Raw genomic sequence first — 53,569 nt, forward strand, 5'->3', positions numbered from 1 at the left:
GAGGACCTCAGGACGAGAAGGTGCCGCGGTTGATATCACGCTCCCCTTCCTCACTTCACCGCCGCATTCCCGCCATCCGCGTAGAGCGCCGATCCCGTGACGAAGCTTGCGTGCGGGCCGGCGAGGAAGAGGGCGGCGGCGGCGATTTCCTCGGGCTGGGCGATGCGCTTCATGGCGTGGAGGCCGGCGGCCCAGTCCTTCTGGGCCTGATCGCCGGCCATGCCGGTGTCGGTGCCGCCGGGGAGCAGCGCGTTGGCGCGGATTCCTCTCGCGCCGTAGTCGGCGGTGATGCCCTTGACGAGGCCCATCAGCCCGGCTTTCGCGGCGCCATAGGCGGCCATGCCGGGCAGGCCGACGCTGGTGCCGACGAAGCTCGAGGTGAAGACGATGGAGCCGCCGCCGCGGGTGAGCATCGCCGGGATCTGGGCGCGGCTCGCCAGGAAGGCCGAGGTGAGGTTGGTGGTCAGCGTCTCCCGCCATTCGCCCGGCGTCAGCTCGGCCAGCGGCTTGAAGGCGCCGACGGTGCCGGCGTTGTTGAAGGCGATGTCGAGGCCGCCGAAGGCGCTCACCGCCTCCTCGACCAGCGCCTCGTTGCAGGCGGCATCGCCGGCATCGCCGACGACGAGGCTGGCCCTGCCGCCCCGGCTCTTGATCTCGTCGGCCACCGCCTCCAGCGCCTCGGCGCCGCGCGCGTTGAGGACGACGGCCGCGCCCTCGGATGCGAACAGGAAGGCCGCGGCGCGGCCGATGCCCGAGGATGCGCCGGTGATGATCGCCACCTTGTTGTCGAGAAGTCCCATGGTTCCCTCCTTCAGTTGTTGGGAGCACCGGCATAGGAAATTCCGGCTCCAGCCAGACACCCGTTTCTCGTGGCGCGAGACGGTGACAGCCGAAAATGGCGAGTGGCCTTTCGGCCGGCCCCGGCGTAAGCAGGGCTGGGACAACGGCGGATGTTGGCGAGATGGCGGGCACTGACAACGAACCCACGGCGGAGGCGCTGGCGCTCGGCGAGGAGCTTCGCCGCGTGGTGGGCGGCTTCGTTCGCAGCGTCCGGCGGCAGGCGGATACGCCCAGCAGCGCGCAGTCGGAAACGCTGGCGCTCCTCGATCGTCAGGGGCCGATGAGCGTCGCCGCCCTCGCGGCCGAGCGCCGGGTGAAGCACCAGAGCATGCGCCTCGTGGTGGCGCAGCTCGAGGAGGGCGGCCTCGTCACGCGCCTCCCCAACCCCGAGGACGGGCGCAGCCATCTGTTGGCGCTGAGCGACAAGGGCCGGGCGGCACTTGAGCGGTCGCGCGCGGCGCGGCGGCTGGAGATCGCGGCGCTGATCGGCGCGCGGCTCACGGGCGAGGAACGGCGCCTGCTGCGCGCCGCCATCGGGCTGATCGAGAAGCTGTCTTAGAGCGCTGTTCGATCTGATTGAATCAGATCGGCGCCCTAAGCTCCTGTTTGTGAAGCGTCATCTTGTCGATCCTCGTTTCACTCCGGTCGGATGATGCTCTAAGCCCTGAGCGAGGCGAGCACCGCCTGCAGCGTGTTGAGGCCCCAGTGCTCGCGATAGCGGCCGCCTTCCACGCGGACGATGTCGATGACGTCGATCGAGATGTCCCTGCCGGTGGCCGCAACGCCCAGGAGGTCGCCGGTGTGGCGGCCGCAGATGGTCTTGCGGGTGGTCACCTTGTCGCCCTCGGCGATCTGGTCGTGGATGGTCACCGTGAGCTCGGAGATGGCCGGCCGCAGCACGGTCTCGAAGGTGGCCCACATGCTCTCGGGGCCGTTGGGGCGGCCCGGCGGCGCGGCGTGATTGACGAAATCCGGCGCCATCAGCGCCTGGAAGGCCAGGGCATTGCCGTTCTGGATCACCTCGACGTTGAAGCGGCGGACCACGGATTTGATGTCGTCGGACATGGGCTCTCGCTCCTGGATATACAGTTAAACTGTATATATGCGCGGAGCGAGGGGGCGGCAAGAGCTGGAAATTTCCCGCTGGGAATACCGAGATGGCCGAGGCGCATGCCGAGGTGGCTCCCCTGGCGCTCCTGGAGCCTTCGTCGACCAAACTGAAACATTTGGTCGTCCAGCGGAGGTTCAAGGTCATTTGCTGGAGCAGCCGCTTTTCGATCAGTTTGAGAAAACCTGATCGGCAGGTGCTCCAGTGGCCCTTTAAATCCATGGGATAATGAGGTTTTGTCGGGCCACTATCGAGCAAGACGTGATTCACCGATGGATGCGCCCATGACCATAGAGCCCACCAAACCCCGCATCGCCGTGCTGTTCGGCGGCCGATCCTCCGAGCATGAGGTGTCCGTGATGTCGGGCACCAACGTGATGGCGGCGCTGTCGCCGGAGAAATACGAGGCCGTGCCGATCTTCATCACGCGTGACGGCCGCTGGCTCGCGAGCCGCTTCGACGGCAAGACGCTGACCAAGCCGGAGAGCGGCACCGAGCTGGCGCTGGTGCCCGGCGGGCGCGGGCGCATGCTGGCGATCGGGGCGGACGTGGTTCGCGAGGCGGGCCGGATCGACGCGCTGTTCCCGGTGCTGCACGGCCTCTATGGCGAGGACGGCTCGGTGCAGGGCCTTGCCGAGGTGGCGCGGGTGCCGCTGGTCGGCTGTGGCATTCTCGGCTCGGCCACGGCGCTTGACAAGGTGATCGCCAAGCGGCTGCTGAGGGCCGCCGGCATTCCCGTCGCCCGCGAGGCGGTGCTGCATGCCGGCGAGACGGCGGATTTCGCGGCGCTGGAGCGCGAGCTGGGCCTGCCGATCTTCATCAAGCCGGCGCGGCAGGGCTCGTCGGTGGGCGTGCGCAAGGTGTCGGGCAGCCAGGAGTTCCAGCCGGCGCTTACCGAGGCCTTCGGCTATGACGATAGCCTGTTGGCCGAGGAGTTCATCAAGGGTCGCGAGATCGAGTTCAGTGTGCTGGAGGATGAGGCGGGCGGCCTCTTCGTCTCCCGTCCCGGCGAGATCGTGCCGGCCGAGAGCCACGGCTTCTACAGCTATGACGCCAAGTATGTCGACGAAGCCGGCGCGGCGCTGAAGGTGCCGGCCGATCTGCCGTCCGAGCTTGAGGCGGCCATGCGGGAGACGGCGGCGCGCGCCTTCCGGGCGCTCGGCTGCGACGGCATGGCGCGCGTCGACTTCTTCCTGATGGCCGATGGGCGCTTCCTGGTCAACGAGCTCAACACCATCCCCGGCTTCACCAACATCAGCATGTATCCCAAGGCGATGGGGGCGAGCGGCGTCGGCTATGCCGAGCTGATCGACCGGCTGATCGCCCATGGGCTGGCGCGGGCGGCCTAGAGTTTTTCCGGTGAAATCAGGTTCGCCGGAAAAACTCTATCTCTCTGTCAAGACGCAGTTCCGGACGCAAAACCGGTTCCCACTTTTGCTGGAACTGCTCTAATCCACGGGTCGTCCATGCCGGCGGTCGAGCCAGCGCATGGCCGGCGTCACCGTCAGCCCGTGCAGGAGGATGGAGGCGAGGGCGACCAGCGACAGGATCACCCAGAGGCGGTCGCCGTCCTGGAACTCACCGTGGTTGAGGCCGTAGGCGAGATAGTAGAAGGAGCCGACGCCGCGGATGCCGAAGAAGGCGATGGCGAGCTTCTCCTCGGTGCTGGCGTGGCAGCCGGCGAGCGCCACGTAGCCGGCGAGCGGCCGGATGACGAGGAGGATCAGCGCGGCGGCCAGGATGTCGGCCCAGCCGATGCCCCGGAAGAGGCCGCTCATGACGGCGCCGCCGAAGGCGAGCAGCAGCGCCATCATGCTGATGCGCTCGATCTGCTCGGTGATGTCGTGCATGTCACGCTGGAAGTCGTGGTCGCGGTGGGAGTTGCGCAGCGTCAGCGCCGTGACGAAGACGGCGAAGAAGCCGTAGCAATGGGCCATCTCCGACACGCCATAGGAGACGAAGGTGGCGGCGATGGCGACGAGGCCGTCTCCCGTCTTGGCCAGCGTGTCGCCAGGCATCTTGAAGGTGGCCCAGCCGAAGAGATGGCCCACCAGCCAGCCGCAGGCGATGCCCCCGGCGATCTCCCAGACCACGTTGAAGGCGAGCCAGCGGGCGAGCCAGGGCTCGCCGGTGGTGGCGGCGAGGCTGAGCGCGATGGCCAAGTGCACGAAGGGAAAGGCGAGGCCGTCGTTGAGCCCGGCCTCGGAGGTGAGCGCGAAGCGGACGGTGTCCTCCTTGCCTTCCAGGGGGTCGCCCACCTGCACGTCGGCGGCGAGCACCGGATCGGTGGGGGCAAGGCTCGCCGCGAGCAGCAGGGCGGCCGCGAGGCCGAAGCCCAGCACGCCCATGCCGGTGAGCATGATCGCCAGGATGGACAAGGGCATGGTGACGAAGAGCAGCCGCCAGGTGGTGAGCCAGCCGCGGAAGGAAAAGCGGCGGTCGATCTTCAGCCCGGCACCCATCAGCGCCACGAGAACCACGAACTCGGTGAGCCGCTCGGTGAGATAGGGGTGGGCGGCCGGCGAGGGGTTGGGCGCCGGCAGCGGCCCGGCGTAGATCAGCGCACCGATGATCAGGCAGACGATGGGCAGCGACAGCGGCAGGCGGCGGAGCGCCAGCGGCAGCCAGGCGACCAGCGCGATCAACAGGCCGGCGGCGGCCATGGCCGCCGGATACGGATCGATCTCCCAGCCGAAAATCTCCAAGATGTCTCCCTCGCGACGACCGGCCGCAAACGCAATGCGCGAGGGGGCGAGATGGTTCCGTTCAATAGAGCGCCGTTCGGTGGGACGACGCTCAATAGGCCGGCCGGTCGCCCTGCCGTCGCTCGCCGCCGGGATGGACGAGGCCGGCGAGCGCGGAGAGCGCCAACTTGAGCTTGTCGAGCGGCGGGCTGCCGAGGCTGAGGCGGACGCCGCCCTCGGGAGAGGAGGGGTCGACCAGGGGCAGGCGCGGCGGCATCAGAATGACGCCCTGGGCGGCGGCGCTGCTCACCAGCCGCTCCGCCGCGTCGGTGGGCATGGGCAGCCAGACGTGAAAGCCGCGGGTGCCGCTGTCGGGTTGGTCGATGGGAAGCAGGCTTTGCAGGAGGGCGTGGCGCCGCTCGGTGTCGAGGCGGATGGAGGCGGCCACCGAGTGGGCGGTGCCGTCGCCGAGCCACTCCGCCATGATGGCCGAGGAGAGCGTCGAGGCCATGGTGCAACTGGCCTGGAGGCGGGAGAGCGCCCGCTCGAGGAATGGCGGGGGCACCGCGAGCATGCCGACGCGTAGGCCAGGGCTGACGCTTTTCGACAGGCCGCTGACATAGAGCGTGCGCTCCGGCGCCAGCGCGGCGAGCGGCGGCAGGTCGGGCGCGGCGAACAGCGAGTAGACGTCGTCCTCGATGATGGTGACGTCATGCCGGCGGCAGAGGCGAACGATGTCCTCGCGGCGCCGGGCGCCCATGGTGGCGGCCGTGGGGTTGTTGAGCGTCGGCGTGACGTAGAGCACCGGCGCGGCGCCGGCCACGGCCGGCGAGGCGAGGGCCGCCTCCAGCGCGTCGGGCCTCAGGCCCTCGCGGTCGAGATCGACGCCGATCAGCCGGTGGCCGCTCGCCCGGGCCAGCATCAGCGCGCCGGGAAAGGTGGCGGCCTCGGTCAGCAGCAGGCCGCCGGGAGGGCAGGCGGTGGCGAGCGCCACCGACAGGGCGTGCTGGGCGCCGTTGCAGAGCAGGACGGTGTCGGGCGAGACCTCCAGCCGTTGGCCGGCCAGCCAGCTTGCGGCCAGCGCCCGATGATCGGGCCGGCCGGCGGGCGGGATGAAGCCGGCGAAGGTGCCGGCGTCGAGCCGCCTCGCCAGGCCGGCGAGGGTGGCGGCGAGCAGGCGGTCGTCCAGCATCTGCGGCGGCATGTTGACGCTGAGGTCGATGACGCCGTCCGGCCGGGGCGCCAGCCCCGCCACGAACATGCCGCGCCCGCGCACGCTCTGCACCAGGCCGCGCCGCTCCAGGAGGGCATAGGCCTTGGTCACGGTGCCGAGCCCGATGCCCAGGCGATAGGCCAGTTCGCGGTGCGGCGGCAGGCGGTCGCCGCGGGTCAGCGCCCCGTCGGCGATGTCCTCGGCGATGGCCGCGACCAGCCGTTCCGAGGGGCGGCCCTCGGCAGCAAGGCGCGGCGTCCAGGGGGAGGTGAGACGCATGGCCGGCCCTAAAAGTGTCACATGACGCTATTTCGTTTGTCCCGATAGTGTCACATGTTTAGGTTGGCCGCCACCCCTTGATGCAACAGGTGGCTCATGACGCTCGACCTCATCCTCGCTTTGACGGCCTATGCCTTCGTCACCTCCATCACTCCCGGCCCGAACAACACCATGCTCTTGGCATCGGGTGTGAACTTCGGCTTCGGCCCCACCTTTCCGCACATTCTCGGCGTCAATCTCGGCTTCTCGGTGATGGTGCTGGCCGTGGGGCTCGGGGCCGGCGGTGCCTTCGTCGCCTTTCCGCTCTTGCACGAGCTGCTGCGCTATGGCGGGGCGGCCTATCTTCTCTATCTCGCCTGGCGGATCGCCCGATCGGGCGGCGTCAACGGCGCAGCCGGCCGGGCCGAGCCGATGACCTTCCTGCAGGCGGCGGCCTTCCAGTGGATCAACCCCAAGACCTGGATCATGGCCATCGGCGCGATCACCGCCTACACGCCGGAGAGCGGCTACTTCGTCAACATTCTGGTGGTCACGCTGGTGTTCACGCTGATCAACGGCCCCTGCGTCGCCGCCTGGGCGGGCTTCGGAACGCTGCTCCAGCGCCTCCTCGCCCGCCCGGCATGGCTCAGGGCCTTCAACGTCGCCATGGCGCTGCTGCTGGTGGGCTCGCTCTATCCGATCCTGATCATGGCGCTGTGATCGACGCGGCTCACGGTGCCGCCGCGCCCCGCAGCGCCGGGTTGAGCGTATAGGTCGCCACCGCCGCGCCCTCGGCCAGCACGTGGTCCTTGATGGCCGCCTCCAGCGCCGGGCCGTCGAAGGCGCCGGTGAGGCCGAGGGTGGGGGTGTCGAGGGCGTAGACGCTGATGGTGTAGCGGTGCGGCCGGGCGTCGTTCAGTGGAGGGCAGGGGCCGTCATAGCCGCCATAGGTGCCGGCCATGTCGGCATTGCCGGTGAAGAAGCCCGTGAAGGCGTTGGCGCCGCGCAGGCCGTGCGGCGTCGGCCCGATCGGCTTGCCGTGGGGCACGACGCCCTCGCTCTCGGCGCCTGCGGGAAGCGTCGTGACAGCGGCGGGGATGTCGGCCAGGACCCAATGGTGGATGGTCATGCGCGGCGCGTCCTCGGGGATCACCGTGCCGGGCTTGTTGATGAGGGTGAGGTCCTGGGGCACGTCGGGGTCGGTCATCACCAGGGCATAGGCGCGCGTGCCCTCGGGGCCGGGGGACCAGGTGACTTCCGGGCTGACGTTCTTGGGGCTGACGTTTTCCGGCGCGCAGAAGGCGGCCTTGTCGGGGAGGCGACCGTCGTCGAGCCCGCCGATCTCGACCTTGAGCGGTTCGGCGGCGGCAAGCGGCAAGACCCAGAGGGCGAGCGCGGCGACGGAGACGCAGTAAAGGGCTTTCATGGACAGCTATCCTCTTGCTTTGAAACGGCTTGAGGATAGGCGGCGCGTGGGGTGGCGGCGCGCCGCGGCCGATCAGTCTTGGTGCCGATCCGATCAGTGGCCGTGGGCCAGCGCCTTGAGCTCGTCGTTTTCGTGGACGTGCCGGCCGGTGCCGGAGCGACCCATCAGCGCCACGATGGCGTCGGCGACGGTTTCGGCGGTGATCGCGCCATAGCGCGACAGCGGGCCGGCCATCACCGGGGTGAGGGCGGAGAAGACGCGCTGGGCCAGGGCCTCCATGGGGCGCGGCTCGGCACGGTGGCCGATGAGCATGCCGGGGCGGACGAGGTCCACCCGGTCGAAGCCGAGGTCGGTCACTGCCCGCTCGATGGCGCCCTTGGTGCGGAGATAGAAGCCGGGACCGCCGGCGCCGACCGAGGTGACGAGTATGAACTGGCGTGCGCCGAGCGCCCGCGCGCCGGTGGCGACGGCCAGCACATAGTCGTGGTCGACGCGGGCCATGGCCGCCTCCGAGCCGGCCTTGCGGATGGTGGTGCCGAGGCAGGAGATGGCGATGTCGAGCCCTTCCGGGGCGAGCGGACTGAGGAGGGCGCCCGGCGTGGCGCAGAGCTGCTCGAAATCCACCTGATGGCCCGATGCGGTCGAGCCGCGCCGCACGAGGCTGACGAGGTCGACGTCGCGGCGGGTGTCGAGGCGGGTGTGCACGAGGCCGCCGATCAGCCCGGTGCCGCCGGCGAGAAGAACGCGGGTCATGGGAAGGCCTTCCCCCAATGCTCTCAGCGCTAAATGGTATGTCGCCAAGGTTGTGCAAGGCTGGTCTTTAGGCGGGGGCTATACCAAGCGCATTGAAAATGCGGCTTGGTATTCCGCTTGCCGATTTCTCATGGCCCTGATGCACATGAGAAATCGGCAATGGCTCAATGAGCGGATGCGAAGCATCTTCGCGAGTTGGCATTATGGTCGCAGAAGCACCTTGCCGATCTTGCCGGGGGCCTGCGAGGCGATGACGGCGTCCTTGATCTGGTCGAGCCCGAAGATCGCCTCCACCGGCAGCTTCAGCTCGCCGGCGGCGACGAGGCGCATCAGCTCGCCGATCAGCGCGGCGCGCTTCTCCGGCGCCATGTCGGCGCTGACCTTGGAGCCCCAGAAGCCCTTGACCACCGCCTGCTTGAAGATGGTGGCGCCGGAGGGAATGCGCATGGGCTCGCCGGCCATGCTGCCGAAGGAGACGAGGAGGCCGTTGTCTCCGAGAAGGTGCATCAGGTCGCCGCTGGCGTCGCCGCCGATGGAATCGACCGCCGCGCGGATGGAGGCGCCGCCGGTGATCTCGGCCACCCGCTCCTTCCAGCCCGGCGAGGCGGTGGAGACGGCGTTGGCGATGCCGAGGCGCGTGAGTTCGCCGACGCCCTCGTCGCGGCGGACGAGGTTGACGACGTGGACGCCGCGCGAGGCGGCCAGCATGGCCAGCGTCCTGCCGACGGCGCCGTTGGCGGTGTTCTGGATCACCCAGTCGCCCTTGCCGACGCCGAGGAACTCGAGCAGCGCGATGGCGCTGAAGGGCATGGCGATGAGCTGCGCCGCCGCCTCGTTGGGGATGACGTCGGGCAGCGGCACCAGCGCCTTAGCGGGCGCCAGGAAATACTCCGCCCATGTCTGGTGGACGCCGGCCGCCGCCACGCGGGCGCCGGGCACAACGCCTGTCACCCCGGGGCCGACGGCATCGATGATGCCCACCGCCTCGCTGCCGCCGATGGCCGGCAGCTCGGGCTTGTAGCCATACTGGCCGCGCACCGTCCAGAGATCGTGGTTGTGGATGGGCGAGAGGATCGTCCGGATGCGCACCTCGCCCTCGCCGGGCTCGGGACGGGGGCTGTCGGCGGACAGGAGAACCTCGGCCGGTTCGCCGAACGTGCGGTGGATGGCGCTCAACATCGCTTGTCTCTCAATTTTTGGGTGCCGGCGGCGTCAGGCCTCGACCTGCCACTCGGCCAGCGGGAAGAGCCGATCATAGGCCCAGTTGAAGACGAAGGCGTAGGCCATGTAGAAGGCCGCGAAGGAGATGTCCATCATCAGCGCCTGCCAGATGGTGATGCCGAGAAAGAGCGCGATGAAGGGCATCAGCACGGCCAAGAGCCCCGCCTCGAACAGCACGGCGTGAAAGACCCGCATCACCGCGCCCTTGGCGGTGGTGCCGCGCGCCGCGCGGAGGCCGAGGTCGAACAGGTAGTTGTAGACAAGGCTCCACAGCGTGGCGACCACGGCGACGATGGCGCTGAGCACGCCGATGTCCATCATCGGCTGGTGAAAGGCCCATGCGCCCAAGGGCGTCACCAGCGCAAGGCCGATGATCTCGAAGCTGATGACGTGGCGGATCCGGTCGGGCAGAGAACGCATGCAACCTCCTGGTGCCGGCTGACGGGGAGGCCGTCCTTGCGTGAGGGCAAGGATATATACGGATGGGGCGGGGTGCAATGCGGTGGGGAGGAGGGTTGGGAGCGAGAGTGCGGGGAGCATGATAGGAGCCGCAGCGCATTCTCGTCCTGAGGTCCTGCGCCTGAAGCGCAGGATGACAATTAAATGATATAAAACATATACTTGACGCACATCCAGATCGCCGCTGCCGGACGATCTCCCCTCGCTATCACGCCGTCATCCTGCGCTTCAGGCGCAGGACCTCAGGCAGAAAAGGGCGCGAGGTCGATATCGGTCTCCCTTCGCTTCAGGAAGGGTACATAGCTGGCGAGATCGTGTTTTGTTAAGTGCTATTATGATAGCAACAGAACGGATAATCGCCTATAATAACCATCATGTTCGCACTTAGCCTCACTTCTCCATCGGACATCCTCGCGGGTGTCGCAGCGCGCATGAAGCGCCGGCGCCTCGATCTCGATCTGACGCAGCGCGAACTGGCGGCGCGGTCGGGCGTGTCCTACGGGTCGCTCCGGCTGTTCGAGGAAACGGGCAAGGCGTCCTTCGAGGCCGTCGTGAAAATCGCCTTCGCCCTGGAGGCGGAAGCGGAGTTCGAGGCGCTGTTTCCGCCGCGGCCGGTGAAGACGCTTGACGATGTGGTGGGCCGTCCGGTGAGGCAGAGGGCGCGCCGGAAATGAAATTCGCTCCCATCCGGAAAATGCAGGTCCTGCTCAACCTCTTGGGTGTGCGGCGCGAGCTCGGAACGCTGGCGTGGAGCGCGGACGAGCGGCAGGCCTATTTCGAGTATGCCCCCGGCTTCGTTGTCGCGCCGCTGCCGGTCTCGCCCTTCCGCCTGCCGGTCAGGGCCGGGCTCACCGCCGCCCGCTCCGTGCCACGGGAGTTCGAGGGGCTGCATGGCCTGTTCAACGACAGCGTGCCCGATGGCTGGGGGCGATTGCTGCTCGACCGGCGGCTTGCCAACATCGGCGCGAAACCGGGCGACGTGAGCCCGATCGATCGCCTGTCGGCGGTGGGCGGCAACGGCATGGGCGCGCTGGTCTTCGTGCCCGAGCTTCCGAACGATCGGGGCGGACAGGACGATCTCGACTGGTTCGTCGAGCAGGTGGATCGCGTGCAGGGCGAGATGGAGATCGCCGATATCGATGCCTTGCAGGCGGCGCAAGGCGGCTCGGCGGGCGCCAGACCGAAGATCATGATCGGCCTCGACGGAGGAAAGCAATCCTTCCGTCTCGACTATGGCCTCGGCCTGCCCGAGGGGTTCGAGTCCTGGCTGGTCAAGGGCCGCGCCATCGGCGACAGGGACGATATCGCCGTGGAAGAACATGCCTATGCCCTGATGGCGCGGGACGCCGGCATTGAGATGGCCCAGACGTCGGTCATCAAGACCGCGCGGGGCAACCGCCTGTTCGCGACCAGGCGCTTCGACCGAACGGCGAGCGGCCGCCTGCACATGCACACGGCCGGCGGCCTTCTCAACGCCAGCCACCAGGAGGCTTCACTCGATTACGGCGCCCTTCACAAGCTGACCGCCGTGCTGACGCGCAACAGCCGGGACGTGGCGCGGATGTTCCGCCACATGACGTTCAACGTGCTGGCGCACAACCGCGACGACCACGCCAAGAACCACGCCTTCCTGATGGACGGCGGCGGCAAGTGGACGCTCGCTCCGGCCTATGACCTCACCTTTTCCGATGGTCCGGCCGGCGAACACAGCGCGGCCATCGCCGGCGAAGGCCGCCATCCGGGCCGCGACCACCTCATCGCCGTGGCAAAGGACGCCTCGATCCCCGAACGCGAGGCCCTAGGGATCATCGACGAGGTACGGGCCGCGATCGCCCGCTGGCCGCGATGGGCCGACGAAGCCGGCCTTGGAAAGGCGCGGACAGCCGAGCTGGATGGCAAGCTGAACGGCGCGCGGGGGTAGGCCCGCTCGCCGATATCCGCCGCCCGCCGGAAGCTCCAGCGGGCGGCGGTATGGTTCAGGCGCCGAGCTCCGCCACGATCTCCTTGAGGCGGGCCATGGTGTCGGCCGGCAGGCGCGGCTGGCGCACCGCTTCGAGGTTGTCGCGGATCTGCCGTTCCGAGGTGAAGCCGGGGATCGGGATGGTCCGCTCGGAGACGGAGAGGATCCAGGACAGCGCGCCCTGCGGCAGGCTCCTGCCATCGGCGGTCAGCAGCGGCGCGACCTTCTCGAGGATAGCGAGATAGTCCTCGTTGGCGGCGCCGGCCTTGAAATACTTGAGCCAGGGCGCCGAACTGGCGCGTATGTCGGTGCCGCCGAGCGTCGCCTGCCGGCCGTATTTGCCGCTCAAGAGGCCCATGGCGAGCGGCATGCGCGCCATCGAGTAGAGGCCGCGCGCCTCGATGAGCGCCAGCATCTCCTCGGAGGTGTCGAAGACGTTGAGGTCGTGCTGCACCACCGTGAAGCCCGGATAGTCGGCGACGGCCGCGACGAGGCGGGGGTAATCCGAACTCCAGCCGTAGCTGCCGATCAGCCCCTCGCCGCGCATCGCCTCCAGCGTGTCGAACACCGGCCGCGCGATGTCGAGCTCGAGCTCGTTGTGGTGCAAGAGCACCATGTCGACGAAGGGCCGGCCGAGCCGCCTGAGCGATCCCTCGACGCCCCGGCGGATGCCGGCCGGGCTGAGATCGTTGGGCTCGATGACGCGGGTGACGGGGTCGCCGATATAGCCGCACTTGGTGACGATGACGACGTCGTCCTTGTCCTTCAGCGCCTCGCCCAGCAGGAGCTCGGCGTTGCCGGCGCCATAGGCGGCCGCCGTGTCGAAAAGGCGCACGCCCAGGTCATAGCCGAGGCGGATGCCGGAAATGGCGTCCTCGGGCGATATCGACCCGTAGCTCGACGGCCCGGTCGGCCAGATCATCATCCCCCCGGCCGCCCAGGTGCCGAGGCCGATGCGCGGCACCGTCACGCCGTTCCAGAGGGTGATGTTGTCGACGGAGGTAGATTGGCTGAGTGATTGCGTGTCTCTCTCGGAAGGCATGGCATCTCTCCCTGTTTGCCCGGACGAGATAGACGCAAACTTGAAGCGTTTTAAGCGTGCAGATTTGAAAGACGGGGTGCAGGGATGAAGGATGGACATGTGCTGGACCGAAGCCAAGGTCAGGATGACGCGCTGCCCCTCTTGAACCTTCGCATTCACGGTGCGAAAAGGCCGCCGCTTTTCTCATGACATTCTCCCCGCAGCATCGTAACATGTTACGAAACAGAGGCGGATCATGCCACGAACCACAAACGAACCAGTCCCGGCGCCAAAGCGCATGGCGAACTATCGCCAGCGGATGCGGGCCGCTGGGCTGCGCCCTGTTCAGATCTGGGTGCCTGATACGCGCTCGCCGGACTTTGCCGAGATTTGCCGGCGGCAGGCGCGCGCCGTTGCTGCGAGCGATCCGGCGGGCGATGATGTGATGCGCTTCATTGAAGACGTGTATGAATGGCCGGAGACGTGATGCAGCGCGGCCAGTTCGTTCTGATTGCCGTGCAGGGCGATTATGGGAAACCGCGCCCTGCCTTGGTCGTCCAGAGCGACCTTTTTGCCGAGTTGCCGTCGGTTGTCGTGTGCCCCCTCACGACAACCCTTCGCACGGATGCCGACCAGTTTCGGATCGATGTGCAGCCCTCGCCGTCGAACGGGCTGCGCCAGCCATCGCAAATCACCATCGACAAGATTGTCGCCGTTCCCGTTGCCAAGGTTGGCGCGGTCGTCGGTCAGGCGGACGACGCCCTCATGCTCCGCGTCAACAGGGCCCTAGCGGTGTTCCTGGGCATTGTCGGGTGAACTATCCCACGCCCCCAACCCCTCGAACACCGGCTTGCCGAAGTAGTACCCCTGGAACAGATGCGCGCCGAGGTCCTGGAGCGTGGTGAACTCCGCCTCCGTTTCCACCCCCTCGCAGAGGGCGGTGATGCCGAGGTCGCGGAGCATGCGGAGGGTGTTGTCGACGATGGCGCGGCGGGCCGGGTCGGCGTCGATGTCGCGGATGAGGTCCATGTCGAGCTTGACGATGTCGGGCTGGAAGCGGGCGAGCAGGCTGAGGCCGGCGTAGCCGGCGCCGAAGTCGTCGATGGCCGTCTTGAAGCCGATCGCCTTGTAGGTGGTCAGGATCTTCAGGAGGTGGTCGGTGTCGAGCGGTTCGTTCTCGGTGAACTCGAAGATGATGGACTCGCGCGGGAAGCCGACGCGCTCGGCGGTTTCCAGCGTGCGGCGGATGCAGGCGCGCGGCTCGTAGACGGCGTTGGGCAGGAAGTTGATGGAGAGAAGCGTGCCTCCGCCGGCCGGGAAGAGGCGCGCCGCCAGCTCGATGGCCTTGACGCGGCATTGCTGGTCGAACCAGTAGCGGTTGTCGGCGTCCACCTTGGAGAGGACGCTACCGGCGCCTTCGCCACCCGCCCCGCGCACCAGCGCCTCATGGCCGTGGATGCGGCGGCCCCGGGCGTCGACGATCGGCTGGAAGGCCATGGAGAAGGGCATGGGGAAGCCATCCTCGCGCTCGCACCCCTGACATCCTCGCTGCATGGCCGATCTCCTCCGCCTTTTCTTAGCCGGGGCGGGGTTACGGCGGCGTAAAGCGGGCAAATCTGGCGGACAAAAACCGGGGGTATCGGCGAGCGGGTGAACCATATGCAGGCTTCATGCGTATCTCCCCGCAAGGCGGCGGCAGCCGTCGGCACGGCCTCTTGCGAGAGGAGAAGACCCATGACCTCACGCCTGTTGCTCGCGTTCGCCATGTTCACCTGTCTCGCCGCGGCGCCGGCCGCCGCCTCGTCCGACCCCTCGCTGTTCGGCCTCTGGGCGCGCGGCGACGGCAAGGCCAAGGTGAAGGTGGTGCGCTGCGGCCCGCAGATCTGCGCCATCAACACCTGGGTGCGCGAGGGCGCCAGGGGCGAGAAGGCCGGCGACAAGCTGGTGATGTCCGTCCGGCCGGAGGAGGACGGCACCTGGAAAGGCACCGCCTTCGACCCGCAGCGCGACCGCACCTATCGCCTGACCATCGAGGTGGACGAGCGCTCGATGATGACCCACGGCTGCGTGCTGGCGGGCATCGTCTGCAAGGAGATGGGCTGGACGCGGATCGCTGGGCAGTGAGGGGGGAGGGTGCGTGATATCGGCGTTGCGCTTCGTTCTGCCTGAGGTCCACCTTGAATTCGCGCGCGAATTCAAGCGGCCTTCGCGGGGATGACAATTCATGATATAAAACAGTGTGTTAGCGTAGGGCTCCACGAGTGCCGAGCTATCTCCCATTCCTATCAGGCCGTCATCCTTGCGAAAGCGAGGACCTCGGGACGAGAAGGTGGGAGGGATGTATCGGGCGCTCTTGTGGAGGGAGCGTGATATCGGCGTTGCGCTCTACTTTCCTGAGGTCCCCGCCTTCGCGGGGATGACAATTCATTGATATGACACAGCGGTATAGCGCGGAGCCTTTCGGCTCGCCGGCCCTTCCCTCCGCTCTCACACGGCCACGAAGCCGCCGTCGACGAGGAGTTCTTCGCCGCCGATGAAGCTGCTTTCGGTGGAGGCGAGGAAGAGGACGGCCTTGGCGATTTCGTCGGTGTGGGCGAGGCGGCCGAAGGGGATGGCCTGGTGCATCCAGTCCTCGGCGCCGGCGTTGTCGCGGAGATAGGTCTGCATGGCCGGGGTCAGCACCATGCCGGGGGAGACGACGTTGACGCGGATGCCCCGGCTCTTGAGGTCGGTGGTCCAGGTTCGGGCGAAGGAGCGGATCGCGGCCTTGGTGGCGCTGTAGACGGAGAGGGCGGCAAAGCCCTTGCTGCCGGCGCCCGAGCCGGTCAGCACCACGGAGCCGCCCGAGGACATCAGCGGCAGCGCCTTCTGCACGGTGAAGACCATGCCCTTCACGTTGATGCCGAAGACGCGGTCGAAATGGTCTTCCTCGATGGCGCCGATCGGGGCGGACTCGGAGACGCCGGCGTTGGCGAACACCACATCGACGCGGCCGTGGTCGCGCTCGATGCCGGCATAGAGCCGGTCGAGATCCTGGAGGTTGCTGACGTCGCCCCGAACGCCGACGGCGCCGTGGCCGATCTCCTTGAGCGCCTCGTCGAGCCGGTCCTGCCGGCGTCCGGTGACATAGACAAACGCCCCTTCCGCCGCGAAGGCCTTGGCCGTCGTGAGGCCGATGCCGTCGGTGCCGCCCGTGATCACCACCACCTTGCCGTCAAATCGCCTGGTCATGTCATCGCTCGCTATCTTGATAAGTGGAGAATTGCTCCACTTACTATATGGAGATATCCTCCACTTGCAAGTCAGATGAGGCAGGTTCTTGGGCGAAGACACCCCATTGCGCGCCGATGCGCAGCTCAACAAGGAGCGGATCCTGGCCGCGGCCGAGGACGTGTTCCGGGAGCGCGGCGCCGGCGTTTCGCTGGACGAGGTGGCCAAGCGCGCCGGGGTGGGCATCGGCACGCTCTATCGCCGCTTCCCGACGCGGGAAGACCTGTTGGCCGCCACCTATAGCGCCCGCTTCCTGGCCTTCGCCGAGGCGAGCCGCGCCCGGGACCTCGATCCGCTTGAGGCCTTGCGCGCCTATCTCCAGGAGCTGGTCAGATATTCCAATCTTTACAGGGGCTTCGCGGCGTCGCTCGGCACCGTGCTGGAGATCGGCACGCCCGGATGCCGCGCGACCCTCGAGGAAGGGGAGCGGCTGCTGCGGCGCGGCCAGGAGGCGGGCGTCATTCGGCCCGATGTCGGCTTCGACGACCTCGTGTGCGTGGCGACGGCGATCTCGCTGGCGACCGAGAAAGACGGCTCGCCCGAGGCGCGCATCGCGCATCTCGTGGGCATCTTCCTGAACGGGATCATCGAGCGCTGAAGCGCCGTCACTGGCGGATGCGGAGGCCGGTTTCGGCGTCGAAGAGCTGCGTTTTCTCGGTGGGCAGCGCAAGGCGGAGCGCGGCGTCGGCGCGGGTGCCCCAGCGCTCTTGGAGTTCGGCGGCGATGGGCGTGCCGGCGCAGTCCGCGTGGACGAAGGTGGAGTTGCCGAGCTGTTCCACCGTTTTCACCGTGGCCGCGAGCGGGCCGTCGCCGATCTCGACATGCTCCGGCCGGCAGCCGATCACCACGCGGCGGCCGGGCCGGAGGCCGGCAATGGGAGACGGCAGGTCCACATCCAGCCCGAGCGGGCGAAGCTGGCCGTCGGGCTGCACCTCGGCGGTGAGGAAGTTCATGCGCGGCGAGCCGAGGAAGCCGGCGACGAACAGGTTGTCGGGGTCGTCGTAGAGGTGAAGCGGGGCGCCGACCTGCTCGACGCGGCCGGCGCGCAGCACGACGATGCGGTCGGCCAGGGTCATGGCCTCCACCTGGTCGTGCGTCACGTAGATCATGGTGGCGCCGAGGCGGGCGTGCAGGGCGGCGAGCTCGGCGCGCATCTGCACGCGCAGCTCGGCGTCGAGGTTGGAAAGCGGCTCGTCGAACAGGAAAACCTGGGGGTCGCGGACGATGGCCCGGCCGATGGCGACGCGCTGGCGCTGGCCGCCGGAGAGCTGGGCCGGCTTGCGGTCGAGCAGTTCGGTGAGCTGGAGCAGGGCGGCGGCCTTCTGGAGGCGCTCGGCGGCCTCCGCCTTGGGCACGCGGTTGACGCGCATGCCGAAGCCCATGTTCTGGCGCACCGTCATGTGCGGGAACAGCGCGTAGGACTGGAACACCATGGCGACGCCGCGCCTGGCCGGATCGACGCGGGTGACGTCGCGGCCGCCGATCAGGATCTCGCCGGCGCTGACGCTTTCGAGGCCGGCGATGAGGCGCAACAGCGTCGACTTGCCGCAGCCGGACGGGCCGACGAAGACGATGAGCTCGCCATCGGCGATCTCCAGATCGACGCCGGAGATGATCTCGGTGGGGCCGAAGGCCTTGCGCAGGGCCTTAAGATTGAGACCGCTCATGGCGTCATCCCTTGATGCCGGAGCCGGCGAGGCCCTGGACGTAATAGCGTTGCAGCGGAATGAGCAGCAGCATGGGGATCAGCGCCGTGATGACGGCCGCCCCGAACAGCTGGTTCCACGCCGTGGTGTACTGATCCTGGAAGGCGGCCATGCCCACCTGGATCACCTTGAACTGCTGGGCCGGCATGGCAAGCAGCGGCCACAGGAAGGCTTCCCACTGGAAGATGAACAGCATCAGCCCCGCCGAAATGCAGGTGGGCAGCGACAGCGGCACGTAGACCGACCAGAGGATGCGCAGCCAGCCGGCGCCTTCCAGGCGCGCCGCCTCGTAATAGTCCTTCGGCACCTCACGGAAGAACTGGTAGAACAGGAAAACGGCAAGGCCGTTGGCGACCGAGGGCACCACCAGGGCGGCCACGTGGTCGATCCAGCCGAGCTGGCTGACCACCGAATAGAGCGGCATGGCGATGGCCTCGAAGGGCAGCATGAAGCTGACGACGACCACGCCGAGCACGGCGGATTTTCCCGGAAACTCGAAGAGAGCGAAGGCGTAGCCGGCCAGCGCGTTGACCACGAGGCCGAGCGCCGTGGTGAGGCCGGCGACCAGCAGCGTGTTGGCGATGATCGAGCCGAAGCCGCGCTGGAATATCGCCACGTAGGCGTCGAGCGAGAAGGGCTCGGGCAAAAGCGCATTGGGCGTGAAGGGGAAGAGGTCGCGGAAGATGGCGTCGTTGGGCCGGAAGGACGACAGGATCGCCCACCAGAGAGGAGCCACGAAGAGGAAGGCGACGACGACCATCGCCATGTAGATCAGGGCCTTGCGGAGAGACATCAGCGGGCCTCCTTGGGCGGCGCCGACGACAAGAGGCGGAACTGGATGGCGACGATGACCAGCAGCATCGCCACCAGACAGACGACGATCGCCATGGCGCGGCCCATGTCGCCGAACACGAAACCGGACTTGTAGGCCTCGTACATGAGGACGTTGGTGGAGCCGCGCGGGCCGCCGCCGGTGAGCATGAACACCGGCGCGAACAGCAGGAAGTTGATGGTGATGTCGGCCACCAGCACGAACAAGAGCGTCGGCCGGAGGAGCGGCAGGGTGACGAGCCACAGGCGCTGCCAGGCCGAGGCGCCCTCGAGCCGCGCCGCCTCGTTGATCTCCGGGGGTATGTTCTGCAAGCCGCCGACCAGGAAGATCATCCAGTAGCTGATGCCCTTCCAGGTGGCGATGCCGATGATGGAATAGAGCGCGAAGTCGGGGCTGGTCAGGAACCGGTAGGGGCCGAGGCCGACGAGCCCGAGCGCGCCGTTGAGGAAGCCTTCCGGCAAGAGCACGATGCGCCAGATGATGACGGCGACCGGCAGCGAAATGCCGATGGGAATGAGGAAGAGCAGGCGGAAGACGGCCATGCCCGGCAGCTTCTGGACGAACATCAACGCCAGCGCCAGGGCGAGCGCCACCTGCAACGGGTTGATGATCAGGTTGAACCACAGCGTGACGCGGAGCGACTTCCAGAAGCCGGCGTCGGTGAGGAGGTCGACGTAGTTCTCGATGCCGACGAAGGTCCGCTCGCCGGCGATGGTGGTGTAGAGGCTTTCGTAGAGGGCGAGGCCGATTGGGTAGGCGCGGAAGATCGCCAGCCCCAGCAAGGCCGGCGCGAGCGTCAGGACCAGGAGGGCTATGGGCGAGCGGTTCACGGCTTGAACTCCGAAAGCGACCGCGCCCGAAGGCGCGGCCATTTGTTTCGTGAGCTTACTTGCGGTTCAGGCGCGCGGCGGCCTGATCGTAGGCGTCGACGGCGGTGCCCAAAGCTTCGTCCACAGGCACGCCGTTGGCAATGTCGGTGAAGGCGGTGCGGAAGGCATCCTGCAACTGGCTGAAGGCGACGGTGACCGGACGGGCCGCGGCGGTGTTGCGCGACTCCCAGGCCGACAGGCGCATGACCGAGGCGGGAAAGGCGTCGTAGGCCGGATCGCTGTTGATCTGGTCGAGCAGGCGGTTGGTGACCGGCAGCTGGTTGAGCGTCTTGAACCAGACGTCGGTGCCCTCGTCGCTCAGCGCGGCGAACTTGGCGAAGTCGGCGGCGGCGGCCGCATCGGGGCTGGCCTTGGTGACCGACAGGTACCAGCTGCCGGTGGGCGTCGAGGCCTTGCCCTCGGCGAACTTCGGGTGCGGGGCGATGCCGAAGTTGATCGAGGAGCCGGCGACGGCCGGCACATTCCAGGTGCCGCCGACGAACATGGCCAGCTGGCCGTTGGTGAACATCTGCGCCGCCTCGCCGAAGCCGAGCGAGCGGGGGCTGACGTTGTCCTTGTTGAAGAGGTCCGACCACCAGCTGGCGGCCTTGGTCCAGGCGTCGCCGTTGAGGTAGCCGTCGGCCGTCTTGGCGTCGGCCGAGATCAGCTCGCCGCCGAGCGAGCCGCCCAGCGGCTGGAGCTGGTAGAGCTCGCCGAACTGCTCGAAGGCGAAGCCCCAGGGCTTGGCCTTGCCGCCCTCATCGCCCGACACGGCCTTGGCCGCCTCGGCCACCTGCTCGAACGTCCAGCGCTCCTCGCCGGCGAGCTTGACGATGGCGTCGGGCTTGGTGGCGCTGTCCTTGGTCAGGCCGCTCGGCGGGGTGATGCCGGCGGCCTTCAGGAGGTCGACGTTGTAGTAGAGCACCTGCGCCGACGAGTTCATCGGCAGCGAGTAGAGCTTGCCGTCATAGGTGCCGGTGGCGACCGAGGGGCCGACCAGCTTCGCCTTGGCCTCGTCGGCCACGGCGGCGTCGAAGGGCAGGATGTAGCCGTTGGCGGCATAGGAGGCGACCACCGGCGCGTCGGTGTAGATCAGGTCGACGGCGGCGTCGGCCGACTTCAGCCGCATCTCCGACACCTGGAAGAACTGGTTCCACGGCAGGCTCTGGATCTCGACCTTCACTTCCCTCTGCTTGGCCATGTAGGCGGCGGCCACCGCCTCCATCGAGCCCTTGTCGAGGCCCTCGATCATCAGGACGGTCAGCGTGGTCTCGGCGTGGGCGGTGGCGGTGAGCCCAATCGCCAGAGCAGTGGTCAACAACGGCAGCCGGATCATGGTCTTCTCCTCTGGTCTTTTTGTTCTTTGCGGTACTAGCGGTCCAACGTCTTCTCTTTCAGCGGTACCAGCAGTCCAAACGCTTGTTCTTGCTTGCTTGTCATGTCCTGGTGGCGATGCGGCGGGCGGCTTCCACCAGCGCATCGGTCACGTGTCTTGCAACGGCGGGGCGGTCGAGATCGAGTGCCACGCCGATGCGCGGGCCGCCCTCCGGCGCCCAGGGGCGGCGGTCGGCATCCGTCGCGCCATAGTGCGGGCCGGGCTGGGTGGCCACCGTCACGTTAAGGCTCTCGATGGTGAACAGGGCGGGGTCGATCAGCCATGCCAGCGGGCAGGTGTCGTGCAGCGCCGGTCCCGGCACGCGACCGGCCGCCACGTCGCCGGAGCGGTCGGTATAGAACTGGATGATGTCGGCCACCGGGTTGGCGCCCGGCACGGCGGCGCGAATGCGGGCGAGATCGTCCTTGTCGAGCCAGGCGCGGTTGGTGACGTCGAGCCCGAACATGGTGGCCTTGATGCCCGAGCGCAGCATGATGGCGGCGGCCTCGGGATCGGCCCAGAGGTTGAACTCGGCGCGCGGGGTGACGTTGCCGCCGATGAGGCCGCCCCCCATGAACACCAGCTCCTTCACCTTGCCGGCCATCTCCGGATCGAGCGCCAGCGCCAGGGCGACGTTGGTCATCGGGCCGAGGACCACCAGCGTGATCTCGCCGGGCGCGGCGTTGACGCGGGCAAGGATCTCCAGCGCCGCGTGGCCGGGCATGAGCGCGCGGCGCGGTGGCGGCAGCGTGGCGCCGGTGGAATCGAGCCCGGTGACGCCGTGGAAGGCGGCGGGAAACTCATAGCGATGGAGAAGCGGCGCCACGGCGCCCGCGTAGACGGGAATGCTCGTGCCGAGCGCATCGGCGATGGCGAGCGCGTTGAACGAGGTCCGATGAAGCGGCGCATTGCCGCAAACGGCGGTGATCGCCTCGATCTCGAACACGCCCGACGTCACCGCCAGCGCAATGGCCGCGAAATCGTCGTGGCCGGGATCGCAGTCGATGATGAGGCGGCGGGGGGGCAGTGGGGATGTGTTCATGCCGGGCAGAATGCGGCGTTTTAGGCGGCCGAAAAATCGACGGTTTGTGCGTTCGGTTGAGTTTGGCTCAAGTGTGGGACGGAGGCGAGGAGGCGGCTGACGTTGCCCCAGGATTTATCCAGTTCTGATTTCGTTTCCGGCGTCGGTTTTGTCCTGATGGACGGCAGTGTCGGGCATCGGCGCGGAGCCTTTCATTTGGCGGAGCGCCAGCAATACCGAGTTTCTCGCGTGGAAATGGAAGCCGTTAGGCGGACGCAGGAGGAACTCATCGCGTGGATCTGGCGAACTCTGTGCCGCAGTTCGACAAGATGGCCCCCCGGTATGCGTGAGACGGCGGACAAGATGGTCGCCTTGGACGTCGATTTTAGGGAAAGATGGCGGCAACTGGCTTTGGAGCTTCGGCGAGAAAATTAGGCCAGCCCCTGTGGATGACAAGTTAAATTCTGTCGGTTCCAACCTACCCAATCGGTGTCAATGCCTTGGCAAGCCTGTGTCAACAGAATTGAAGCCGGAGTAGCGGTTATCCGCGAAGGCTGTTGAATTCTTCCGAAGTTTGGGGAAAACGCATTAACACATAACTTACAAAGCGTCCCTATTCTGCGCAGATAGGGAAGCATTCATTAACTTCTATGGCGAAAGGTGAATGCAGAAGGTCCGGCAAACTTTCCCGAGCCAGCCGGACCCCCTGAGTGCAACGCCCTCGCGGGCTTTGATGCCAGACGACCATTAGGCGGAAGACATCGTCTGTCAATAGAGGCCGTGAGGGGAACTGTGAGGGCAAGCAAACGCGAACCGAACCTCCTCCCATCACGATCTCTATCTCCATCAACGCACCCGGCAGCAATCTGACGGTTGCTGGTTGTCACGGTGACGTTCTGGTAGGCCAGAAGTCGTTGGCTGCGCCAAACTCGAAGCCTGATGGCTTCTTGCGTTGGTGTGGGCGCATGTTGAAGCCCGTCGCCGAGAACGTCGTTTCCAAGGCGATCCTTGGCTTCGTCATGAAACTCTGGACCTGACAGGCGCGGCGATAATCGGTTGGTGGGGCGTCACCCCACCAACACCTTGAAATGCCTAATTCGTTGGGATGAAATCGCACTATTCCGCTTGATTGTCACCACAACCCTGATACGAGTTTATTGATAATTATGCGCAGGGGCGTAGAGGGCAGTCATGAACCCGTTGACCATTCTCATCGCTATTGCTGGCGGCGTGATCGGCGCGCTTGTCGGTGTCGTTACGCGACCCACGTTCATGGGGATGCAGGTTCCGTTCAGTGTGCTCACGAGCACCGCTCCGATGGACGAGCCTTTCAAGAACGAGCTCCAGAGCCACCTTCTTGCCACAACAGGTATTGGCCTCGTCGTCGGCATTGTCCTAGCAGCCATCATCTACGCGCTGACGAACCGATCCACGCCGGGCCAGAACGGCTGATTGCGTGTGAGACAAGGCATCGGTCCGGGTGAAATCGCATTCACTTGGCCTGTAGCCATGTCCGCTAAAGACTGGGAGGGGAGCCAATATGGGAGTGCTGAAATCGTGCTCGCTGGCCGTGCTGGGTGTCGTCGCTGGTGTCTGGACTGCAGGAGTGTCGATCGCCGAGGAGAGGCACTTCGGGACGCCGGAGGAAGCCATCACGGCATACATCGAAGGCGTGAAAGCCAACGATTTCGACGCAGTTCTAGCAACAACGGCGGTTGACCGTATGAGCAAGGGCTTTGACTTCGTTGCTTTTGCAAAGCGCCTGAATGCAATCACGTACTCCACAGCAATGCCAACAACCGATCCATTTTTCATAGCAATCAACAAACAAATCTACACGATCAATGTTGCGAGACATCTTCAGTATCTAACTTACAGTCTGATGACAAATAGCGATGTCCTGAAAGGTGTAACGGTCAGTTTAGCCAACAACCCTACGGCGGCAGATGATATATATACAGTCGTCCAAGCTAAGCGTCTGGCGGGCCTATCTATCGCTAAGATTGGAATTCCGTATCCTGAGGATTTCAAAAGCGATCGCCTACAAGTGAATTTTACGAAGCAGGCCAAGATTTATGGCGCGGACATCAGAACTGAACGCGTTGTGCTGCTGTCATTCGACGGCCTGAACTACATGATTGGCTTCAGTCTGTTCAGATATGGCGACGACTGGCTCATCGACGACCAGATTTCATCACTAGCGGGAACAGACACACTCGGGACGGCTACACGAATGACGCCAGATGATTTCGAGGCGCTGACGCATTGATGGGTTCTGGTTTACCGGTTGACGGCGTTGACAGTTACGATCTTGAGCGCGTCCATGAGAATTGCTTGAAGATCCTCCTTTGTCAGCTCTTCTGCGGCCTTACCCTCCACGCCGATCTTGACGGCGGCGGTGCCCTTCGCGAGGGTATCCAGAAGTTTTCTATCGTTTAGAAGTTGATCGACCAACTCGCCGCGAAGCTTGTTTCGCTCGCGCTCCGTGACAGGATCATCTCGCTTATCCTGACGGAACATCGTTCGAAGTCTCGAGGCGATATCATTGGTCTCTGAGTTGATGCGGGTGACGTAAACTTGGATGGTGGCTAGGGCGCTTTCTGTGTCTCCAAGCTTGCTGTCAGCCCAGCCGAGTTGATCGGCCATGTTCTGGATACTGGATTCTAGAGATTCCTCTAATTCACCGAGTTCATTTGTAATGCGACCTGCTGCGGCCTCAAATCGCTCAGCGAATGCGCGCGCTTCGCTTTCGAGAAAGATCTTCAGAAGCTCGGTTGGATGCAGCGCGCGATTACGTCGCCCAGCGCGCGTGCAATAGACACCCTTGGGAGTGCAGTGAGGCTTCGTTGCGCTGCTCGGAACATTGATCCGTAGAAACGACTTGTCGTCGTCATTTTCTATACTGACATCGATGGCGATCGGCGGGATGCAACCTAGAGCTTTGTTGGCGATTTGAAGTATCGTTCCATCGCCAACATCACATCCCACCACGACGCCGACCTGTGCACCTCCATCATCGGCGCGTTCGTCGACGCCGGCAAGGATAGCTCCGCCACCCGCGTTGGCGAACGCGACCAAGTCCTCAGCAGACACTCCGTCAGGACCGCGCTTAAAGTCCACGCGATCACCTTCCCCTGCCTGCAGGAGCTTGGCGGTATCCGCGGTTACTGTCTTGCTGATCTTCTTTGAGGGCATGTCCAACAATAGCATATCCCGGTCTTTGGAACACGAGAACAGAGTGCCCCATGGCGAAGGTATGGCGCCGATCTCGCCGCACCTGCTCTATTGGTTCTTGGCCACCTCCTCTTTGGCGGGCAACATCACGCCGACCCTACCGAAGGTCCAACTTCAGCACAGGAGCAGCGGATATCAGACTCGATTGGGCGTCTCGCAGCTGTCGAGTCGGCAGTGTCACGAGAATGGAGGATTGGGCGGGTGTCGATCCGCCGGTCGTCCGGCGTGTCTCGCGCGGCGGTGCCGTCGCAGCTTCCTTTCCTTGCGGCTCCTCAGGGAGCTGGGCTCAGGGCGTTCTTTCGTGTTCGAACTCAAGCCGGATGGCTTTGCGGCCATCGCACCGCTTTTTGCCGACCTTTCTCTTTGACACAGCGGCGTCAGGGCCGTTCTCCGCGATCCATCTCTCGGCGAGATCTGGGTCGATGATCTAGGGTCGCCTCGTCAGGCCATTCTGCGGGAACCGGAGGAACTGTATCTCGCCGGCGATCCCGTCACGAACTCGGCGACCTCGCCGGCGCGATGGCCGACTGAGAGTATGTGCATCCCGATGCCCCCTGGCTTCCGGCGTGCCTGCTGGTGCGTAACTCGTGATTTTTACCCCAAAATCCTGGTGTGGGCGGCGCCTTTCGGATTGGGGAAGGTCTCTTCCGTAGCGGGGGGCGCGGCCAACACGGCGGCGCCAACAATCACCGCCCCGCGTTTCCTCAGCACTAGCGCGTATTGGGAAAAGTGGAGACGCTCTTCAGGAAAAAAGCGCGATAAAACAAAAAGGCTAGGAGCGGTGATGCATCGTCGGCGCGGGCGACAAGAGGAGAAGTGAAGATGTTGAGTGATGCCCTTCAGAACGGCTTCAACGAGCAGATCCAGAAAGAGTTCTATTCCTCGTATCTGTATCTCGCGATGGCCGCCCATTTCGAAGCCGCGAACCTGCCGGGCTTCGCATCGTGGATGAAGAAGCAGTCGGACGAGGAACGCGGCCACGGCATGAAGCTGTGGGACTATGTGTACGATCGCGGCGGCAAGGTCGAACTTGCGGCGATCGAGCAGCCGCCCGTGGCGTTCGGCAAGCCGCTGGAGGTGTTCGAGCTGGTGCTGGCGCACGAACAGAAGGTCACCCAGTCGATCAACGCGCTCTATGCGCTGGCGGCCAAGAACGACGACGTGGCGGCCGAGATTTTCCTGCAATGGTTCGTCACCGAGCAGGTCGAGGAAGAGAAGAGCGTCACCGACGTGATCGCACAGCTCAAGATGTCGGGCGACAACGGCTTCGCCGCCCTGTTCGTGGACAAACACATCCTGGGCCAGAGGTAACGGCTGGCACCCAACCGCTTTCGGTGAAGTCCCGAATCTCCCCCAGAGGCGGAGGTTCGGGACGCTGCGCCTAGGCCACGGTGCGGGTGTTCTTTCGGATGGATCGAGCCCGCCTTGCACCGTCCTCGTTGACGGTGGGAGCGGCGCGCGGCTAGGCTTGCCGCGAAGTCTGAGTGGAAAGGAGGCACGCATGCGGAAGAGCATTGCAATCCGCCGGTCGTCCGGCGTGTCTCGCGCGGCGGTGTCGTCGCAGCTTCCTTTCATTGCGGCTCCTCAGAGCATTCGCCGACCAAATTGAAACATTTGGTCGTCCAGCGAATGCTCCAGATTCATTTGCTGGAGCAGCCGCTTTTCGATCAGGTTGATTCAACCTGATCGGCGGGTGCTCTAGGAAGCCGAGCTCAGGACTTTCTTTCATGTTCAAACTCGAACCGGATGGCTTTGCCGCCATCGCACCGCTTTTTGACAACCTTTCTCTTCGCCACGGCAGCGTCAGGGCCGTTCTCCGCGACCCGTCTCTCGGCGATATCTGGGTCGACGATCTGGCGTCGCCGCGTCAGGCCATTCTGCGTGGGCCGGAGGGGCTGTATCTCGCCGGCGATCCCCGTTCCGACCTCGGCGGCCTTGCCGGCGAGATTGAAGATTGGGAATACGTGTATCCCGATGAACCCTGGCTGCCCGCCATCGGCGAGGTTCTGCCCAACCGGTTCATGATCGCGCACGACCGGGTGCGGCTTGCCCTGGACGCAGGCCGCGCGCGGTCCTTTGCCGTGCCCGACGGCTTCGAGCTTGTCGCGGACAGCCAGTCCGTGGAGGTATCCATCATCCATGCGGGCGAGGTCGTCTCGCGCTGTTCGGTGGACATGGTCGTCGACGGCTATGCCGAGTTCGGCGTCTGGACGCACCCGGCCTATCGCGGGCGGGGCCTCGCGAAAGCGGCAGCCGCCGCCAGTCTTCACCGGGCCGGCGAGCAGGGCGTCACCGCCTTTGGCTGGCACTGCTACGCGTCCAACACCCGGTCCCAGACGGTCGCCAAGGCTCTGGGGTTCGAGGTGACCGATCGCTACCTGGGCTTCGCCGCCCGTGTGCCGGCCGAAAACGACGGTGACCTCGATACCGCCTATTGCCGCGAACTGGCGGCGACATTCGAGGCCGGCGCCTCTGAGATCGTCTGGCTCGACTTTCACGCGGCGGTGGCCTGGGTGTTGGCCGGCGAGCCCGGCAAGGCCGTGACCACAGTGGAGCGGCTGGTGGAGCGCGGATGGTGGGGCAAGACGGAGTGGCTCGAACAGCACTGGGCGTTGGAAAGGCTGAAGGCCGATCCCCGCTTCCAGGGCGCGCTCAACGCGCACCGCGCCACCCGCTAGAGCCGCAAGGGCGAAGGCTTGATATCGGGTCCGCCTTTCCCGCGTCGCTATCGTTGCGCAATGCGTGCATGGGCGCTCTATATCAGCGTTGCACTCCGTTCTGCCCGAGGTCCTCGCCTGCGCAAGGATGACAATTTATAGATATGGAACAAAGGGATAGAGCGTATCGCCTCGCCTCTGAGGTTTCCCCCTCCGTGTAAGGCAGCACGATGCGCTCCTCATGGTGGATTGCGGACTATCCAACTGATTCCTCTATATAAATTGTCATCCTTGCGCAGGCGAGGACCTCGGGCAGAACTGAGCGAGCCGCCGATATCGTGCTCCCCCAAACCGAGCCGCCTGACGCGCCTACCTTGCCGGAGCTAGCCGCCCCACCCCTCAATCAACCTTGCGCCCAACCCGGCCTTCGCCTCTTCCGGCAGGAAGGCGTGTCTCACGGCTTCGAGGTTGTGGGCGAGGAACTCGCCGGTTTGCCAGCCGAAGGCGGCGGAGAGGCGGCGGTATTCCAGCGACAGGGTGAGCGGAGCGACGGTGCGGGCGTCGGTGTTGATGGAGAGCGACAGGCCGCGCCGCGACATCCGGTCCACGGGGTGGCTGGCATAGTCGCCGAAGACGCCGACCTGGATGTTGGACGACGGGCAGACCTCGAGGTGAAGGTTGCGCGCCTTGATCTCGGCCAGGAGGTCGTCGCTTTCGATGGCGCGGACGCCGTGGCCGATGCGGGCGGGGGCGATGAGCGCCATCACCTCGCGGAGGCTGTCCGGCCCGGCCGCCTCGCCGGCGTGGGCGGTGACGGGGAGGCTGAGCTCATGGGCGCGGTCGAACACCCGCCGGTTGGCGGCGGCCGGGTGGCCGGCCTCGTCGCCGGCAAGGTCGACGCCGACGACGCCGCGATCGCGCCAGCGGTGGGCGAGCTCGATCACCTTGAGGTTCTCGTCGGGCGGATAGTCGCGCAGCGCGCAGAGGAGGAGCCCGGCCTTGATGCCGGTGGCCGCCTCGCCCTCGGCAAGGCCCTCGGTGACTGCCGCCATCACCTGATCGAGACCGAGGCCGCCGCGCTGGTGGGTGTGCGGCGCGAAGCGGATCTCGGCGTAGATGACGCCGTCGTCGGCCAGCGCCCGCAGCAGCTCGTCCATGGCGATGGCGAGCGCCGGCGCCGTTTGCAGCGCCTCGCAGGAGGGGCCGATGGCGCGGAGGTAGTCCATCAGGCTGTCGCAGCGCTCGGGCGCGGTGAAGACGCGGCGAAACTCGGCCTCGCCGATCGGGTTGCCGAGGCGATGAAGCGCGCGCCGCGTCAGCGAGCAGTCGAGGTGGACATGCAGCTCCACCTTGGGCCTTGCGGTGAAATCGGGCGTGCCGGTCACATCCACGAGCATGGTCGGTCTCCGTCTTCGGGAGACTGTCGCCGCATGGGGCCCGAGCGGCAACCGATTTCCGGGCTTCTCAGTTGAGGCGCGCTCAACTCATCCCGAAGGCGGCGGCCTCGGAGGCGGCGAATTCGGCCTGGAACCAGCGGAGCGTGGACATGTGCAGCGCCGAGGTTTGGTCGGAGCGCCAGAGCAGCGCCCAGTTGCCGTCGCGCCTGTAGAGGCCGAGCGGCGCCACCAGGTCCCCGGCGGCGATGGCGTCCCACACGGCGGGGCCGGGCGCCAGCACGGCGCCGACGCCGGCTTCCGCCGCCTTGATGGCGAAGAGCAGCCGCTCGAAGCGCAGCATGGGCGTCTCCGGCAGCGCCACGCCGCTTTCCATCGACCAGTTGGACCACATGGCTGTGGGCCAGACGGTGGTGAGCCGCTGCACGCCGAGGATCGCCTCGGGCGGCCCGCCCTCGGCAAGCAGCGCCGGCGTCGCCACCGGGCCGAAGGTTTCCGGGCCGATCGTGTGGCGGATCATGCCCGGTATGGCCGTCTCGCCGCCCACCACCACGTGGATGTCGATGGAGCGGTCGGTGGCAACGGGGTCCTTGTTCCAGGCGACGACGTCGATCTCCGTTCCCTTGAGCCGGCGCAGCAGCCTGGGCAGGCGCGGCAGGAACCAGCGGACCAGGAAGGTGGCGGGCGCGGCGACCACCAGCCGGCCGCGCTGGCCCGAGCGTTCGGCCCGCTCCACCGAGCGCACGATGCTCTCGAAGGCGGCGGCCAGCGACTGGGCCAGCCGCTCGGCCGTCTCGGTGAGGATCAGCTTGCGATGGCCGCGAATGAACAGCTCGGTCTTGAGCGACGCCTCCAGCGCCCGGATCTGCTTGGACACCGCCCCATCGGTGACCCCCAGCTCCATGGCCGCGAGCCGCACGCTGCCAAGCCGCGCCACCGCCTCGAAGACGCGCAGGGCCGAGAGGTGGTCGAGGGGGTCGAGCATGGGCGAGGGTGGTTCCGGGCGGGGAGGGCGGGAGGGGAGTTTAGGGCTGGGGGCGGGGGATGGGAAGGGGCGATACGGGTGGCTGGTTGCGCGGGGCGGGCTTGTCGCCTTAGTGTTGAAGACAATACCGGCAGCGGCAGGAAGGCTTCCATGGCCGAGATGTTCTCACTGTCCCATGTGACGCGCGACCCCGAGGGCCTCGCGCTGGTCGTCGAGGTGACGCTGCCGCAGATCTCAAGCTGGCTGATGCACCGCTTCGAGGACCTGCCGGAACACCTGATGCAGCACATCCGCGACCTCGACCTTTTGAGGGAGGCGCTGGCGCCGCTCTATGGCGAGATGCGGGAGGGCGACAGCCTGTGGCTCTGCCGCAGCAGGGAGATCGGGCACTCGCACGGGCACGAGGGCATCGCGCTGGTGCGGGATGGGCGGCCGGTGGTTTACGTGCGGGCGGTGCAGTATTGAGGGGGTAAATGGCTTCCCTTTCCTATCGGGCTCGGGAGCACGATATCGGCCGATCGCTCCATCCTGCCCGAGGTCCACCTTGAATTCGCTCGCGAATTCAAGCGGCCTGCGCGAGGATGACAGGAAATTGATATAAAACAGATGGTTAGTGTTGGGCTCTTCGCTCGCCGGCCTGTCTCTCACCATCACGCTGTCAGGTTGGGCTCCCGTTCCTATGGGCTGTCCTCCTCTGCGCAGGCAGAGGATCTCGGGACGAGAAGGTGACGAGGGTCGTATCGGGTTCCCGACGCAAGGAGCCCTATATCGGCCGATCGCCCCTTTCTGCCTGAGGTCCTGGCCTTCGCCAGGATGACAGGAAATTGATATAAAGCAGGTGGTTAGCGTATAGCTCTTTGCCTGCCGACCTGTCTCCCGTTCCTATCAGGCTGTCATCCTCGCGCAGGCGAGGACCTCGGGACGAGAAGGTGAAGAGGGTCCTATCAGGCTCCCGGTGCAAGAAGCGCTATCGAACGATCATGCTCGGGAGCGCTATGTCGGTCGATCGCCCCTTTCTGCCTGAGGTCCTCGCCTGCGCGAGGATGACAGCCTGATAGGAACGGGAGACAGGCCGGCGAGCGAAGAGCCCAACACTAACCATCTGTTTTATATCAATTTCCTGTCATCCTCGCGCAGGCGAGGACCTCGGGACGAGAAGGTGGTGAGGGTCGTATCAGGCTCCGATGCAAGGCGCACGATATCGGCCGATCGTTCCATCCTTCCCGAGGACCAAGACGTTCGTTACCTGTCATCTCACCGTTGCCGAACTCGAGGCCGCAGCAAACTCGCGTGCCGCCTGGATGAAGGCCGTGAAAGCGGCGGGCGGGTTCTTTCGGCCGGGGTAGTACAGCGACAATGGGGGCAAGGAGGGTGTCCAGTCTTCGAGGACGCGCACCAGCCGCCCTGCCTCGATGTCGGCGCGGACATCCGCCTCCATGACGTAACCGAGACCAAGGCCATTCCGCGCCGCTATGCTGACAAGGCTTGACTCGTCGAGCGTGATCGAACCCTGCACGTCGATCTGAACGGCCTCCCCATCCTTCTCGAACTTCCAGCGAAACAAGGCGTTGTTGGGAAGCCGCGCACGGATGCAGCGAAACCGGTAAAGGTCGGCCGGAACAAGGGGACTGCCGTAGGTGCGCTGGAACTCGGGCGATGCGACGACGGCATTGCTGCGCGGTCGGCCGAGCGGCACCGCGATCATGTCGTTCGGCACCAGATTAAGCGGCCTCAAGCCCAGGTCGAAGCCGGCCGCGACGATGTCGACAATCCGTCCCTCGGTGACCAGATCGATGTGGACCTGAGGATAGCGCTGAAGGAACGGCAGGATGAACGGCTCCATGATCTCCCGCGCCGCCGTCGCGAATGCGTTGATCCGCAATGTGCCGGTTGGCGTCTCCTGAAGCGACTGGACGGCGTGCATCGCGTCGTGGATGTCGGTCATCGCCGGCCCGACCCGCTCGACGAAGGTCCTTCCCGCGTCGGTGAGCGAGACGCTGCGCGTCGTGCGGTTGAACAGGCGAATGCCCAGGCGCTGCTCGAGCTTTGCAACGGCATTGCTGAGCGCCGTCGTGGACATGCCGAGTTCCAGCGCGGCGGCCCGAAACGAGCCGAGGCGCGCAATGCTCAAGACGGCATCGAGATCGACGAGGACTGATCGGGCCATTGTCCCTCTTTTCGCAATTCCTCATCCTTCTTTGTCCCGATTATCGTGTCAACTGCCGTGCCCTAGATTGTCGCTGTCGCCCCCCGAAAGGGGCGAGGCCCCGCCGCCACCGGACCGGGAAAAGAGGGAGACCAGCATGACGATCAAGCTACCGAAGGGCATCGAGGCCTATTTCGAGGCCGACCGGAGCGGAAGCCCCGAGGCGATTGCCGCCACGTTCACCGAGACCGGGATCGTGAAGGACAAAGGCAAGATCCACAGGGGGCGGGACGCCATCCGCGCGTGGATGGCCGAGGCGCTCCAGGAGTACAGCTACACGGTGGAGCCTTTCCTCATCGCCACCGAAAACGGCAAGATCCAGGTGACGGGCCACGTCGCCGGCACCTTCCCAGGCAGCCCTGTCGATCTGCGGTTCGTCTTCGTTCTCGCGGACGACAAGGTCGCCGAACTGGAGATTACGGTATGACCCCCTTTCTCACTCTGGAGGGTCGCCGCGCCCTGATCACCGGCGGCACCTCGGGCGCCGGCGCCGCGACCGTGGCGCTGTTCAAGGCGCTCGGCGCCCGCGTGCTGACCACCGCCCGCACCAGGCCGGCGGACTTCTCGGGCGCCGCATTCGTCGAAGCCGACCTGACCACCAAAGCGGGGGTTCAAACCGTCGTCGATGCGGTCAATCGGGAGCTCGGCGGGCTTGATATCCTGGTGAACGTCCTGGGCGGCTCCTCGGCCCCGTCAGGCGGCTTTTCCGTTCTCACCGACGAGGAATGGGACAAGGAATTCAACCTCAACTTCTTTCCGGCGGTCAGGCTCGATCGCGCTCTCCTCCCGGCGATGATCGCCCAGGGAAGCGGCGTCGTCATCCACGTCACCTCGATCCAGAGAAACCTGCCGCTGCCGGAGGCGACGACCGGCTACGCCTCGGCAAAGGCGGCGCTCAACACCTACAGCAAGAGCCTCTCCAAGGAGGTTTCGCCCAAGGGGGTACGAGTGGTGCGGGTCTCTCCCGGCTGGATCGCCGATCGGGGCTCCAACGGCCTTGCGCTGCGCATCGCCGAGCAAGCCGGCATCAGTTATGACGACGCGGTGCAGGTGATCATGCGCTCCCTCGGCGGCATACCGCTCGGACGGCCGGCCGCGCCGCAAGAGGTCGCCGACCTCATCGCCTTCCTCGCCTCGGACCGGGCCTCATCGATCACCGGGTCGGAGCACGTGATCGACGGAGGCACCGTTCCGACCAGTTGAGGCCGGGGTGCGTTCGGCCCCGCATGACCTGTCTGGGAGGGGGCTGGTGTGAGGCTCCCGTGGACCTGAATGCCCCGCCGCCTTCAGCCGCTTTGCGGCCACGAGGGCATCGCGCTCCTCCGAGAAGAGCGGCCGATCGTCTCCATTTGCAGGGTGTACCAGGGAGGGGCGGATGAGGATCGTATCAGGCTCCCGAGGCACGGAACGCTAGGCCGACCGATCATGCTCGGGAGCGCTATATCGGCCGATCGCTCCATCCTGCCTGAGGTCCTCGCCTGCGCGAGGATGACAGGAAACTGATATAAATATAGTTAGCGTGTAGCTCTTCGCTCCCCGACCTATCTCCCCTTACTATCAGGCTGTCATCCTCGCGCAGGCGAGGACCTCAGGACGAGAGGGCGACGCGGGTTATATCAGGCTCCCGATGCAGGGAGAGCAATCGGGTAGCCGATATCCGCAAGTTGACGCCTACGCCAGAAGCGACAGATCGGAAGCTGGTTCTGGGGCTATGCTCATCTTTTGGACGCGGTATTTAAGGGCAGAGGTTCCCAGCCACAGTCGGCAATGATCTGTATCGTGGTATCCGCAAGAGACTGATCGGGACCGATAAGTGTTTCGTCAACACCCCTCAGCCCATCATCTTCTCGCCACCACTGCCGCATCTCGCTCTCACCGAAGTCGCCAGCATTCGGCTTTGTGTTGTGCCTTTTCAGTGTCTCCTGGAATGGAATTTTGTAACGATAGCACCGTGTAATACCTTGATGATCGGAAATCAGTCTCCTCAGCATGTCGCCGTAGATGTCGTTCTGCAGGATGCCCTCAACGATCACACTGAGCCTGCGATCGAGAGCGAAATGGGCTGAGATTTCCATATAGTCCGCCGCCATCGATGGCTTCGTGTCGGGAACATGCAGGATGTTCCGCCGGAGCACATCCTGTCCGATGATGGCTACACCACGAGGAAGACTGCTGCGAATTGCCGCTGCCAGCGCAGATTTCCCGCTTCCCGAGTTCCCCCGGATGACAATAAGCCGAGTTTGACTGTTGCCCATCATTTCGCGGTTGCCCTCCCGCGCCCCAGATCTACTTGGGCACGGCGCCATCGGTAACCCCCCAAGCTCCATGGCCGCCAGCCGCTCGCTGCCAAGCCGCGCCACCGTCTCAAAAAAGCGCAGGGCCGGGAGGCGATCGGGGGGGCGCCATCTGCCCTACTTGGGTTTCTAAAGGGCGTTCAAATGGTGGACTAAAACGCATCTCCTGCCAAAGTGTATGTGAAAATTACCTGAAAGAACGTCATGACAGTTGGTACTATAATAATAGTTTTTCCTAAATAGTATGAAAGCAGAGCGGGTAGCCTGAACTTCAAATCCGATACATTAAGTACCCGGTAGAGCTCTCCCATTGGATCTGCCAAGCTATTCGGATCGACCTCGCTCCTCCCATTATACGAAAACATGGGTGCGTCTTTAGCGAGCGGTTCGGTTTCGGTTCCTCGCTCGATTAGTTTTTGCAAGTATTCGAAATTTCGAGGCTGGCAGAAATAGGCCTTCTCAGCTTCAAAGAAGCCGGCCGCAGAATCATACTTCTTGATCAGTGTCGGACACCTCAGTCCATACAGAGCCGCACCTATGGCGATCGAGCAGCAGCCCAAATACAGTAAAAGGAGACGCAGCGACGGGCCACAACTCCGTGGTCGGCAAAAATCGGTATGTAGGCTAAGGAATTGAACGATTTCCCTGTTGAATAGCAGAAGATAGCCGACCAATGGCACCGCGATGGTCGCCTTGGCGATTGGTGAATTTCCCAATCCCCGCAATACGCTCCATCTTGAGCGATGTTCAAGCCATGCAACTATCCTCATTCCGCGACACGTCCTTCGGATTGCTCTCGGTTCCCCAACTCGATATCGCCGCTCAGGCACCAGAGTCGAGGCCGATTAGACGAAGGTCTATGGAGCATAGGCTATGTCGGCCGCTTCGCCTTCTCGTCTTGAGGTCCACCTGAGTTCACGCGTGAACTCAAGAGGCCTTTACGAGGGTGACAATTCATTGATATGTAACAATGAGATAGGTCGTTTCGCTTGGTGTGGTGTGGTTGCGGGCGCTAGTGGGGCGTCTGCTTTGTCGGATGGGTATGCTCTCGGGTTATCCGATTGAAACGTATGTATAAATTGTCATCCTTGCGCAGGCGAGGACCTCGGGCAGGACGAAGCGCTAGGTTGCTATCGGGCGCCCTTGTTTCTTAGTGCTCTATATGGGCCGGTGCGCCCCTTTCTGCCTGAGGTCCTCGCCTGCGTGAGGATGACAGGAAGTTGATATAAAACGGGTGGTTAGCGTGGTGTTCTTCGCTCACCGGCCTGTTTCCTCGTTCCCATCACGCTGCCATTCTGGCGAAGGCGGCTTGAACTCACGAGTGAGTTCAAGGTGGATCTCGGGACGGGAAGGTGAAGGAGGGCGTATCAGGCTCTTGAGGCAAAGAGCGCGGTATCCGTCGATCGCTCCATCCTGCTCGAGGTCCCCGCCTTTATCACCGGCCTCACGTGTCCGCCCGGAGCTTGAAGGCGTAGGCCAGGGTGGCGATCACGCCGGCCGCCACCGCCGCGGTGCCCAGGGCGATGGCGGTGTCGATCTCGGCGAAGGCCCAGAGCCCGGCATAGGTGAGGCCGCTCAGCACCATGGACCAGCCGGCGAAGCGGTTCATCCGCTGGGCGCAGGCGCTGGGCGCCACCGCCTTGGGCGCACGATTTCCGAAATAGGCGATCATCAGGCCGTTGACGCCGATGACCAGACGCAGCGTGGTGTCCTGGTCGATGTGACCCTGCTGCCGCGCGAAGCTGGCGCCCAGCGCCAAGAGGATGATGGCGCCGGCCCAGGCGAGGCCGGGACGAAGGTCGTGGATGAGGTCTTTCATCGCTGCGGCTCCATCTTGCCGGGCGCCTGCTCGACGCCGAGGCCAAAGGACTGCGCGAAGCCCAGCAGCGCCTCTTCCAGCACCGAGAGCTTCAAATGATAGATGACGGACTTGCCCGCCTTCTCGGCGTGGACGAGGTCGGCCTCCCTCAGCACGGCGAAATGGGCGGACATGGTGGGCTTCGACACGTCGAAATGGTCCGACAGCTCGCCGGCGCTCATCGGCCCGTTGCGCAGGAGCTGCAGCACGCGGCGGCGAGTCGGATCCGAAAGGGCCTTGAACACCTGGCTCATGGTTTTATAATTAGCTAAATATCGAAATGAGTCAAGACTGGTCGGCTGGGCACATTCCATCCCTCATTCCCTCACCCCATCATCCCCGGCAACCCCGCCGCCAGCGCATCCACCGCGACCCGCACCTTGAGCGGCAGGTGGGGCGTGCGGAGCCAGAGGGCATGGGCGGGGTAGAGGTGGGGTGGCTGGTCGGGGAGGAGGGGGATGAGCTTGCTCTGGCGGACGCGCTCGGCGATCAGCCAGGAGGGGAGCCAGGCGAGGCCCATGCCTGCGGCTGCGGCCTCGGCGATGGCGTCGAGGTCGTCGAGCTTCATCCGGCTCTGCGGCAGGATCTCCAGCGGCGGCTCGCCCTCGCGCGGGAACAGCCAGGGCTGGAGGCGGAAGCCGGCGCGGCGGTAGAGGATGGCGCGATGGGCGCCGAGATCGTCGATCCCTGACGGATGCCCATGGTCGCGGAGATAGGCCGGCGACGCACAGACGACCATGCGCTGAAAGGCCAGGCGACGCCCCACTACGCCCGAGTGGTCGGCGAGGTCGCCGGTGCGGATGGCGAGGTCGTAGCCGTCCTCGGCCAGGTCGGCGAAGCGGTCGCCGAACGACAGTTCCAGCTCCAGCGCCGGGTGCTGGCGCTGGAGTTCCGTCAGGATGGGCAGCACGCAGTATCGGCCGAAATGGGTGGGCATGGTCACGCGCAGCCGGCCGCGCGGCTCGGATGCATGGTCGGCGGCCAGCGCGTCGGCGGCCTCCGCCTCGGCGAGAACGACGCGGCAGCGCTCGTAATAGGCGCGCCCGAGGTCGGTGAGGCTCTGGCGCCGCGTGGTGCGGTTGAGTAGACGGGCGCCGAGCCGCTCCTCCAGCTGCCGGACGTGCTTGCCCACCATGGGGGCAGAGAGGTCGAGCGCGCTGGCGGCGGCGGCGAAGGAGCCGAGATCGACCGCCTTGACGAAGACGGCCATGCTGGCGAGGCGGTCCAAATTCGGAACTCCTGGTTTCGAGAGTCGCGATTGTCAGCCAATTTATCGCGGTTTCCGCCGTGGGCATACTCCATTCGGTCTCAGGTCTTTGGAGTGTTCCAGATGGCGCGCATCATCCGCTTTCACGATTTCGGCGGCCCCGAGGTCTTGCGCATCGAGGAGATCGACCCTCCGAGGCCCGGCCCGGGCGAGGTGCAGATCGCCGTCAAGGCGCTGGGCCTCAATCGGGCGGAGGCGTTGATGCGCGCCGGCCGCTACATCGAGAGGCCCGCCCTGCCGTCCGGCCTCGGGCTGGAGGCGGCGGGCATCGTCACGCGGGTCGGCGACGGCGTCAGCGGGCTGGCGCCGGGCGACGCCGTCAGTGTGGTGCCGCCCATCTCCCAGGCGCGATATCCCGCCTATGGCGAGGCCGCCACCTTCCCGGCGGCGCATGTGGTCAGGCACCCGGCCTTTCTCGACTGGACGACGGCGGCGGCCGTCTGGATGGCCTATCTCACCGCCTATGGCGCGCTGATCGACATCGCCCGGCTCGGCCCCGGCGAGGCGGTGGCCATCACCGCGGCCTCAAGCAGCGTGGGCCTCGCGGCGATCCAGACCGCCAACCGGGTGGGCGCGACGCCCATCGCCGTCACCAGGACCTCGGCCAAGCGGCAGGCCCTGCTGGACGCCGGCGCCGCGCATGTCGTCTCCATCGCCGAGGGCGGCTTGGACACGCGGCTCGCCGCCCTCAGCGGGGCGGACGGGTTGCGCCTTGCCTTCGACGCGGTCGGCGGCCCGATGGTTGAGCCGCTGGCGGCGGCCCTGGCGCCCGGCGGCATCCTCATCGAGTATGGCGGGCTGAGCCCGGAGCCGACGCCCTTCCCACTGTTCACGGTGCTGAGCAAGACGCTGACGCTGCGCGGCTACCTGGTGCACGAGATCATCCGCGACGCCGCGCGCCTTGAGGCGGCCAAGGCCTTCGTTCTCGACGGCCTTGCTGCCGGCGCGCTCAGGCCGGTGATCGCCAGGGTGTTCGCCTTCGACGAGATCGTCGAGGCGCATCGCTACCTGGAGGCCGGCGATCAGCTGGGAAAGATCGTGGTGACGGTGTAGCCCGGCCGCGTCACGCCGCCTTCCCCGGTCAGGAGTAGGGGCTGGGGGCGCATGGTCCGCAGCTCGGCGGCGAGCAGCTCGGCGAGCAGTAGGGTTCGCAGGCGGGATCGCAGGGACCACAGGGCGCGCATGCCGGCTGGCACATGGGATCGCACGAACTCGGCTCGCACACCGGATCGCAGACGCTGTCCGGGCCGCAGGGGTCGCACGGGTTGCAGGTCGGGTCGCATTTGTCCGGTTCGCAGCCGGCGATGAGCATGGGACGCGCTGGATCGGTCAAGAGTTCAAACTTGTAACTCGGCATGATCCGTCTCCTTCCGGTGTTGGTCTTCCTCTTCCTCTCAAGACGCAGCTCCAGCCGGAAAACCGGCTCCCAGCTTGGCTGGAGTTGCTTTCAGTGTGGCAATGAATGCGTCTGGTGCGGTCCATGTGCCGGTTTCCGGCGCGTAGGTGCAGTACCAGGGCTTGGCAAACCTGCCGGCGCCGCAGGCGTCGGGGCGGCAGTCGAAGCAGAAATAGCGGTATTCGCAGGCGGCGCAGCTTTCGACGCGGTCCTTGGTCAGGTGCCGGATGCCGGGATCGAGGATGTCGGCAAGCGCTGATGACCTGAGGTTGCCGTGGCTGAAGCGCCGTTCCATGACGCAGGGAAAGACCTCCAGGTGGCAATCGATGTAGATGCTGCGGGCAAAGCAGTTGTGCCCCTTCGACTTCGCGCGAACATCGGTGAGGGACTGGGTGCGGCGGAAGTTGTCCTGGGTGATGAGCTTGCGTCTCAGCATGGCGTCGTCATAGAGCGTGAGGTCCGCCCGCCCGGTCAGCCGCACCAGATCGCGCTTGTCGACCGCATAGGCATCGCTCCGGCCCGCGTCGATCCCGGCGATTTCCACGCCGCAGGTCCGGTATTTCACGCCGTGGGCGCGAAGCAGCTCGATGGCGCGGGTGGTGCGCCTGAATGACCCGCGGGTGCGGGTCATCCGGTCATGCTGGGCCTCGTCACCCGAATGGAGCGACAGCGCGACGCTGACGCCCAAGGCCTTGAACTCCCTGACGAGGGGCTCCTTCAGCAAGGTCGCGTTGGTGAACACCTCGACGGCATCGAGGCGATCGCGGTACTCACGGATCCAGGCCGTCAGCCTCGACCCGAGCAGCAGGGGTTCGCCGCCGATGAACTGGACGTTGCGGATGCCGTAATCGCCGAGGCGGCGCATGGCGAGGCGGAGGTCCTCCTCGGCCATGTCGTCGCCGCTGGTTGGGCAGGAGCCCTCGTAACAATGCAGGCAGCGCATGTTGCAGCGCTGGGTGACTTCGATCCATGCGAAGTCCACGCGCCGATCGCCCAAGGGCGAGGTCTCAAGACTATCGAGAGAACAGGGCTCGTCGACGGCCCGAAGAAGGCCGGCCACTCCCAGTTGTTCGATCAGGCCGGTCTCGTCGGCCGCGAGCCCGTCGTCGCCTTGGCCCGCGAGCCGCTGGAGAAGGCGGAGCGTGTCGTTGTTGATGTGGTAGACCGCGCCGCTGCCGCCGTGGAAAAGGCAATGGCTCACCGCGCCCAGAATGAGGTGAACCTGTTGATCGAGCCGATAGAAGCTCATGGCGCGTCATCCAGCGGACAACCGTTTTCGCCAAGACGTGGAGCCGTCCCGAGAGGCTCCCTTGCGCGAGATCGGCAATCATACGCCGCCACACGCACGGGCTGAATTTCCAAATACTACTGATGAACTTAGGGATGTAGCACGAAGACAGAGATATCGTGCCTGCCGTCCTCCACTTACTCCGCCGCCACCACCTCGCCCGCCAATATCCGGTCGACGATGGTGGCGAGCTTCTCGTCGATGATGTGGAGATATTCCGTCCAGTCGCTGAACTTGGTCAGCTCGGCCTTGCCGTCGGAGATGCCGCGGAGGCCGAGGAGGGGGACGGCGAATTTCTGTGAGGCGCGCCAGAGGGCGAAGGTTTCCATGTCGACCATGTCGGCATCGACAAGGTCGTAGGCGGCGCCGGAGACGACGTTGCCGCCGGTGGAGAGGCTGGCTTCCGGCACGCCGGGGACGCGGAGCGGCAAGGGTATGACGGCGGGCAGGTCGAGGAGCGGCGTGGTGCCCTTCGGAAAGCCGAGGGGCGAGGCGTCGATGTCGCGATAGGCGATGGACGTCGCCTGATAGACCTCGGCGTGGCGGAGGCGGCGCGAGCCGGCCGAGCCGAGGCTCACCACCAGCTTCGGCAACTCGCCGCGATGGGCGCGGGCGCTGAGCTCGGCGGTGAGGTTGACGGCCGCCTCCACCGGGCCGACGCCGATCATCACCGGCTTGATGCGCGCCTTGAGCGCCGGGCCGTATTCCTGCTCGGCGGCCATGGCAAACAGCGTCGTCTCGCGCATGAGCGCTCCTCTCGAATCCCTGGTCGACGCTGCGACGCTAGCGGAACTTGGCCGGTGCCGCGAGGCAGGAGTGCGCTTTATTGCCTTGCCGCGATGCTCTAGGCTCTTCCGTAGCATCTGCCTCCGGAGGAGCCATGAAAGCCGTTGCCCTTGCCCTCGCGGGTCTCGCCGCCCTTGCCACCGCTGCCCGCGCCGAGGACGACCGCATCTGGCTGGGGCTCGACTATGGGGACGGTGCCACGCTGGTCTACGGCATGCCCGAAAGCGACGACGCGCCGATCGCCTTCGTCTGCGAGCTGCCGGGGCGCGAGCTGATCCTCGACGTGTCGCTCGGCGAGGCCTTCGAGCCGCGCGCGGGCGAGGTGGCGGTGACGATCACCGCGCCGCCGGTGAAGGGCAGCGTCTCGATGGCCGGCAGCGTCGAGGTCTCCGAGGAGACCGGCGACGTCATCCTGGAGGCGAAGGGGCGCCTGACGCCGGCGCTGTCGAGCATGCTCTCCAAGGGCAGGGAGCTCACCATCGCCCTGGGCAAGGAGAAGCGGACCTTCCCGCTCACCGGCGCCAAGGACGGAATGCGGCCGTTTGCGAGCGCCTGCGGCGAGCCGAGCTAGTTTGGCCTGCTTCATGAGCCCAAGCTGCCCAGAAGATCGAGGCGCTTATCCCGCCTCTGCCATCAAGGCTTCCGCATCGCGCCCGGCCGCGAGACGAAATGGCGATGCCGGATCGGTGGCGCATCGCCAGATCGCCGCCGCCACGTCGGAGGCGCGGGTCGTCGGTCCCGAGCGATCGCGCATGTGGGCTACGATGCGCTCGATCATCGGTGCATAGTCGGCGTTGTCGCTGCCCCTGAGATGAGGCAATCCATTGGCGCCGAACCGCGTTTCAGGTGCGCTTCCCGGTATGACCAGATGGGTGCGCACGCCGAACGGCTTCACTTCCAGGGCCAGCGTCTCAGTCAGGGAGTTCACCGCGGCCTTGGTGGCGCGATAGACGCCGACCATGGGCAACGACTTCAGCGTGGTCGACGAGGAGACGTTGATGATGACGCCCGATCGTCGCTGGCGAAACGATGGCAGCAGTGCCTGGATGATCGCAAGCGTGCCCAGCGTGTTGGTTTCAAACATGGCGCGCGCCACGCCGAATTCGGTCAGTTCGACGGGGGACGGCACACCGAAACCGGCGTTGTTGACCAGAACGTTGATCGGACCAGCCTCGGCTACCGCGTGAGCGGCGCTAGCCGCATCGGTCACGTCGAGCCGCAGGAGGCGGAGCCTCTCGGATGCCGGAAACAGCTCGGCATTGAGCGTCCGCATGGTCGCGACCACGTCCCAGCCGCGCTGGAGGAACAGCCGCGCTGTCTCCAGCCCGAAGCCGGATGAGCAGCCGGTAATGAAGATTGCAGGCATAGGTTTCTCCGCCTCTTGATGCTGAAATCAATCTAGCGGCGTTGACCAGGACGAACTATGGTTGAGAGTATTGATTTCTTTTGAAATGGTCCTGCATGAAGATCGACCCGCTTGCCGAAGTCGTCACACTGCTCCAGCCGAGGGCCCGCTTTTCCAAGCTGATAGAGTGCGGCGGCTCTTGGAGGTTCCGGCGAAAGGGAACGGGCGATCCCTTCTACTGCGCGGTGCTGGAGGGGCAGTGCCGTGTGACGGTCGACGGGCAACCGCCCCTGATCTTGCGCGCGGGGGATTTCCTGCTGGTCCCGGCCATGCGCGACCTGATCAAGGAAAGCCTGGACTTGCCGCAGGGCGAGACACCGGAAGAACCGATCGAGATCGGCGAGGGGCGCTTTCGTGTCGGCCGGGAAGACGAGCCGCCAAACCTCTGCATCCAGATCGGGCATTGTTCGTTCGGATCGCCCGATGTGGCACTGCTCGTGCCGCTGCTTCCGCGTCTTGTCCTGGCGCGCGGGGAGCCGCGGCTCGCGACGCTGACGCAATTGGTCGGCGAAGAGACCCGCGCACATCGGCCCGCGCGCGAGCTTGTGCTCGAACGGCTGCTGGAGGTGCTGCTGATCGAGGCTTTGCGATGCGGCTGCGAGACAGAAAATGCACCGCCGGGTCTGGCTCGCGGTCTTGCCGACGATCGCGTTGCGGCAGCGCTGCGCGTCCTCCATGCCCGCCCGGAACGTCCTTGGACGGTCGCTGGGCTCGCTTCCGAAGCGTCTTTGTCGCGGTCGGCTTTCTTCGCTCGCTTCAGCCGGACGGTGGGCATGCCACCGATGGAATATCTTCTGGCATGGCGAATGGCGTTGGCCGGACGGCTTCTCCGCGGGCAGGAGCTCAGCTTGGATCAAGTCGCCGAGCGCGTCGGCTACAGTTCATCCAGTTCCTTCAGCGTCGCCTTTGCCCGATACGCGGGTTTGTCACCGGCTCGCTATGGCCGGATGTATCTGAATGGCCAGACTGGAGAGCCGGCGCAGCCGCCGTCAACTATCTAGAACTCTGTTTAGGCGCAGTTCCGGACGCAAAACCGGTTTCCACTTTTGCTGGAACTGCTCTAGCGGCCGTCCCCGTCGCCTACTGGTTACCAGTCCCGGCCCTAAGTGCCGGATGCTGTTGCCGTCTTGGCGTTTTGCTCTTTTGCAGAAAAAGACGATCCCCTCGCGAAAACGACATCCGCATTTAGGCTGATATACTATTGAGCCACTCCCCATTTCTGGAACAGGGATCATACTTCCTAAGTTAATTCATTGTCCGATTAGAACGTATTCAGTCGCGGGCGCTTCAGCCAGAGCGAGACATCATGCCAACCTTTACCCAACACCAACTGGAAGCCATTGCCGGCGCACTCGGCGATACACCCGGCGGTCTGACCGACGGCGAGATTTCCATTCTGCTCGAGACGGCCAGCATTCCCGATGCCGACGCGGGCCTCGAGACGCGGCAGCGCCTCCTCAACGCCTTCGCCGAGGTGCAGACGAGCCGCAACGACCGCACGCATATCCTCGCCTTCATCTGCAAGGTGATGCGGCGGGAACGTTTTGCCGAGGAGCCCGAGCGCTTCGAGGCGATGCGCCTCAACGTCAACCAGGCCCTGGCGCTGGCCGGCCTTGCCATCAGCGAGGATGGCAAGCTCACGGTGATGCGGGCGGAGAACAAGCTCAGCGAGGCGGCGCGGCGGGCGCGGGAACTGCGCGCCGATCTCACCTATCGCGGCGCCCATCCGGAGGTGATGCGCTACTGCCAGCAGGAACTCCTGGTCGACAACTACATCCACGCCGTGCAGGACGCGGTGAAGGGCGTTGCCGACAAGATCCGCCGCCGCACCGGCCTCAACGACGACGGCGCCGACCTGGTCGATCAGGCCTTTGCGGGCGCGCCGCCGCTTCTGGCGATCAACGCGCTGGTGAGCGAGGGCCATCTGGCCGAGCAGAAGGGCTTTGCCAGCCTGCTGAAGGGCTTGCTCGGCCTGTTCCACGACGGGGCCGACGGCGAGCCGAGGCCGCACTGGCACATGACCAAGGACGACGCCGAGGATCTGCTCAGCCTCGTCTCACTCCTCCACCGGCGCATCGACGCGGCCAGCACGCCGCAGCTGATGTAGGGGGTGGAGCTTTCAAGACGCAACTCCGGACGCAAAACCGGTTCCCACCTTTGCTGGAGTTGCTCTAGGCTTGTCCCTTGGCCGTCTCCATGGCGGCGCGGGCGATTTCGGAGAGCGTGGTGGCGCCGTAGATCTCGACGAGCCGCGCCTCGGCCTCGGCATGGGCGGCGACGAGCACGGCGTTCGACGCCCGCTCCACCGGGCAGGAGGGGTGATCGCTTGAGGTGGCGGCCGGCAGGATCGGCCCGCCGTCGAGCGCCCGCTGCACGGCGAGCACGGTGATCTCGTCGAGGCTCTTCGCCATCCGCCAGCCGCCGCCGCGCCCGCCCTCGGAGGCGACGATGCCATGGTCGCGCAGCGCGCCGAGGGTGCGGCGCACCACCACCGGGTTGGTGTTCAGCATCTCGGCGATGCGCTCGGACGTCTCCCGGCCGCCCAAGAGCGCCATGTGGACGAGCACGTGCAGCATGCGCGCCAGCCGGCCGTCGCTTCGCATGTCCTCACCTTTCCGCAACAATTGAAGTTACGCTATATTGACTCCAGGCTCATTCTGTAACACCACTTGTTACGCAATGAAAGGAGCCACGCCATGCGCGAGACGCTGATCGACACGCGGACCATCTCCATGAGCCTCATCGAGGCCGGCGAGGGGCCGCTGGTGCTGCTCTGCCACGGCTTTCCCGAGGGCAAGCGCGCGTGGCGCCATCAGGTGGCGGCGCTGGCCGCCGCCGGCTACCGGGCGGTGGCGCCCGACATGCGCGGCTATGGCGGCAGCGGCGCCCCCGCCGAGGCCGACCGGTATACCGTGGTGCATGCGGTGGGCGACATGGTGGCGCTCATGGATGCGCTGGGCGAGGAACGGGCGGTGATCGTCGGCCATGACTGGGGCGCCACCGTCGCCTGGCAGGCGGCGTTGATGCGGCCCGATCGCTTCCGCGCCGTGGCGGCCTTGGGCGTGCCGATGATGGGCCTGCCGCCGCTGCCGCCCTCCAGGATCTTTCCACAAAGCGAGGAGGCGCTGTTCTACACGCTCTATTTCAGCGAGCCGGGGCTGGCCGACGCCGAGTTCGCCCTTAACCCGCGCCTGACGCTCCTCAAGATCCTCAACGCGGCGAGCGGCGAGGCCGGCCCGCGCCTTCAGGGCGACGGCACGCCCAACCCCTTCGGCATGGTGCGGCGGGGAGTGGGCCTTCTCGCCGACCTGCCCGAGCCGGCGGCGCTGCCGGCCTGGCTGCCCGAGGAAGAGCTCGACCTCCTGGCCGGGGCCTTCTCCGCCACCGGCTTCACCGGCGCGCTCAACTACTATCGCAACCTCGACCGCAACTACGAACTCCAGCAGGCGATGGCCGGCGCCAAAGTGGAGGTGCCGGCGCTGTTCCTGATCGGCGAGCGCGACACCGGCCTTTCCATCCCCGGCATGGCCGACATCATCGCCGCCATGCCCGCCCTGGTGCCCGACCTCCGCGGCTCGCAAGTGATCCCCGACGCCGGCCACTGGCTGCAACAGGAGCGGCCGGAGGAGGTGACGGACGCGCTGCTCACGTTCATCGAGGGGGTTGAGGGGTAGGGGAGGTGGAGGGAGCATGATATTAGCCGCTCGCTTCACCGCCTCAGCATCAGCTTATCGAAGTCGGGGTTGGGATCGCTCGTGCAAGCTTTTTGCTTGGCCGTGTTGGCCGCCTTGCCCTCTTCGATCTGTCGGCGAGTGCCTTGATCGTAGGGCTGCATGGAGAGGGCTTCGGCTTTGTACGTTACCGTATACCCGGAGAGTTCCAGACCGGTGATCTTCCGCAGGTCGTCGGCAATCGCGTTCAGGTCTCCCTGCCCCTCGCAATGAAACAATCCCTGGACGCAGCTACAATCTGGCGTGGGTGTGTAAGTTCCCTCCCATTCTTTCAGATGGATAAGGTTGTTGACCTTGGTCCCACTGACGGTCGACCCGGGAGCGTGGGAGCTCAGCACAACGGCCAGCACGTTGTCTTCCGAGGCGATTCTCCAGTCGACTGCCGCATAGGAGGACAGCCAGAGGATCACCGGCTTGCCTTCCTGTGGCGGTGATAGCTTGAGCGACATGCCTTTGGCGCCGCTTTCATAGATGCCGGCATAATAGACGTGGGCTGACCTGTCTCCGTTTGTCCTGAAAAACTCCGCAACTTCGGCTTTTGTCCAGGACTTGGCATTGTCCTCTATCGTTACCTTGTACTCGGTCGTATGCCAGTTGTTGATATATTCGACTTCGATGACGTGCTCGCCTGGAGTGAAGTTGTGCACGAAGCTGGTTTCGTCCGCGTCATCGAACACCATCTCACCATCGATGAAGATTCGAGACTTGGCCCAGCCTTGGCTGACGCTGATCTTCTTTGTGGTGGGAGCCGAGTAGTTCAGCCGTCCGACCCAGTAGGCCGCGAAGTTCGGCGACTCGATGTTATGGAAATCGTTCCAGGCGTAGTTGATCGCAATGCTGTCCACGTTCTCCTGGAAGACGATGGTGCGGGGGTTGCGGCGGTCAATATAGATCGCCTTGAATCCATTGGCTGGAACCTGATGAGATGGATTGAGTGCCTTGCCCCAGGTGCTCCTGATCCGGTCGGGCCCGACCACATTGCCGGCATCACCCACCGTTTGCGCCTGTGCCGAAAGAGCCGAGAACGGGCACGAAGCCCCAAAGGCCAGCGAGAGCAGCAGGGCCAGGGAAAACAGATGACGGGCACGCATCGGATGGCGTCACTTTCACAATGTCGGATGTTACACGTTTAACGCGCAATGCGTTTAGGATTCCTTTTGGTTGCGCGAGTGTGTGTTGCAATTCCTGGAGGCTGGATCTATCGCTCGACAAGCATCAATCGGTGCGGTGATGACCATCGTTTTCGGTCGTGCAGGGTGCGTATGGGGTGGCGGAAATGACCTCCACGACAATCCCGGTTCTCGTGACGCCGACGCTGGACGCCCTTGGCGGCTATGAGGATGCGCTCGCAAGGGGCTGGTCGCCCGACCCGCGGCGCGTGGGCGACGCCGCCTATGTCGAGGCCGAACTCGCCGCGCTCAGGAGCGATCGGGCCGGCTATCTTGAGAAGATCCTAAGTGATCCCGCCCCGGCGCGAAGCCCCTCGCGGGCGGCGCTCGTCAACCACGCCTTCTGGATCTTCGACGGCGAGTTCGCCGGCAAGGCCGACCTCCGCTACATCCCCGCCACCGGCGCCGTGCCCGACGACATTCCCGGCCACGTGGGCTTTTCCGTCGTGCCCTGGAAACAGGGGAAAGGATACGCCACGGCGGCGCTCCGGGCGCTGATGAAACTCGCGAGATCCAAAGGCCTCAAGACGCTGCATATCCTCTGCAACATCGAAAACATGGGCTCAAGGATCGTCATCGAGCGGGTGGGCGGCAAGCCATACCACGTGGGGCAGCACCCGTCGGATCTTCCGGAGCAGTGGAAGGCGTATTATCGGGTGAGGTTGTGAGGGGCAAGCTGACCCCTCTTGATGCGCGACGGGTCGATGGGTCGAGGGATTGATCGTTCAGAGGTTGTATGCGGCGCGAAGCCGCTTAGCGACATCCTGTCGCGTCATGCTCACGTTGAACTGCCGAGGGTCATAATCGGCTTCTGCCGTGGCCAGCTCGACAAACGCCAGCAAGTCCTTCGCAACCGTTTCAGGCAGATCATAGCTGGCTTCCAAGCTCAAGAGTTGCAGCAGGCGCGCCACATCGTTGCGATGTTTTTTGATGTTCCTTTCGTCGACCTGGCTACCCGCATCGCGCTTCCGGCGAAGATCGAGCCACGCCAGCGCCTTGAACGGGATGATTGCGGCCGCGTTGAGTACGGGAATCCCAGCCGCTGCGCTTACCATCGATTTCAGGAAATTGTAGTAATCCTCGTCGAGCAGGATGGCCGACAGGCTTGCGGCCGTGTCGTCGATGGGGAGGGGTGTAAGATGCGAGCCATCGGCAAGTATCAACCCCTCCGGCGACCGCGAGAACAACTTGAGCATCGCCGGGAAACCTTGGGCTTTCGGCTTTTGAAAGCGGTATAGGATTTTTCCGCCCTCGCTTTTCTCCTTGATCTCGTATTCTCCCTCCTCGATAAAGCTCCAGAAGCATTCAGCGAAGGCAGGGTCCAGCGCTTCGACGATCAGTACGATGTCAAGGTCCTTGGTGGCGCGGAAGTCGAGGCCGATCTCGCCCATGATAAGTTCGCAGGCAGCCCCACCGATCAGCACATATTGATGTTCATGACCCGCAAAATGGGTGCGGAAACGGTCGATCCCGGTCACCATTCAAGTGTCTCCAGCAACTCTTCGGCAGCCTGCGCCACGCGTTCGTCCGGACTCGCCCGGACACTGAGATACAGCGAGAACCTATCGATGACACCGTCCCGCGCGAGGATGAGCGGGTCGTAGGCCCAGCTCTGGATCTCGGTGCGGTCGTCGTCGAATCCTCCCGTGGGGATGAGTGCGAGACTCTCGCTGAGATTTTTCCAGTTCAGCGCCAGCACGGCACGCGTCTCGACCCGAGGCGCAGCCAGCATGGTGTAGTGGGCAAGAGCGCTCTCACCGGCGAGTGGTGCGACAGAGCTTCCGATCCTGCCATTGACGACGCGAACTTTGCGGACTGGGGATTGCAATCGCTCGCGAACGGCCTCCCACAACTCATGACTGCCCAAGAGCATGTGCAGACGGCGTTGTCGGCCAACTTGGCGGCGCTTTGCAAGCTGAAGGGCCTCAAGCTCACTCAGCGTTCGACTCATGCTCATGATCGACACGCCGAACCGCTTGGCGAGGTCGGTAAGATGTTCGTCCTCGGGGGCGACACCTTGCAGGATCGCAAGCAGCAGCAATTGCGCTGTAGGACTGACCCGGTCGGCGGGGGGGATTGCAATCTTCGGCGCGCGTTCGCGAAGATCGAGCAATGCTTCCGGAACGTAAAGCTGTGCGCCCGGAGCAATGAACCCAACCTGCCGCTCCACCATCTGACGCCGGACGGCGCTCGGCACATTGTCAAGCAACAGCAAGACGAGATCGACGCCGAGTTGACGATGGATAAGGTCACGGTGCTTGAGATAATCTGCTGACATGCCTCGTCGAGGTTCGCGTATGGCCATGATAACGAGGGGACGGCTGCCCAATTGCCCCTGCCACAGCTTATAGCGATCATGCACGAAATGTGGAACGTTCGCAGGGGCAATCGGTGTCAGTTCCAGCCGCCGCCCGAAGGCGTGCAGGACATAGGCCTCCGCCGCCTCGGCAAGCGTATCCAATTGCGCGGCTGGGATTTCTTCTAACATCATGCGATCAGTCTAACAGTGGTGCTGTTAAAAGTAAATCTGCTGTTAGATACAGGCATGTGTGCCGGCTCCCAGAGCTGGTGACGAGTGTTCCCTTGCTCGTTTTCGATGCGGTTGACTTGTGCTGCCGCCACCCCAGCCCTACCTCCCCGCCTTCCCCACATTCCACCCCACCGCCTCCCGCACCAACTCCCTGAACGCCTCCCCATCCACCATCTCCCCCTCGCGAATATCAATCGCGCGCCTCGTCCCTCCGCCTAACCCTGCATTGAACAAGCCCTTGGGATCGTTGAGGGCGGCGCCGTGGGGGAAGGTTAGTTTGACGTAGGTCTTGTAGACTTCGCCGGTGCAGAGGATGCCGGCGTGTTCCCAGGTGGGAACGCCTTGGGGGTTGGTGGGTTTGGCCCATTTGAGGGCTTCGACGACGTCGGGGTCGGCCTCGTGGATCAGGGCGCGGATGCGCTTCAGGGTTTCGCCGCGCCAGTCGCCCAGCTTTTCGAGCTTCAGATCGATCAGGGCGGATGGCGATAGTTGGTCGGTCATCAATGCTCCTCCATGTGAGAGCGTCAGCTCAAAGCGCCAGCTTCATGCCCTCGTGGCTCGCCTCGAATCCCAGCGACGCGTAGAAGGCGTGGGCGCGGGAGCGGGTCTTGTCGGTGGTGAGCTGGACGAGGCCGCAGTGGCGGGCGCGGCATTCGGCGATCGCCCGCTCGATCAGCGCCCGGCCGATGCCGGCGCCGCGCCGCGTCCGGGCGACGCGCACGCCCTCGATCTGGCCGCGCCACATACCCCGGCGCGTCAGGCCGGGGATGAAGGTGAGCTGAAGGCAGCCCACCACCGCGCCGCCGTCGTCGGCCACCAGCAGCATCTGGTTGGGATCGGCCGCGATGGCGTCATAGGCGGCGAGATAGCCGGCGTCGAGCGGCAGGCGCGCGTCCTCCCGCCCCCGTCCCAAGTCGTCGTCGGTGAGAAGGGCGACGATGGCGGGGAGGTCGTCGGCCGTCGCGGGTCTGATGTCCACCATGGGTTTCCTCGCTGTCACGCCGCCGCGCCGCGCGCGTATCTCGCCGGCGGCTCGCCGACGTGGCGGGAGAAGGCGATGGTGAAGGTGCTGGCGGAGGCGTAGCCGGTGCGTTCGGCCACCTCGGCGACGCCGGCCGCGCCCCGGCGCAGCATGTCTTTTGCCAGCGCCATGCGCCAGGCCAGGAGATATTCCATGGGCGCGAGGCCGACGACGCGGCGGAAGCGCTCGAAGAAGACGGAGCGGGAGAGGCCGGCTTCCCTCGCGAGCTCCGGCACCGTCCAGGGGCGCGTCGGGTTCTCGTGCAGGCGACGGAGGGCGGCGGCGAGCCGCTCGTCGGCCAGGCCGCGGATGAGGCCGGGCGAGGCGGTGGCGCCGGGCAGGGCGCGGAAGGCCTCGATCAGCATCACCTCCAGGAGATGGGCGAGCACCACGTCGCGGGCCGGGCGGGCGGCGCGCGCCTCCTCGTCCACCAGCTCCACCAGCGTCGAAAGGCGCGGCGCGCCGCGCACGTGGATGAGGCGCGGCAAGAGCGACAGGAGGAGCGCGGTGTCGGCCGAGCCGAAGGCGCAATAGCCGACCACGAGGCGCGTGTCGGCCGGCCCGTCCGCCCGGCCCATGCGATAGTGGCGCGGCCCCACCTCCACCGGCTGGGTGACGACGCCCTCGGGCGGCGGCGCGAGGCTGGTGGTGGTGAAGTCGTTGGCCGAGGGGATCAGCACGAAGTCGCCCTTCTCGGCGATCAGCGGCGGGTGGTCGTCCACCGCGAGGCGGCAAGCGCCGTCGAGCACGGCGGCATAGAAGGGGCGGCCGGCCTCGACGCGGGTGACGCGCCAGGCGCCGGCGGCCGAGACCAGCTTGGAATAGCGGGCGCTCGGCTGGAGGAGGGTGACGACCTCGGCGAGCGGATCGGTCATTTCCGGACTTTCGTAAAAGAATATCGGACGATGCATCGTAGCACGTCCCGGATGTCCAATCTATCTTCAAGCCCTCAACAGCTTCTTCGGACGCAGTTCCGGACGCAAAACCGGTTCCCACTTTTGCTGGAACTGCTCAGGTATTTTGAAAGGACATCCCATGACGACGGTCTTGATCACCGGCTGTTCCTCGGGCTTCGGGCTTGAAACGGCCAAGTATTTCCTGGAGCGCGGCTGGAACGTGGTCGCCACCATGCGCAAGCCGCGCGAGGATCTCCTGCCGGCGTCGGAGCGGCTCAGGGTGTTGCCGCTCGACGTGACGGATGCCAAGAGCATCGCTGAGTGCGTCGCGGCGGCCGGGCCGATCGACGTCTTGGTCAACAATGCCGGCGTCGGCTTCTTCAATCCGCTGGAGGGCACGTCGGCCGAAAACGCGCGGTTGATCTTCAAGACCAACACGCTCGGCACCATGGCCATGACGCAGGCGGTGCTGCCGCAGTTCCGCGAGCGGCGCGCGGGGGTGATCGTCAACGTGTCCTCCAGCGTCACGGTGGCGCCGCTGCACCTACTCTCGGTCTACACGGCCAGCAAGGCGGCGGTGAACGCCTTTTCGGAAAGCGTGGCGCTGGAGCTCGAGCCCTTCGGCATCCGCGTGCGCATCGTGCTGCCCGGCCGGGCGCCGGAAACCGACTTCGGCCAGAACGCCCGCGCGCTGATGGCCGGCGGCATCCCCGAGCCCTATGGCGACATCGCCGAGGCGGTGTTCGCCAAGTGGGCCCAGCAGCCGGTGGACGAGGTGACGCACGCCATCGACGTGGCCGAGGCGGTGTGGCGGGCGGCGACCGATCCGAATTGCCCCATGCGGCTGCCGGCGGGCGCGGACGCCGTGGCGCTGGCGGCGAGGGTGGGAAGAGAGTCCGTCATGGCGTGAAGGGAAGGAGAGGAGCGCGATATCGGCGTCGCGCTTCGTCCTGCCTGAGGTACACCTTGAATTCGCGAGCGAATTCAAGCGGCCTGCGCGGGGATGACAGATTTATATATACGGAACAAGTTGATAGCTGGTGATAGCCCTCTGTTGGCCGAACTATCGACTGCTGCCATCATGCTGTCATCCCCGCGAAGGCCACTTGAATTCACGTGTGTGAATTCAAGGAGGACCTCGGGCAGGAAAGGGCAAGGGGCGGGCATAGGGCGGCGCTGAAAAAGGAAGCGCGATATCGGCGTCGTGCTCCATCTCCCTGTACTTGCGCATTTTCGGGTTGTCGTCGCCGGCATCGCGTGTAACGCCTTGTCTTCCCCAAGATGGGATACAGGGAGCTGAGATGAAGACGGTCAATCTCAAGGACAAGCTGAGCCGGTTTTCGAGCCACTGGGACCCGCATGTGGTGGCCGACTACAACGACAACGACGTGATGGTCGTGAAGTTCATGGGCGAATACCCCTTCCACAAGCACGAT

59 protein-coding genes (1 of these 59 cut by a window edge) are annotated in these 53,569 nt (G+C 65.3%); 24 read left to right on the forward strand and 35 right to left on the reverse strand.

From position 1 onward, the window contains the following. Positions 1-50: 50 nt before the first annotated feature. The gene (locus CXZ10_RS17145; protein ID WP_101290589.1) at positions 51-800 is read right to left on the reverse strand and encodes an SDR family oxidoreductase; all 750 of its coding nucleotides are present in this window, start codon (positions 798-800) and stop codon (positions 51-53) included. Positions 801-961: 161 nt separating this feature from the next. Here CXZ10_RS17145 and CXZ10_RS17150 point away from each other — a divergent pair, with 161 nt between their 5' ends. Next, complete coding sequence (locus tag CXZ10_RS17150; protein WP_101290590.1) at positions 962-1,399, forward strand: MarR family winged helix-turn-helix transcriptional regulator; 438 nt, start codon at positions 962-964, stop codon at positions 1,397-1,399. Between the two features lie 98 nt (positions 1,400-1,497). Here CXZ10_RS17150 and CXZ10_RS17155 read toward each other — a convergent pair whose 3' ends face one another. Then, positions 1,498-1,905, reverse strand: coding sequence for an ester cyclase (locus CXZ10_RS17155; RefSeq protein WP_101290591.1), 408 nt, complete (start codon positions 1,903-1,905; stop codon positions 1,498-1,500). Between the two features lie 327 nt (positions 1,906-2,232). Between CXZ10_RS17155 and CXZ10_RS17165 the strand changes: the two genes are divergently transcribed. After that, positions 2,233-3,297, forward strand: coding sequence for a D-alanine--D-alanine ligase family protein (locus CXZ10_RS17165; protein WP_101290593.1), 1,065 nt, complete (start codon positions 2,233-2,235; stop codon positions 3,295-3,297). A 99-nt stretch (positions 3,298-3,396) separates the two neighbouring features. Here CXZ10_RS17165 and CXZ10_RS17170 read toward each other — a convergent pair whose 3' ends face one another. After that, positions 3,397-4,653, reverse strand: a complete 1,257-nt coding sequence (locus CXZ10_RS17170; RefSeq protein ID WP_244617278.1) for a cation:proton antiporter — start codon at positions 4,651-4,653, stop codon at positions 3,397-3,399. 91 nt (positions 4,654-4,744) lie between these two features. Continuing rightward, positions 4,745-6,124 carry an aminotransferase-like domain-containing protein gene (locus CXZ10_RS17175; RefSeq protein ID WP_101290594.1) on the reverse strand — a complete coding sequence of 460 codons (1,380 nt, stop codon included), beginning with the start codon at positions 6,122-6,124 and terminating at the stop codon, positions 4,745-4,747. A gap of 96 nt (positions 6,125-6,220) precedes the next feature. On the opposite strand from CXZ10_RS17175, the gene CXZ10_RS17180 reads away from it, so the two are divergent. Continuing rightward, positions 6,221-6,823, forward strand: a complete 603-nt coding sequence (locus CXZ10_RS17180) for a LysE family translocator (RefSeq protein ID WP_101290595.1) — start codon at positions 6,221-6,223, stop codon at positions 6,821-6,823. Between the two features lie 10 nt (positions 6,824-6,833). Here CXZ10_RS17180 and CXZ10_RS17185 read toward each other — a convergent pair whose 3' ends face one another. The 4 genes from CXZ10_RS17185 to CXZ10_RS17200 form a co-directional block, all read right to left on the reverse strand. After that, positions 6,834-7,529 (reverse strand): YbhB/YbcL family Raf kinase inhibitor-like protein, encoded by a 696-nt coding sequence (locus tag CXZ10_RS17185; RefSeq protein WP_101290596.1) that lies wholly within the window; start codon positions 7,527-7,529, stop codon positions 6,834-6,836. Positions 7,530-7,622: 93 nt separating this feature from the next. Beyond that, positions 7,623-8,282 carry an NAD-dependent epimerase/dehydratase family protein gene (locus CXZ10_RS17190; protein WP_101290597.1) on the reverse strand — a complete coding sequence of 220 codons (660 nt, stop codon included), beginning with the start codon at positions 8,280-8,282 and terminating at the stop codon, positions 7,623-7,625. A 201-nt stretch (positions 8,283-8,483) separates the two neighbouring features. Continuing rightward, positions 8,484-9,461, reverse strand: coding sequence for a zinc-binding dehydrogenase (locus tag CXZ10_RS17195; RefSeq protein WP_101290598.1), 978 nt, complete (start codon positions 9,459-9,461; stop codon positions 8,484-8,486). A gap of 33 nt (positions 9,462-9,494) precedes the next feature. Further along, positions 9,495-9,923 (reverse strand): PACE efflux transporter, encoded by a 429-nt coding sequence (locus CXZ10_RS17200; protein WP_101290599.1) that lies wholly within the window; start codon positions 9,921-9,923, stop codon positions 9,495-9,497. A gap of 413 nt (positions 9,924-10,336) precedes the next feature. Between CXZ10_RS17200 and CXZ10_RS17205 the strand changes: the two genes are divergently transcribed. Together CXZ10_RS17205 and CXZ10_RS17210 are read left to right on the forward strand one after the other, a co-directional pair. Beyond that, a complete protein-coding gene (locus CXZ10_RS17205) occupies positions 10,337-10,636 on the forward strand; it encodes a helix-turn-helix domain-containing protein (protein WP_244617279.1) in 300 nt (99 codons plus the stop codon). After that, complete coding sequence (locus tag CXZ10_RS17210; RefSeq protein WP_101290601.1) at positions 10,633-11,883, forward strand: type II toxin-antitoxin system HipA family toxin; 1,251 nt, start codon at positions 10,633-10,635, stop codon at positions 11,881-11,883. Before CXZ10_RS17205 ends, CXZ10_RS17210 begins: the two co-directional genes overlap by 4 nt. Before the next feature lie 55 nt (positions 11,884-11,938). Here the strand turns inward: CXZ10_RS17210 and CXZ10_RS17215 are convergent, their stop codons facing one another. Continuing rightward, positions 11,939-12,964, reverse strand: coding sequence for an aldo/keto reductase (locus CXZ10_RS17215; RefSeq protein ID WP_180336055.1), 1,026 nt, complete (start codon positions 12,962-12,964; stop codon positions 11,939-11,941). Between the two features lie 277 nt (positions 12,965-13,241). On the opposite strand from CXZ10_RS17215, the gene CXZ10_RS17220 reads away from it, so the two are divergent. After that, the gene (locus tag CXZ10_RS17220) at positions 13,242-13,430 is read left to right on the forward strand and encodes an antitoxin MazE family protein (RefSeq protein WP_210199954.1); all 189 of its coding nucleotides are present in this window, start codon (positions 13,242-13,244) and stop codon (positions 13,428-13,430) included. Then, the gene (locus tag CXZ10_RS17225) at positions 13,415-13,759 is read left to right on the forward strand and encodes a type II toxin-antitoxin system PemK/MazF family toxin (RefSeq protein WP_245412979.1); all 345 of its coding nucleotides are present in this window, start codon (positions 13,415-13,417) and stop codon (positions 13,757-13,759) included. The genes CXZ10_RS17220 and CXZ10_RS17225 overlap by 16 nt, the downstream gene beginning before the upstream one ends. On the opposite strand, the gene CXZ10_RS17230 is transcribed toward CXZ10_RS17225, so the two are convergent. Continuing rightward, complete coding sequence (locus tag CXZ10_RS17230; RefSeq protein ID WP_101290605.1) at positions 13,730-14,497, reverse strand: EAL domain-containing protein; 768 nt, start codon at positions 14,495-14,497, stop codon at positions 13,730-13,732. The genes CXZ10_RS17225 and CXZ10_RS17230 overlap by 30 nt on opposite strands. Before the next feature lie 180 nt (positions 14,498-14,677). Here CXZ10_RS17230 and CXZ10_RS17235 point away from each other — a divergent pair, with 180 nt between their 5' ends. Continuing rightward, positions 14,678-15,067 carry a DUF2147 domain-containing protein gene (locus CXZ10_RS17235; RefSeq protein WP_101290606.1) on the forward strand — a complete coding sequence of 130 codons (390 nt, stop codon included), beginning with the start codon at positions 14,678-14,680 and terminating at the stop codon, positions 15,065-15,067. Between the two features lie 363 nt (positions 15,068-15,430). On the opposite strand, the gene CXZ10_RS17240 is transcribed toward CXZ10_RS17235, so the two are convergent. Then, positions 15,431-16,174, reverse strand: a complete 744-nt coding sequence (locus CXZ10_RS17240) for an SDR family NAD(P)-dependent oxidoreductase (protein WP_101290607.1) — start codon at positions 16,172-16,174, stop codon at positions 15,431-15,433. Positions 16,175-16,262: 88 nt separating this feature from the next. Between CXZ10_RS17240 and CXZ10_RS17245 the strand changes: the two genes are divergently transcribed. After that, positions 16,263-16,811, forward strand: a complete 549-nt coding sequence (locus tag CXZ10_RS17245) for a TetR/AcrR family transcriptional regulator (protein ID WP_101290608.1) — start codon at positions 16,263-16,265, stop codon at positions 16,809-16,811. A 7-nt stretch (positions 16,812-16,818) separates the two neighbouring features. Here the strand turns inward: CXZ10_RS17245 and CXZ10_RS17250 are convergent, their stop codons facing one another. The 5 genes from CXZ10_RS17250 to CXZ10_RS17270 form a co-directional block, all read right to left on the reverse strand. Continuing rightward, complete coding sequence (locus CXZ10_RS17250; RefSeq protein WP_101290609.1) at positions 16,819-17,880, reverse strand: ABC transporter ATP-binding protein; 1,062 nt, start codon at positions 17,878-17,880, stop codon at positions 16,819-16,821. Positions 17,881-17,884: 4 nt separating this feature from the next. Further along, entirely contained in the window at positions 17,885-18,712 is an 828-nt protein-coding gene (locus tag CXZ10_RS17255; RefSeq protein ID WP_101290610.1) for a carbohydrate ABC transporter permease, read from the reverse strand. Then, positions 18,712-19,581, reverse strand: a complete 870-nt coding sequence (locus CXZ10_RS17260) for a carbohydrate ABC transporter permease (protein ID WP_143741556.1) — start codon at positions 19,579-19,581, stop codon at positions 18,712-18,714. The genes CXZ10_RS17255 and CXZ10_RS17260 overlap by 1 nt, the downstream gene beginning before the upstream one ends. Positions 19,582-19,636: 55 nt before the next feature. After that, positions 19,637-20,956: an ABC transporter substrate-binding protein gene (locus CXZ10_RS17265; protein ID WP_180336056.1), complete on the reverse strand. Its 1,320-nt coding sequence runs from the start codon at positions 20,954-20,956 to the stop codon at positions 19,637-19,639. A gap of 100 nt (positions 20,957-21,056) precedes the next feature. After that, positions 21,057-22,037 (reverse strand): nucleoside hydrolase, encoded by a 981-nt coding sequence (locus CXZ10_RS17270; protein ID WP_101290613.1) that lies wholly within the window; start codon positions 22,035-22,037, stop codon positions 21,057-21,059. Between the two features lie 1,170 nt (positions 22,038-23,207). Here CXZ10_RS17270 and CXZ10_RS17275 point away from each other — a divergent pair. Further along, the gene (locus CXZ10_RS17275) at positions 23,208-23,468 is read left to right on the forward strand and encodes a hypothetical protein (RefSeq protein WP_101290614.1); all 261 of its coding nucleotides are present in this window, start codon (positions 23,208-23,210) and stop codon (positions 23,466-23,468) included. An 88-nt stretch (positions 23,469-23,556) separates the two neighbouring features. After that, complete coding sequence (locus CXZ10_RS17280; RefSeq protein ID WP_101290615.1) at positions 23,557-24,285, forward strand: hypothetical protein; 729 nt, start codon at positions 23,557-23,559, stop codon at positions 24,283-24,285. Positions 24,286-24,296: 11 nt separating this feature from the next. Here CXZ10_RS17280 and CXZ10_RS17285 read toward each other — a convergent pair whose 3' ends face one another. Beyond that, positions 24,297-25,211, reverse strand: a complete 915-nt coding sequence (locus CXZ10_RS17285) for an AlbA family DNA-binding domain-containing protein (RefSeq protein WP_180336057.1) — start codon at positions 25,209-25,211, stop codon at positions 24,297-24,299. Positions 25,212-26,072: 861 nt separating this feature from the next. Here CXZ10_RS17285 and CXZ10_RS17290 point away from each other — a divergent pair. Next, positions 26,073-26,561 carry a ferritin gene (locus CXZ10_RS17290; protein WP_101290617.1) on the forward strand — a complete coding sequence of 163 codons (489 nt, stop codon included), beginning with the start codon at positions 26,073-26,075 and terminating at the stop codon, positions 26,559-26,561. A 416-nt stretch (positions 26,562-26,977) separates the two neighbouring features. Further along, entirely contained in the window at positions 26,978-27,928 is a 951-nt protein-coding gene (locus CXZ10_RS17295) for a GNAT family N-acetyltransferase (protein WP_101290618.1), read from the forward strand. 362 nt (positions 27,929-28,290) lie between these two features. Here the strand turns inward: CXZ10_RS17295 and add are convergent, their stop codons facing one another. Both add and CXZ10_RS17305 read right to left on the reverse strand, forming a co-directional pair. Next, a complete protein-coding gene (gene add, locus CXZ10_RS17300) occupies positions 28,291-29,304 on the reverse strand; it encodes an adenosine deaminase (protein ID WP_101290619.1) in 1,014 nt (337 codons plus the stop codon). 82 nt (positions 29,305-29,386) lie between these two features. After that, on the reverse strand, positions 29,387-30,286 hold the full coding sequence (locus CXZ10_RS17305; RefSeq protein ID WP_101290620.1) for a LysR substrate-binding domain-containing protein: 900 nt from the start codon (positions 30,284-30,286) through the stop codon (positions 29,387-29,389). Positions 30,287-30,436: 150 nt separating this feature from the next. On the opposite strand from CXZ10_RS17305, the gene CXZ10_RS17310 reads away from it, so the two are divergent. Then, the gene (locus tag CXZ10_RS17310; RefSeq protein ID WP_101290621.1) at positions 30,437-30,751 is read left to right on the forward strand and encodes a hypothetical protein; all 315 of its coding nucleotides are present in this window, start codon (positions 30,437-30,439) and stop codon (positions 30,749-30,751) included. Positions 30,752-31,535: 784 nt separating this feature from the next. On the opposite strand, the gene CXZ10_RS17315 is transcribed toward CXZ10_RS17310, so the two are convergent. Continuing rightward, the gene (locus tag CXZ10_RS17315; RefSeq protein ID WP_101290622.1) at positions 31,536-32,453 is read right to left on the reverse strand and encodes a LysR family transcriptional regulator; all 918 of its coding nucleotides are present in this window, start codon (positions 32,451-32,453) and stop codon (positions 31,536-31,538) included. A gap of 136 nt (positions 32,454-32,589) precedes the next feature. On the opposite strand from CXZ10_RS17315, the gene CXZ10_RS17320 reads away from it, so the two are divergent. Together CXZ10_RS17320 and CXZ10_RS17325 are read left to right on the forward strand one after the other, a co-directional pair. Then, positions 32,590-32,919 (forward strand): nuclear transport factor 2 family protein, encoded by a 330-nt coding sequence (locus CXZ10_RS17320; RefSeq protein WP_101290623.1) that lies wholly within the window; start codon positions 32,590-32,592, stop codon positions 32,917-32,919. Next, positions 32,916-33,695 carry an SDR family oxidoreductase gene (locus CXZ10_RS17325; RefSeq protein WP_101290624.1) on the forward strand — a complete coding sequence of 260 codons (780 nt, stop codon included), beginning with the start codon at positions 32,916-32,918 and terminating at the stop codon, positions 33,693-33,695. Before CXZ10_RS17320 ends, CXZ10_RS17325 begins: the two co-directional genes overlap by 4 nt. A 512-nt stretch (positions 33,696-34,207) precedes the next feature. Here CXZ10_RS17325 and CXZ10_RS21395 read toward each other — a convergent pair. The 4 genes from CXZ10_RS21395 to CXZ10_RS17355 form a co-directional block, all read right to left on the reverse strand. Beyond that, positions 34,208-34,750, reverse strand: coding sequence for a zeta toxin family protein (locus CXZ10_RS21395; protein ID WP_180336058.1), 543 nt, complete (start codon positions 34,748-34,750; stop codon positions 34,208-34,210). A 1,480-nt stretch (positions 34,751-36,230) separates the two neighbouring features. Next, on the reverse strand, positions 36,231-36,605 hold the full coding sequence (locus CXZ10_RS17345; RefSeq protein WP_210199956.1) for a hypothetical protein: 375 nt from the start codon (positions 36,603-36,605) through the stop codon (positions 36,231-36,233). After that, positions 36,602-36,898, reverse strand: coding sequence for an autorepressor SdpR family transcription factor (locus CXZ10_RS17350; protein WP_101290627.1), 297 nt, complete (start codon positions 36,896-36,898; stop codon positions 36,602-36,604). The genes CXZ10_RS17345 and CXZ10_RS17350 overlap by 4 nt, the downstream gene beginning before the upstream one ends. A gap of 71 nt (positions 36,899-36,969) precedes the next feature. Further along, on the reverse strand, positions 36,970-37,872 hold the full coding sequence (locus CXZ10_RS17355) for a LysR substrate-binding domain-containing protein (RefSeq protein WP_101290628.1): 903 nt from the start codon (positions 37,870-37,872) through the stop codon (positions 36,970-36,972). A 102-nt stretch (positions 37,873-37,974) separates the two neighbouring features. Between CXZ10_RS17355 and CXZ10_RS17360 the strand changes: the two genes are divergently transcribed. Beyond that, on the forward strand, positions 37,975-38,964 hold the full coding sequence (locus CXZ10_RS17360; RefSeq protein WP_101290629.1) for a zinc-dependent alcohol dehydrogenase family protein: 990 nt from the start codon (positions 37,975-37,977) through the stop codon (positions 38,962-38,964). Here CXZ10_RS17360 and CXZ10_RS21400 read toward each other — a convergent pair. The 3 genes from CXZ10_RS21400 to CXZ10_RS17370 all read right to left on the reverse strand — a co-directional run bounded on the left by CXZ10_RS21400 (position 38,934) and on the right by CXZ10_RS17370 (position 41,341). Continuing rightward, the gene (locus tag CXZ10_RS21400; protein WP_143741557.1) at positions 38,934-39,119 is read right to left on the reverse strand and encodes a hypothetical protein; all 186 of its coding nucleotides are present in this window, start codon (positions 39,117-39,119) and stop codon (positions 38,934-38,936) included. The two genes, CXZ10_RS17360 and CXZ10_RS21400, sit on opposite strands and share 31 nt — an antisense overlap. A gap of 186 nt (positions 39,120-39,305) precedes the next feature. Beyond that, positions 39,306-40,556, reverse strand: a complete 1,251-nt coding sequence (locus CXZ10_RS17365) for a radical SAM protein (protein WP_101290630.1) — start codon at positions 40,554-40,556, stop codon at positions 39,306-39,308. Positions 40,557-40,732: 176 nt separating this feature from the next. Next, positions 40,733-41,341, reverse strand: a complete 609-nt coding sequence (locus CXZ10_RS17370; RefSeq protein WP_101290631.1) for a 5'-methylthioadenosine/S-adenosylhomocysteine nucleosidase — start codon at positions 41,339-41,341, stop codon at positions 40,733-40,735. A gap of 134 nt (positions 41,342-41,475) precedes the next feature. Here CXZ10_RS17370 and CXZ10_RS17375 point away from each other — a divergent pair, with 134 nt between their 5' ends. Beyond that, positions 41,476-41,952 (forward strand): hypothetical protein, encoded by a 477-nt coding sequence (locus tag CXZ10_RS17375; RefSeq protein WP_101290632.1) that lies wholly within the window; start codon positions 41,476-41,478, stop codon positions 41,950-41,952. A gap of 45 nt (positions 41,953-41,997) precedes the next feature. Here the strand turns inward: CXZ10_RS17375 and CXZ10_RS17380 are convergent, their stop codons facing one another. Next, entirely contained in the window at positions 41,998-42,747 is a 750-nt protein-coding gene (locus CXZ10_RS17380) for an SDR family oxidoreductase (protein ID WP_101290633.1), read from the reverse strand. 95 nt (positions 42,748-42,842) lie between these two features. On the opposite strand from CXZ10_RS17380, the gene CXZ10_RS17385 reads away from it, so the two are divergent. Further along, positions 42,843-43,787 (forward strand): AraC family transcriptional regulator, encoded by a 945-nt coding sequence (locus tag CXZ10_RS17385; RefSeq protein WP_101290634.1) that lies wholly within the window; start codon positions 42,843-42,845, stop codon positions 43,785-43,787. 305 nt (positions 43,788-44,092) lie between these two features. Next, the gene (locus CXZ10_RS17390) at positions 44,093-44,893 is read left to right on the forward strand and encodes a TIGR02391 family protein (RefSeq protein ID WP_101290635.1); all 801 of its coding nucleotides are present in this window, start codon (positions 44,093-44,095) and stop codon (positions 44,891-44,893) included. 64 nt (positions 44,894-44,957) lie between these two features. Here the strand turns inward: CXZ10_RS17390 and CXZ10_RS17395 are convergent, their stop codons facing one another. After that, positions 44,958-45,389, reverse strand: a complete 432-nt coding sequence (locus CXZ10_RS17395; protein ID WP_101290636.1) for an RrF2 family transcriptional regulator — start codon at positions 45,387-45,389, stop codon at positions 44,958-44,960. Between the two features lie 93 nt (positions 45,390-45,482). On the opposite strand from CXZ10_RS17395, the gene CXZ10_RS17400 reads away from it, so the two are divergent. After that, positions 45,483-46,460 (forward strand): alpha/beta fold hydrolase, encoded by a 978-nt coding sequence (locus tag CXZ10_RS17400; RefSeq protein ID WP_101290637.1) that lies wholly within the window; start codon positions 45,483-45,485, stop codon positions 46,458-46,460. A gap of 35 nt (positions 46,461-46,495) precedes the next feature. Here the strand turns inward: CXZ10_RS17400 and CXZ10_RS17405 are convergent, their stop codons facing one another. Further along, positions 46,496-47,608 carry a hypothetical protein gene (locus tag CXZ10_RS17405; RefSeq protein WP_101290638.1) on the reverse strand — a complete coding sequence of 371 codons (1,113 nt, stop codon included), beginning with the start codon at positions 47,606-47,608 and terminating at the stop codon, positions 46,496-46,498. A 185-nt stretch (positions 47,609-47,793) separates the two neighbouring features. Here CXZ10_RS17405 and CXZ10_RS17410 point away from each other — a divergent pair, with 185 nt between their 5' ends. Further along, positions 47,794-48,354, forward strand: a complete 561-nt coding sequence (locus CXZ10_RS17410; RefSeq protein WP_101290639.1) for a GNAT family N-acetyltransferase — start codon at positions 47,794-47,796, stop codon at positions 48,352-48,354. A gap of 57 nt (positions 48,355-48,411) precedes the next feature. Here the strand turns inward: CXZ10_RS17410 and CXZ10_RS21875 are convergent, their stop codons facing one another. The 5 genes from CXZ10_RS21875 to CXZ10_RS17435 all read right to left on the reverse strand — a co-directional run bounded on the left by CXZ10_RS21875 (position 48,412) and on the right by CXZ10_RS17435 (position 52,112). Next, positions 48,412-49,167 carry a hypothetical protein gene (locus CXZ10_RS21875; protein WP_101290640.1) on the reverse strand — a complete coding sequence of 252 codons (756 nt, stop codon included), beginning with the start codon at positions 49,165-49,167 and terminating at the stop codon, positions 48,412-48,414. Then, positions 49,161-50,177, reverse strand: a complete 1,017-nt coding sequence (locus CXZ10_RS17420) for a hypothetical protein (RefSeq protein WP_101290641.1) — start codon at positions 50,175-50,177, stop codon at positions 49,161-49,163. The genes CXZ10_RS21875 and CXZ10_RS17420 overlap by 7 nt, the downstream gene beginning before the upstream one ends. 138 nt (positions 50,178-50,315) lie before the next feature. After that, positions 50,316-50,717: a DUF1801 domain-containing protein gene (locus CXZ10_RS17425; RefSeq protein ID WP_101290642.1), complete on the reverse strand. Its 402-nt coding sequence runs from the start codon at positions 50,715-50,717 to the stop codon at positions 50,316-50,318. 28 nt (positions 50,718-50,745) lie between these two features. Next, positions 50,746-51,198 (reverse strand): GNAT family N-acetyltransferase, encoded by a 453-nt coding sequence (locus CXZ10_RS17430; RefSeq protein WP_101290643.1) that lies wholly within the window; start codon positions 51,196-51,198, stop codon positions 50,746-50,748. Positions 51,199-51,212: 14 nt separating this feature from the next. Then, entirely contained in the window at positions 51,213-52,112 is a 900-nt protein-coding gene (locus tag CXZ10_RS17435) for a helix-turn-helix transcriptional regulator (RefSeq protein WP_101290644.1), read from the reverse strand. A gap of 160 nt (positions 52,113-52,272) precedes the next feature. Between CXZ10_RS17435 and CXZ10_RS17440 the strand changes: the two genes are divergently transcribed. Both CXZ10_RS17440 and CXZ10_RS17445 read left to right on the forward strand, forming a co-directional pair. Continuing rightward, positions 52,273-53,043: an SDR family oxidoreductase gene (locus CXZ10_RS17440; protein WP_101290645.1), complete on the forward strand. Its 771-nt coding sequence runs from the start codon at positions 52,273-52,275 to the stop codon at positions 53,041-53,043. Positions 53,044-53,434: 391 nt separating this feature from the next. Beyond that, positions 53,435-53,569, forward strand: the 5' end (the start) of a protein-coding gene (locus CXZ10_RS17445; protein ID WP_101290646.1) for a cupin domain-containing protein. It continues 222 nt past the right edge of the window; the window shows 135 of its 357 coding nt (coding positions 1-135); its start codon is at positions 53,435-53,437; the stop codon falls past the right edge of the window.

The sequence above is a fragment of the Pleomorphomonas diazotrophica genome, assembly GCF_002844595.1.
Taxonomy (GTDB): Bacteria; Pseudomonadota; Alphaproteobacteria; order Rhizobiales; family Pleomorphomonadaceae; genus Pleomorphomonas; species Pleomorphomonas diazotrophica.

Bases quoted from the DNA above. Each gene is read 5' to 3' on its own strand.
- CXZ10_RS17265 (WP_180336056.1), bottom strand. From the start codon at position 20,956: ATGATCCGGCTGCCGTTGTTGACCACTGCTCTGGCGATTGGGCTCACC.
- CXZ10_RS17175 (WP_101290594.1), bottom strand. From the start codon at position 6,124: ATGCGTCTCACCTCCCCCTGGACGCCGCGCCTTGCTGCCGAGGGCCGC.
- CXZ10_RS17235 (WP_101290606.1), top strand. From the start codon at position 14,678: ATGACCTCACGCCTGTTGCTCGCGTTCGCCATGTTCACCTGTCTCGCC.
- CXZ10_RS17180 (WP_101290595.1), top strand. From the start codon at position 6,221: ATGACGCTCGACCTCATCCTCGCTTTGACGGCCTATGCCTTCGTCACC.
- CXZ10_RS17325 (WP_101290624.1), top strand. From the start codon at position 32,916: ATGACCCCCTTTCTCACTCTGGAGGGTCGCCGCGCCCTGATCACCGGC.
- CXZ10_RS17285 (WP_180336057.1), bottom strand. From the start codon at position 25,211: ATGCCCTCAAAGAAGATCAGCAAGACAGTAACCGCGGATACCGCCAAG.
- CXZ10_RS17255 (WP_101290610.1), bottom strand. From the start codon at position 18,712: ATGTCTCTCCGCAAGGCCCTGATCTACATGGCGATGGTCGTCGTCGCC.
- CXZ10_RS17290 (WP_101290617.1), top strand. From the start codon at position 26,073: ATGTTGAGTGATGCCCTTCAGAACGGCTTCAACGAGCAGATCCAGAAA.
- CXZ10_RS17225 (WP_245412979.1), top strand. From the start codon at position 13,415: ATGGCCGGAGACGTGATGCAGCGCGGCCAGTTCGTTCTGATTGCCGTG.
- CXZ10_RS17440 (WP_101290645.1), top strand. From the start codon at position 52,273: ATGACGACGGTCTTGATCACCGGCTGTTCCTCGGGCTTCGGGCTTGAA.
- CXZ10_RS17375 (WP_101290632.1), top strand. From the start codon at position 41,476: ATGAAAGCCGTTGCCCTTGCCCTCGCGGGTCTCGCCGCCCTTGCCACC.
- CXZ10_RS17270 (WP_101290613.1), bottom strand. From the start codon at position 22,037: ATGAACACATCCCCACTGCCCCCCCGCCGCCTCATCATCGACTGCGAT.
- CXZ10_RS17430 (WP_101290643.1), bottom strand. From the start codon at position 51,198: ATGGTGGACATCAGACCCGCGACGGCCGACGACCTCCCCGCCATCGTC.
- CXZ10_RS17410 (WP_101290639.1), top strand. From the start codon at position 47,794: ATGACCTCCACGACAATCCCGGTTCTCGTGACGCCGACGCTGGACGCC.
- CXZ10_RS17435 (WP_101290644.1), bottom strand. From the start codon at position 52,112: ATGACCGATCCGCTCGCCGAGGTCGTCACCCTCCTCCAGCCGAGCGCC.
- CXZ10_RS17385 (WP_101290634.1), top strand. From the start codon at position 42,843: ATGAAGATCGACCCGCTTGCCGAAGTCGTCACACTGCTCCAGCCGAGG.
- CXZ10_RS17320 (WP_101290623.1), top strand. From the start codon at position 32,590: ATGACGATCAAGCTACCGAAGGGCATCGAGGCCTATTTCGAGGCCGAC.
- CXZ10_RS17240 (WP_101290607.1), bottom strand. From the start codon at position 16,174: ATGACCAGGCGATTTGACGGCAAGGTGGTGGTGATCACGGGCGGCACC.
- CXZ10_RS17380 (WP_101290633.1), bottom strand. From the start codon at position 42,747: ATGCCTGCAATCTTCATTACCGGCTGCTCATCCGGCTTCGGGCTGGAG.
- CXZ10_RS17220 (WP_210199954.1), top strand. From the start codon at position 13,242: ATGGCGAACTATCGCCAGCGGATGCGGGCCGCTGGGCTGCGCCCTGTT.
- CXZ10_RS17315 (WP_101290622.1), bottom strand. From the start codon at position 32,453: ATGGCCCGATCAGTCCTCGTCGATCTCGATGCCGTCTTGAGCATTGCG.
- CXZ10_RS17400 (WP_101290637.1), top strand. From the start codon at position 45,483: ATGCGCGAGACGCTGATCGACACGCGGACCATCTCCATGAGCCTCATC.
- CXZ10_RS17295 (WP_101290618.1), top strand. From the start codon at position 26,978: ATGTTCAAACTCGAACCGGATGGCTTTGCCGCCATCGCACCGCTTTTT.
- add (WP_101290619.1), bottom strand. From the start codon at position 29,304: ATGCTCGTGGATGTGACCGGCACGCCCGATTTCACCGCAAGGCCCAAG.
- CXZ10_RS17200 (WP_101290599.1), bottom strand. From the start codon at position 9,923: ATGCGTTCTCTGCCCGACCGGATCCGCCACGTCATCAGCTTCGAGATC.
- CXZ10_RS17155 (WP_101290591.1), bottom strand. From the start codon at position 1,905: ATGTCCGACGACATCAAATCCGTGGTCCGCCGCTTCAACGTCGAGGTG.
- CXZ10_RS17210 (WP_101290601.1), top strand. From the start codon at position 10,633: ATGAAATTCGCTCCCATCCGGAAAATGCAGGTCCTGCTCAACCTCTTG.
- CXZ10_RS17390 (WP_101290635.1), top strand. From the start codon at position 44,093: ATGCCAACCTTTACCCAACACCAACTGGAAGCCATTGCCGGCGCACTC.
- CXZ10_RS17145 (WP_101290589.1), bottom strand. From the start codon at position 800: ATGGGACTTCTCGACAACAAGGTGGCGATCATCACCGGCGCATCCTCG.
- CXZ10_RS17165 (WP_101290593.1), top strand. From the start codon at position 2,233: ATGACCATAGAGCCCACCAAACCCCGCATCGCCGTGCTGTTCGGCGGC.
- CXZ10_RS17230 (WP_101290605.1), bottom strand. From the start codon at position 14,497: ATGCAGCGAGGATGTCAGGGGTGCGAGCGCGAGGATGGCTTCCCCATG.
- CXZ10_RS17280 (WP_101290615.1), top strand. From the start codon at position 23,557: ATGGGAGTGCTGAAATCGTGCTCGCTGGCCGTGCTGGGTGTCGTCGCT.
- CXZ10_RS17305 (WP_101290620.1), bottom strand. From the start codon at position 30,286: ATGCTCGACCCCCTCGACCACCTCTCGGCCCTGCGCGTCTTCGAGGCG.
- CXZ10_RS17395 (WP_101290636.1), bottom strand. From the start codon at position 45,389: ATGCGAAGCGACGGCCGGCTGGCGCGCATGCTGCACGTGCTCGTCCAC.
- CXZ10_RS17360 (WP_101290629.1), top strand. From the start codon at position 37,975: ATGGCGCGCATCATCCGCTTTCACGATTTCGGCGGCCCCGAGGTCTTG.
- CXZ10_RS21395 (WP_180336058.1), bottom strand. From the start codon at position 34,750: ATGATGGGCAACAGTCAAACTCGGCTTATTGTCATCCGGGGGAACTCG.
- CXZ10_RS17425 (WP_101290642.1), bottom strand. From the start codon at position 50,717: ATGACCGACCAACTATCGCCATCCGCCCTGATCGATCTGAAGCTCGAA.
- CXZ10_RS17205 (WP_244617279.1), top strand. From the start codon at position 10,337: ATGTTCGCACTTAGCCTCACTTCTCCATCGGACATCCTCGCGGGTGTC.
- CXZ10_RS17190 (WP_101290597.1), bottom strand. From the start codon at position 8,282: ATGACCCGCGTTCTTCTCGCCGGCGGCACCGGGCTGATCGGCGGCCTC.
- CXZ10_RS17310 (WP_101290621.1), top strand. From the start codon at position 30,437: ATGGCCGAGATGTTCTCACTGTCCCATGTGACGCGCGACCCCGAGGGC.
- CXZ10_RS17370 (WP_101290631.1), bottom strand. From the start codon at position 41,341: ATGCGCGAGACGACGCTGTTTGCCATGGCCGCCGAGCAGGAATACGGC.
- CXZ10_RS17195 (WP_101290598.1), bottom strand. From the start codon at position 9,461: ATGTTGAGCGCCATCCACCGCACGTTCGGCGAACCGGCCGAGGTTCTC.
- CXZ10_RS17405 (WP_101290638.1), bottom strand. From the start codon at position 47,608: ATGCGTGCCCGTCATCTGTTTTCCCTGGCCCTGCTGCTCTCGCTGGCC.
- CXZ10_RS17150 (WP_101290590.1), top strand. From the start codon at position 962: ATGGCGGGCACTGACAACGAACCCACGGCGGAGGCGCTGGCGCTCGGC.
- CXZ10_RS17420 (WP_101290641.1), bottom strand. From the start codon at position 50,177: ATGATGTTAGAAGAAATCCCAGCCGCGCAATTGGATACGCTTGCCGAG.
- CXZ10_RS17350 (WP_101290627.1), bottom strand. From the start codon at position 36,898: ATGAGCCAGGTGTTCAAGGCCCTTTCGGATCCGACTCGCCGCCGCGTG.
- CXZ10_RS17365 (WP_101290630.1), bottom strand. From the start codon at position 40,556: ATGAGCTTCTATCGGCTCGATCAACAGGTTCACCTCATTCTGGGCGCG.
- CXZ10_RS17250 (WP_101290609.1), bottom strand. From the start codon at position 17,880: ATGAGCGGTCTCAATCTTAAGGCCCTGCGCAAGGCCTTCGGCCCCACC.
- CXZ10_RS17215 (WP_180336055.1), bottom strand. From the start codon at position 12,964: ATGCCTTCCGAGAGAGACACGCAATCACTCAGCCAATCTACCTCCGTC.
- CXZ10_RS17185 (WP_101290596.1), bottom strand. From the start codon at position 7,529: ATGAAAGCCCTTTACTGCGTCTCCGTCGCCGCGCTCGCCCTCTGGGTC.
- CXZ10_RS21875 (WP_101290640.1), bottom strand. From the start codon at position 49,167: ATGGTGACCGGGATCGACCGTTTCCGCACCCATTTTGCGGGTCATGAA.
- CXZ10_RS17345 (WP_210199956.1), bottom strand. From the start codon at position 36,605: ATGAAAGACCTCATCCACGACCTTCGTCCCGGCCTCGCCTGGGCCGGC.
- CXZ10_RS17275 (WP_101290614.1), top strand. From the start codon at position 23,208: ATGAACCCGTTGACCATTCTCATCGCTATTGCTGGCGGCGTGATCGGC.